The organism is Streptomyces mesophilus (assembly GCF_011044995.1).
Lineage (GTDB): Bacteria > Actinomycetota > Actinomycetes > Streptomycetales > Streptomycetaceae > Streptomyces > Streptomyces mesophilus.
On sequence record NZ_JAAKZW010000012.1, the window covers coordinates 1 to 53908 of the forward strand.

Below are 53908 nucleotides of genomic sequence, written 5' to 3' on the forward strand. Positions count from 1 at the left end.
TGTATAAGAGACAGCCCAGTTCCGGGAAGGGGCGGGTAGGGGAAACGGCCCGCCGCAGGCGCCCCACCCGCAGCAGAAAACCCGCCCAGACCCGAGCACCCCCACGCACCCCGCATCATGGGATGCGAACGAAAGGAGGGCCGTCGCATGGCAAACGGCACGATCCGCTACTGGGCCGCCGCCAAATCCGCCGCCGGCCTCGCAGAGGAGCCCTACGACGCCGAGACCCTCGCCGAGGCCCTCGACGCGGCCCGGGTCCGACACCCCGGCGAACTCGTCCGCGTCCTGCAGCGATGCTCGTTCCTCATCGACGGCGACCCCGTGGGTACCCGAGGACATGAGACCGTACGCCTTGCCGAGGGCGGCACGGTCGAGGTGCTCCCGCCGTTCGCAGGAGGGTGACCCGTACACGATGAACGACCAGAACCAGCAGGGTTCGTACGACCCGTACGGGCAGCAGCAGCAACCGCAGCAGCCCGACCCGCAGTGGCCCTCGGACACGGGCACGCCCGGTTACGACGAGGCGCCGCACACCCAGCGCTGGCAGGGCCAGACCTGGGAGACCCAGGCGCACCCGCACACCCAGGCCCCCGCGGCGGACACCGCGTATCTGCCGCCGCAGAACTACGGCGCGGGCCCGCTGCCGCCGGAGGCCCCGTACCCCCAGCAGCAGTACCCGCAGCAGGGCACCGACCCGTACGCGGCCCAGTACGGCGAGCCGCAGCCCGCGTACTCCGCGGACCAGGCGTCCGCACACCCCGCCGACCAGGGGACCGCGTACCCCTACGACGAGCGCGCCGCCGACGCGTACGCCTACAGTGCGGCGCCTGCGGAGCCGGCCGCGCAGCAGCACCAGCAGACGTACACCCCGGCCCCCGCCGAGCCGGCTCCCGTAGGCGGGCCCGCCTACGGGCCCGCCACGGTCGTGGGCAATCAGCGGATCACCGACGCCCAGCGGGCCCGCGCCGAAGGGCGTTCGCCGATCATCGCGCCGGGCATCCAGCCCGCCGGGATCACCGCGGGGATCGGTCTGCTGCTCGCGGGCGGCGCGGCCATCGGCCCGTACGCCCTGCTCGTCCCGCTGCTCGTCCTCCAGGCGCTGACCGCGGCCGGCTGGTTCCGGCTCAACGGGATGTGGCCCGCGCGCCAGGGCATCGCCCTCGCCTTCGCGGGCGCGCTCGCCGCGGACCTCGTGCTGCTCACGACCGGCCGTGAGCACGCGCCCGCCGCGATCATCGGCACGCTCGGCGTCTGGGTGCTGCTCACGCTGGTGCTCCAGCTGCGTTCCCGCGCGGACGCCGACGACCGCATGCAGGGCCTGATGGCCACAGTCGCCTCGGCCGCGCTCGCGATCATCGCGGCCGGTTTCCTCGGTGCCTCCTCCGACGCCGCGACGGTCGGCGCGCTCGCGGCCGCGGCCGCCACGCTCGCCCGCGCGCTGCCGCTGCCGTCGGTCGCCTCCGTGGTGGTCGCGCTGCTCGCGGCGGCCGGTGCGGGCATCGCGGCCGGCGGCATGACCGGTCTCGGCTCCGGCGGGGCGCTGCTCGGGTTCGGTGCCGGTGTCTGTGCGCTGATCGGTCTGCGCGTGGCCAGCTACGACTACCCGTCGCGCTTCGTGCACATGACGGCCGGCGTCGCGCTGCCGCTCGCCGCGGCCGCGCCCGCGGTGTATCTCCTGGGGCGCGCGATCGGCTGACCGTCTCGGCCCGTACGGCGCCGGGGTGGCCCCTCCTGTCAGGGAGGGGCCACCCCGGCGCCGTTGTCACAGCTGTTCGACAAGATCTCGAGTGTTCGACGTAGCCCCGGGGGACACGGTTAGGCTCCCCGCAAAGACACCTGAGGTGGGGGCTACACCGTGCGCGGACTGCGAATACTCCTGATCATCGCCGTGATCCTGGGCGGACTCTTCGTCGTGGCCGACCGCATCGCCGTGGGCTTCGCCGAGGACGAGGCGGCGGACAAGATACGCGTCAGCGAGGGCCTGGCCGAGAAGCCGGACGTCTCCATCAACGGCTTCCCCTTCCTGACCCAGCTCGCCGGCGGCAAGCTCGACGACGTCTCGATCGGCATCGACGACTACGAGGCCCCCGCCGAGGACGGCAAGAAGATCCGTATCGCCGAGCTGGACGCCACGATGCGCGGCGTCGAGTTCTCCGACAGCTACAGCTCGGCCACCGCCGACAGCGCCGACGGCTCCGCGCTCATCGCGTACGACGAACTCCTGAAGGCCGCGAAGGTCGAGGCCGCGCAGGTCGCTCCCGGGATGACGGCCAAGGTCGTGGGCCTCTCCGCGGCCGACAACGGCAAGATCAAGGTGGCCATCGAGGTCACCGCGTTCGGCAAGAAGCTCCCGCCGATCGGTGTGACCAGCACGGTCACCGTCGAGGACGGCAACACGGTCTACGTCCACGCCGACGCGATGCCCAAGCTGGCCGGCGTCTCCGTCGCGGACCGCAAGATGCGCGAGATCACCGACTTCAAGCAGAAGATCGACGGGCTGCCCGCGGGCATCGACCTCAAGTCGGTCCGGTCGGCCGAGGAGGGTGTGGAGATCGCGGTCACCGGCACCAAGGTCAAGCTGGTCGGCTGAGGCATCTCGCACGCATCGCGCACGCATCTCGCACTGCGAGACAAACCCGTCCATCCGTACGGTGTGACGGGCACGACACCCGCCTCCGCCCCCCGTCGAACCCGGCCTCAGGCCCTCCCGATCCCGACATGCGGACGATCGCGTATCAAAATACGGACGACCGGTGACACGGCGACCGATACGTCCCTACGATCGGGCCCATGAAGCAACAGGCGGCGGATTTCACGAAGCGGCGGGCAGTGGACCTGTGCCGCGTCGCCGCCATGCTCTGTCGCACCGCCTGAGCGGGCATCCGGCCTGTCCGGCCGCCGACCCCCGCTTTCCCCGGACCTCTTGAGCCGTCACGGCTCGGGGTCACCCCGTGCCCGTGCGCGCACCCCGTTTTCGCATGCCTTGCCGCATCCCTGCCGTAACTGCCCCGGAGGAGACAGCACATGAGCCGCAATGACGTCCTGGTGGACGCCGACTGGGTCGAGGCCAACCTCGACAACCCCAAGGTCGCCATCGTCGAGGTCGACGAGGACGCCTCGGCGTACGACAAGAACCACATCAAGAACGCCGTCAAGATCGACTGGAAGCAGGACCTTCAGGACCCGGTCCGCCGCGACTTCGTCGACCAGGCCGGCTTCGAGAAGCTGCTCTCCGAGCGCGGTATCGCCAACGACGACACGGTCGTCCTCTACGGCGGCAACAACAACTGGTTCGCCTCGTACGCCTACTGGTACTTCAAGCTCTACGGTCACCAGGACGTGAAGCTCCTCGACGGCGGCCGCAAGAAGTGGGAGCTCGACTCCCGCGACCTGGTCACCGAGATCGCCGCGCGCCCGGCGACCGAGTACAAGGCCAAGGCCCAGAACACCGCGATCCGCGCCTTCCGCGACGACGTCGTAAGCGCGATCGGCACCCAGAACCTGGTCGACGTGCGCTCGCCCGACGAGTTCAGCGGCAAGCTGCTCGCCCCGGCGCACCTTCCGCAGGAGCAGTCGCAGCGCCCCGGCCACGTGCCGAGCGCCCGCAACATCCCGTGGTCCAAGAACGCCAACGACGACGGCACCTTCAAGTCGGACGACGAGCTCAAGAAGCTCTACGCCGACGAGCAGGTCGACCTCGCCACGGACACCATCGCGTACTGCCGTATCGGCGAGCGCTCGGCCCTGACCTGGTTCGTCCTGCACGAGCTGCTCGGTGTCGAGAACGTCAAGAACTACGACGGCTCCTGGACCGAGTACGGCTCCCTCGTCGGCGTGCCGATCGAGCTCGGCTCCAACTGACCTTCCGCTGACCTTCCTTCGAAAGGATTCGACCTATGTGTGGAGCGCAGGCCGGCGGCCCCGACGCCTCGACGATCAAGCCCGGTGAGACCACCATCCAGGGCCAGGTGACCCGCGACGGCGAGCCCGTCACGGGGTACGTGCGACTGCTCGACTCGACCGGTGAGTTCACCGCCGAGGTGCCCACCTCGGCGACCGGGCAGTTCCGGTTCTACGCGGCCGAGGGCACGTGGACGCTGCGGGCACTCGTGCCCGGCGGCACCGCGGACCGCACGGTGGTCGCGCAGACCGGCGGCCTCGCCGAGGTCGCGATCGCGGTCTGAGCACCGCAACGACGGCGGCCCGTACACCGCCTCGCATACGGCCGGAGGGCCGCACCCCTGGGGGTTGGACGCTTACCAGGCAACGGGTGCGGTCCTCCGGCTTTTCGCCATACGGCGCTGCGCGGTGCGTTCGGCCTACGCTGGAGGTATGTACGCGCGAAGGCGGCACGTCTACTTCGCCATGATGGGGCTGTGCATCGGCCTCTTCGTGCTGGCGTGGGCCGTCGTCCGGTTGTGGTCGGTCCCGGTCGCGGTCGGGATGTGCGTGGTCGCCATGGTGATCCCGCCGGTCGCCGCGATCGTCGCCAACCGGCGCGGTCCGGAGGACCGGTGGTGGGACGACCCGTCAGGGGACTCCAAGTCCGACGACTGGTGGGACGAGCTGGACGGCAAGCGCAAGCCGCCCCCGTAGACGGGTGCCTCACGCCTCGCAGTGAGCCGCCAGCCCCGCCAGAATCATCTCGCTGCCCTCGCGCGCCTGGTCGTGGCCCTCCTTCGTGGCGACGGTCTGGTTGATCGTGGCCTTCGTACCGGTGCCGGACTCCGCGAAGACGACCTCCATGACCTCGGCCGGCTGGCCCGGCACATCCATCGTCACCACGAGCCGCTCGCCCTCCACGACCTCGCGGAACTCACCGGTCAGCGGGAACTGCCCGCCGTCCGGCATCCCGAGCGTCGCCTTCCACGGCCCGCCCGGCCGTACGTCGATCTCCACCGTGCCCTCCACGGCCCCGAACCAGGCCGGCCATTCGGCCGCGGTCGTGTAGGCCTGCCAGACGCGGGACACCGGGGCGGCGATCTCGCGGGAGACGGAGTAGGAGTAACCGGCGGTGTTCTGCTCGCTCATGGTCGTATGCCTCTCATCGGTGGTGCTCCGGTCGGCGCGGTCCAAGTGGCCGCTGCTTACGGGGTGTTGACGGACGGGGGCGCGAGAACTCATCGCAGATCCTGATGTGACCTGGGTCACTGGATGTATGCCCGTCGGGTCCGGTTGGCGGGCGTGTGCCCCGGTGGCGGAGGGTGCGATGCGTTCTGCGGTGATGTGGTTCCTTGCAGGTCAGGTGGTGTCCTAACCGTTATCGGGAGACGTACAACTCCCGGTGATTCCCGTGGGTCTTCTGGGCGCGCCGATACGGAATCGGCGAGTCCTAGGAGTCCTGGGGGGACCGTGGAACCAGCAGCACCGCCGATGCCGGAGTTCCGGCCGGCGACCGACGAGTCGCCACCGACACCGCCTCAGGCGCAGCCGCCCGAGGTGCCCGATGCGCCCGCGCGCCCGAAGCGCCGGCGCGGCCGGACGACCGCGCTGATCTTCGCCGCCGCGTTGCTCGGCGTCGCGGGCGGCACGGCCGTCGGCTACACCGTCCAGGCGGAGCGCAAGCCGACGCCGCTGCCGGCGCTGAGCCAGCAGGACCTGGCGTACCCGGAGAAGTCCTCGGCGACGGCCAAGGATGCGGGGGGCAGGCACAAGGCGGACGGGGATCTGCGGAAGCTGCTGTTGCCGCGGCCGTCAGGGTACCGGGACGCGTCGTTTGCGACCTTCGAGGGCGGGACGCTCTCGGATGACGGCTGGATGACGGTGCGGAGCTACATCCGGGAGTTCGAAGAGCCGCCGCGGATGCTCGAGCACCTCAACAGCATCGGTGTGCGCAGGATCGCCGCCGCCGACTGGGAGCGGGGCTCGCGGTTCGTCGCCATCCGGCTGGTCCAGTTCGGCAAGGACGGGGTCGCCGGGGCCGTCGAGAACGCCGCGGACCGGATGTACTACCTGGAAACCGACGGCACCGACCGCGGTGAGTTCCGCGGGAGCGTGGACGGCAGGTGGGCTCAGATGCCCGTGGAACGGGAAGCTGGCTACCTGCCCGTGTATCACGCGCAGGCCGCCGCCTTCCGCGGTGACGTCATGGTCGAAGTGCACATCTTCGACACGAAGCCCGTCAGCAAGAAGGACATCCGCTCGTTCGCGGAGCGGCAGGTGGGACGACTGTGAACGACGTACCGCACAATGAGGCCGCGCAGGGTGCTCCTCAGGCCCCGGCGCCTGCGGAGCCCCTGGGATTCGGCGCGCCTGACGCCCTGGCCTCGGGCCCTGAGCACCCCGAGCGTTCGGCGCGCTCGCCGCGAGCGCGCCGGATCGCCGCCGTGGTGCTGCCCGTGGTCCTCGTGCTCGGAAGCGCCGGCGGTGCCGGGTTCTACGTCAAGTCGACGGTGGACAAGGCCGATACGACCGTCACCACCACACACTGGGGCAAGCACGAAGAAGGCAGCGACCCGGCCGGCGACGCCCACCGGGGGCGCCACGACACCGAACTGTCCAAGTTGCTGCTGCCCGTGCCCGAGGGGTACCACCTCGGTCCGGACGTCGACGAGAACGGCAACGACACTTCGCTGTCGGGCAAGCAGGCCACCGCGCAGCTCAAGGCGACCGGTCGGGGTCTCACCGGCAAGCAGCGCCGGGAGTTCAACGAGCGGATGGAGAAGTTCGGCGTGCAGGGTGTGGCCGGCCGCTCGTATGTCGACGAGCAGTCCGGCCTCGTCGTGGAGACCACGGTCATCAAGGCGAAGGACCGCAAGGCGTTGAGGGATCTCCAATCCTTCATGACCTCACTGACCATGGAGGTCCCCGGCGCCAAGAAGGGCCCGAAGATCGAGGGGCACCCCAAGGCCAAGTGCACCTTGTTGCCCGCGGAGAAGGGCGTGGAGGTGGACGACATGTTCTGCAGCGCGCAGGTCGGTGACGCCTTCGTCAGCGTGTACGTGTACGGCCCGAAGCCGATGAACAAGTCCGACATCGCGGGCTTTCTGAAGAAGCAGCTCGACCACGTCAAGTCGCCGGGGGAGTACGTATGACCGACCAGCAGCTGACCCCGGGCGCCCCCGGGCAGCCGGGCATCCCGGCACAGCAGTCCTGGGGCGGTGTCACCCAGGTCGAGCCCGAGGGCCCGGCCACCTGGGTGCAGCCCCCGCCTCCGAAGCCCTCGCTCAAGGACCGGCGCGTCCTGCGCGCCGTGGCCCGCTGGACGCTGGCCGTCCTTGTCTGCGGCGGGCTCGGTGCCGGCTCCGCGTACGCCATCACCACGATGGAGCGCACCGACGTGCCGGGTCTCGCGACCCAGTCGGACGGCCGCTGGGAGTACCCGGAACTGAAACTCCCCGCGCTGCCGGCCGGGAAGCCGCAGCCCTTCGGCGAGGCCAACCCGGGCGAGATCCACCACGCCGCGCTCACCGAGCTGTTGCTGCCCGCGCCGGCCGGTGCGAAGGGCGACACGGGAGCGAAGGCGGTCAAGAGCAGCGAGTTCGCCGAGCAGTACGTGAAGGAGGAGCGCACCGACATCGTGAACGGTCTGCGCGACTTCGGTGCGCGCGAGATCGTGGCCCGCTCCTGGACCGCCCCCAACGGCACCGAGAGTCGGATCTACCTGGTGCGCTTCCCCTCGGTCGGCTACAAGGACGCCTTCATGGACACGATCCTGGCGCCGGGCGGCGATGTGGGCGCCAACCTGGAAGGGGTCGGCTCGACCGCGATCGACGAGCGGTGGGAGAACCCGCGCGAAGGCTGGAACACCGAGCACTACGTGTACGAGACCAATGAGGAGGGCGACGGCCGCGTCGCCTACCTCGCCTCGGGCGACACCCTCGGTCTGGTCGTCCAGTCCCACAAGGGCCGCGGCGCCGACCGCACCCCCTTCCACCAGAGCGTCGTCCTGCAGACCCAGCTCCTGAGCTGAGCCGGGCCCCGAAGGGCCCACCTCACAGCGACCCCCGGGCCCCAGCCGACTAAGCTGGGGCCCGGCCCGTACCTGCCCACAGCTCACAAGGAGCACCCGCCGTGCTTGAGGCATTCTTCTCAGCCCTGCTCGTTCTGGTCTGCGTCGGCGTTCTCGCCTTCGCCGGACTGACCGTGAAGAAGCTGTACCAGGGTCAGCGCTGACGCCCGTACGCGCCGGCCGCCCGTACATCCCGTACGCCCCGTACTGAGAGCAACTGATGATCGAGATCCCGTCCGACCTGAACCCCTCCCTCGTGCCCCTCGCCTTCCTGCTCGGCAACTGGGCGGGCGCGGGTGTCTCCGACTTCCCCGGCGCCGAGCAGTGCAACTTCGGGCAGGAGGTCAGCTTCAGTCACGACGGCCGTGACTTCCTCGAGTACCAGTCGCGTACGTGGGTCCTGGACGCCGAGGGCAACAAGGTCAAGCCGCTCGAGACCGAGTCCGGGTTCTGGCGGATCGACGCCGAGCGCAAGGTCGAGGTCGTGATGGTCCGCGACGACGGTGTCGTCGAGGTCTGGTACGGCGAGCTGGCCGACAAGAAGCCGCAGATCGACCTGGCCACGGACGCCATCGCGCGCACCGCCGCCTCCGGTCCGTACAGCGGCGGCAAGCGTCTGTACGGCTACGTCAAGGGCGACCTGATGTGGGTCGGCGAGAAGCAGACCCCCGAGGTCCCGCTCCGCCCGTACATGTCGGCGCAGCTGAAGAAGGTCGTCACGCCCGAGGAGGTCGCCGAGATGGCGCGCAACCTCGGTGATCTGCCGGACGACGGGATCGCGTTCTTCAAGTAGGCCCTCGAGCTTCGGGCGAAGGCACTTCAGGCAAGGCGCTTCAGGGCAAAGGCGGCATCCGGGAACGGGTGCCGCCTTTTGCCCGTTCGCGGCCGCCTGAACCCCCGGGGTACCCGCCTACACTGGGCCCTGTGGTGAGCACCGACTGGAAGAGCGATCTGCGGCAGCGCGGCTACCGGCTGACGCCGCAGCGTCAGCTTGTCCTCGAAGCCGTGGACACCCTCGAGCACGCGACGCCCGACGACATCCTCGCCGAGGTCCGCAGGACCGCGTCCGGGGTGAACATCTCCACGGTCTACCGCACGCTCGAACTGCTCGAGGAGCTGGGTCTGGTCAGCCACGCCCACCTCGGGCACGGCGCCCCGACGTACCACCTCGCGGACCGCCACCACCATCTGCATCTGGTCTGCCGCGACTGCACGAACGTGATCGAGGCGGACGTCTCGGTCGCCGCCGACTTCAAGGCGAAGCTGCACAGCGAATTCGGCTTCGACACCGATATGAAGCACTTCGCGATCTTCGGCCGCTGCAAGGACTGCACGGCGAAGGACGCCGGTCCCGGGAAATGGACCGGTCCCGCGGAACCGACCCGGAAATAAAACCGCCCCCCACCCCGTCGTTACGTGAGTGACCACCATGAAGAGCCCCTTGCTGTCCCTGCCCGGCGCCGTCCCCGCCGAGGGCGCCGATGAAGGCGTCGCCGCGCACTACGGCGAGCTGTACGGGGAGCAGCGCGCTCTCGCGGACGGGCGCGGCGTCGTCGACCTCTCGCACCGCGGGGTCCTGACGGTCACCGGCGACGACCGGCTCACCTGGCTGCACCTGCTGCTCACCCAGCACGTCAGCGAGCTCCCGCCGGGCCAGGCCACCGAGGCCCTGATCCTCTCCGCCAACGGGCACATCGAGCACCACCTCTCCCTCGTCGACGACGGCACGACCACCTGGGCGCACTTCGAGGCGGGCACGGGCGAGGCGCTGCTCGCGTATCTGGAGTCGATGAAGTTCTTCTACCGGGCCGAAGTGACCGACCGCACCGAGGAGTTCGCGGTCGTGCACCTGCCCGCCGGCTCGATCGCCGCGGTCCCCGAGGGCGTGGTCGCCCGCGAGACCGCGTACGGCCGCGATCTCTTCCTGCCGCGCGCCGAGCTGGAGTCGTACGTGGCGCAGAACGGCCCCGCGGCCGGCATCCTCGCGTACGAGGCGCTGCGCGTGGAGGCGCACCGGCCGCGGCTCGGCTTCGAGACCGACCACCGCACCATCCCGCACGAGCTGGGCTGGATCGGCAGCGCGGTGCACCTGCAGAAGGGCTGCTACCGCGGCCAGGAGACGGTCGCCCGCGTCCAGAACCTGGGCAAGCCCCCGCGCCGCCTGGTCTTCCTGCACCTGGACGGCAGCGAGGTCCATCTGCACGGCCACGGCACGGAGGTCCGCCTGGCGTCCGACGGCCCCGAGGGCCGCAAGATCGGCTTCGTCACCAGCTCGGCCCGCCACCACGAACTGGGCCCGATCGCCCTGGCCCTGATCAAGCGCAACATCCCCGCGGACGCCCCGCTGCTCGTGGGTACGACGGCGGCGGCTCAGGAAGTCGTCGTGGAGCCGTAGTCAGATCTCCAGGAGCACCGTGAACGGCCCGTCGTTCGTCAGCGACACCCGCATCGACGCACCGAACCGCCCCGCCCCCACCGTCGCCCCCAACGCCCGCAGCTGAGCGACCACTTCGTCGACCAGCGGCTCGGCGACATCGCCGGGCGCGGCCGCGTTCCAGGTGGGGCGGCGGCCCTTGCGGGCGTCGCCGTACAGCGTGAACTGGGAGATCACCAGGAGCGGTGCGTCGAGGTCCGAGCAGGACTTCTCGTCGGCCAGGATCCGCAGGGTCCAGAGCTTGCGGGCCAGCTGGGCGGCCTTCTCCTTGGTGTCGTCATGGGTGACGCCGACCAGGACGCACAGGCCCTCGCCGCTGAACTCGCCCGTCGTCCGCGGGCCGTTCTCACCTTGGACGACGACACTCGCCCCGTTCGCTCTCTGCACCACCGCACGCATACGGCACATCATGCCGTGCCCCCGAACGGCAGCACCGAACAGCACCCCGTGAGAGGGCGAAAGCTGCCAACTGCCGGGTGAACAACGGCAGAAGTTCCCCCACGCGCCCCATCCGCCGCGTAATGCCATGCACCTATCCGGGGCCGATCGAGTGCACTCCGCCACATATCCCCCACACTCAGTGGCACGATGCACACACGCGGTGCACCGCACCGAGCGAGGGTGGGGGTCCCCCCTGCTCGAGCCAAGCGAAAGCTTGGGGGAGGAACAGTCGCATGAGCACTCCGAGTACCGGACAGCCTTCCGGGCCCGTGCCGACAGCCCGTACGGGCCAGGCGGAAGCTGCCGCCGTACCGCGCCCGCCGGTCCAGCGCACGAACAGCCCTCTGCCCGAGCTTCCCGAGCACGACATGGGGGCGCTCAGGCTGCCGGAGCTGCGCAGGCTGCGCCGTACCTCCCAGCAGGACGAGGCGGACCTCAGCTATCTGCGCCGGCTGCTCCAGGGCCGGATCGACATCCTGCGCGCCGAGCTCGCCCGTCGGCTGCACGACCGTGCGCCCGAAGCCGCGGCGCCGGACCCGGCGATCGTGGAGCGGCTCTCCGAGATTCTCGCCGACGCCCCCTCCACACACCGCTCCTCCGCCCGCCATGTCACGCTCGGTACACCCCATGGCGAGGAGTACCGGCTGCTCGCCGCCGAGATGCTCGCCGAGGTGGAGCTGAGCGACCTCGACGCCCGTACGGACGAAGAGCTGCACACCGCGATGGGCCGCCTTGTCCGCCATGAACAGCAGGTCTCCCGGCGCCGTCAGGCGCTCCAGCGGACGGCCGACGATTGCAGCGCGGAGATCGCGCGCAGGTACCGTGAGGGCGAAGCACAAGTAGACGACCTGCTCTCCTGAGCCCCTGGGGTGACACGGCGGGCGGGCCCGCACCACCGGAAGGCCGACGATGACCTCCACCGCCCCCGCCCCGATACCTCCGGTCCTTGCCGAGGTCGTACGTTCCGGCTTCGTCGAGGGCCATCACCGGGGCTCCCTGGTCGTGCTCGCCGCGGACGGCACCGTGGAGCACGCGGTCGGCGACATCACGACACCCGTCTTCCCCCGCTCGTCCAACAAGCCCATGCAGGCCGCCGCGATCCTGCGCGCGGGCCTCGACCTGAGCGGCGAACGGCTCGCGCTGACCGCGGCCAGCCACTCCGGCGAACCCTTCCACCTGGACCTCGTCCGCAAGATGCTCGCCGAGCAGGGCCTTTCCGAGACCCAGTTGCAGTGCCCGCCGGACCTGCCACTCGACCCGGTCGAGGCCGAGACCTATCTGGCCGCCGGGCACGCCCGCGAGCGGGTCACGATGAACTGCTCCGGCAAGCACACCTCGATGCTGGCGGCCTGTGTGAAGGCGGGCTGGCCGACCGAGACCTACCTGGACCCGGCCCACCCGCTGCAGCAGCTCACCCGTGAGGTCGTCGAGGCGGCGGCCGGCGAACGGGTCGCGTCCATCGGTACGGACGGATGCGGCGCGCCCCTGATGGCGCTGACCCTGCCCGGTCTGGCCCGCGCCTTCCGCCACTTCGTCCTCGCCCCTTCCGGTACGCCGGAACGCCGCGTCGCCGACGCCATGCGCGCCCACCCCGAGTACGTCGCGGGCACCCGGCGCCCGGACACCTGGCTGATGCGCGAGGTGCCCGGCACGCTCTCGAAGATGGGCGCCGAAGCGGTCCAGGCGGTCGCGCTGCCGGACGGCCGTGCGCTCGCGTTCAAGATCGACGACGGTGCGACCCGGGCGCTGGGCCCGGTCCTTTCCCGCGCCCTTGAACTGATGGGCGTCGACGCGTCGGTGGTGGCACGGATCGGCGAGGCGCCGCTGCTCGGCGGCGGGATCCCGGTGGGGGAGATCCGCGCGGCCTTCTGAGTCCTGGCACACACCCCTTGCGTCCGCCGGCAGGTTCCGACCTGCCGGCGGACGCTTTCTTGTTCCCGGCGCCCCTGAATCTATACGCACGTATTGAACACTCGTATAGAACAGTCGTATAGTTTCGGCATGGCGGCAGTGGCGCCACCTTGGTGTCGCAGTTGATGTCGAGTGGCGTCTTGGCCGCACGTCTGTGACCTGCGCCTTCTGTTGGTGGATCCGGTGTGGCGCCATTTCTGGCGCACGCGACGCCAATAGTGGCTCGCCATGGCGCCATAACTGTGCCATTATGGCGCCACCGGTTAGTTCGGGGCTCGGCCACGGTCTTAGTGGCAGGAGACCGGGCGCCGGTGTCACAGAAAAGCCGTCGGTGCCGTCAAAGGGGTGTGGGGATCGTGGAGACAGGACACAGCAGCAGCCGGCAGGCGCCCGGCGCCTTCGTGGCCTTCGCGCGCTTCGTGCTCTGCGGCGGCGGGGTCGGGGTCGCCTCCAGCTTCGCCGTGGCGGGCCTGGCCTCCCTGATGCCCTGGATCCTGGCCAACGCGCTCATCACCGTGGCGTCCACGCTGCTCGCCACCGAGCTGCACGCGCGGTTCACCTTCGGCGCCGGCGGGCGCGCGACCTGGCGCCAGCACTGGCAGTCGGCCGGGTCCGCGGTGGCCGCGTACGCGGTGACCTCCGTGGCGATGCTGGTCCTGACGCAGCTGGTGGCCTCGCCGGGCGCGGTGCTCGAGCAGATCGTCTACCTGTCGGCCTCCGGGTTCGCGGGCATCGGCCGGTTCGTGGTCCTGCGGGTCGTGGTCTTCGCCCGCAGCCGGGCGCAGGCCGCACCCGGGTCCGCGCCGGTGGCCGCCGTGGTCCGGGCGCAGGCGCCGGTCGGCGCCCAGGCGCTCTGCCCGGCCGCCTGAAACCCGGATGCATCGGGCGCCGCACCCCGCCTACCGTGGCCCGTATGGTCGACATCCGTTCTCTCGCAGACGCCGACGTAGCCGACTGGGCCCGGGCCCTGAACACCGGGTTCCTGCGCAGTCCGGCCCTCACAGAAGAGCAAGTGGCCGAACGCCGCTCCTCCATCGACCTCTCCCGCACCCTCGGCGCCTTCGACCAGGGCCGCTGTGTGGCCACCTTCCGTTCCTTCGCGCAGAAGCTCACCGCCGTCGGCGGCGCGGAGGTCGCGGCCGACGCGGTCACCAACGTCACGGTCTCGCCGACGCACCGCCGCCGCGGTCTGTTGAGCCGGATGATGGCGAAGGACCTCGACGCGGCGAAGGAGCGCGGTGACGTCGTCGCCACGCTGATCGCCGCGGAGTACCCGATCTACGGACGGTTCGGATTCGGGCCCGCCACCTGGACCACCCAGTGGGAGATCGACGTCCCGCGCGCGGGCCTCGACCCGCGCTGGTCAGGTCCCGACGACGGTGGCCGGATCGATCTGGTCGACGGCGCGGACGTCCGCAAGCTCGGACCCGACCTGCATGAACGGCTGCGTGTCGGCCAGCCCGGCGCGGTCGACCGCAATGAACGCTGGTGGAAGCAGAACACCGGACTGCTCCAGGACCAGTTCCACTCCTGGAGCGAACCGCACTACGCCGTCTATCGCGCGCCGTCCGGCGAAGTGGAGGGTCTGGTCGCCTACGAGCCGGTGCCGCACTGGAGCGACAACAAGCTGCCGCAGAACACGGCGAAAGTGCGCGGCCTGGACGCGGTCACGCCGGCCGCCGAGCGCGCGCTGTGGCAGTACCTGGTCTCCATCGACTGGATCCTCAAGGTCCGCACCGGCCACCGGGCCCCCGACTCGTTGATCCCGCTGTACCTCCCGGACCCCCGCGCCGCCCGGGTGGTCACCCAGGCCGACTTCCTCTGGGTGCGGATCCTCGATGCCGTACGGGCGCTGGAGACGCGGACGTACAACGGCGCCGGATCCCTCGTCCTGGAGATCAGGGACCCGGCGGGCTACACCGGCGGGCGGTACCGGCTCGACGCCGGCCCGGACGGTGCGGCCTGCGTACCGACCACGGAGAGTGCGGAACTCTCCATGGACGTAAGGGAGTTGGCGACGCTCTGGCTCGGTGACGAGTCGGCCGTGCGGCTCGCCGCGCTCGGCACCGTGACCGAGGAGCGTCCGGGCGCCGCCGCCGCGGCCGACGCCCTGCTGCGTACGTCCAGGCGACCGTGGTGCCCGGACATGTTCTGACATGTTCTGAGGTGCTCCGGCGTGTTCTGGAACGCCCGTCGGTCGGTCGACCGGACTCCCCGCTCCCCTCCGGCGGGGAGCCCGGTCAGCCGGACTGGGCGAGCAGCATGACGAGGATGACCGCGCCGATGCTGCTGAACATGGTGTTCTTGGCCTTGATGCCGATGGTCAGCGCGACGAAGGCGATGATGCCCATCGGGCCGTACTTCCACTGGATCGCCTGCTCGAAGGCAAGGGCCAGGCCGGCGATGATGATGGCAATGAGCGGCATGACGTTCCCTCCTTGGGATAGGGGAGGAAGCTGCCTGGCGGCGGGTCACGCTTCGTCGGGTGCCAACCGTCCAGGGTCTGACCATGTTGCTCTGGGTGCATCCAGCTTGTCGGAGTTGGTAGCCAACTCTCAAAGGGTTTTTGCCCTTGGGGCCGATCGATAACCAGGTTTCCAACAACTCCCCGAAGATGGCGGGAAGTTGTACTATTTGGTTGTGAGCCCGAATCGTGCTCCTCAGGACGAAGTCCACAGCGGTCCCCGCAGCGCGGAAAGCGCCCGCAGGTCGCACCGTGAGGTGGCGGATGAACTGCGCGCCCGGATCCGCAGCGGACAGCTGCAGCCGGGCCAACGGATGCCGACGCAGGCCAAGTTGGCAGACGAGTTCGGTGTCGAACGCGGTGCCGTACGGCAGGCGCTCGACATCCTCAAGGCCGAGCGGCTGCTCACCAACGTGACCAAGGGGAGCCCCGCGACGGTCGCCGTGGACGCGGCGGAGGTGATGCACTCCTTCGCGGGCGCGGAAGCCGCCCCGATGCCGACCACGGTCGCCCTCGGACCCCGGATCACCTCGGCGTTCTCGGCGCCCCAGGTGGAGATCGACGCGATCTGCCTGACGTCCATATCGCTGACCCTCGCGATTGGTGAACCGCTGCGGTACATCCACGCAGGGGGGCCGAAACCGGCCAGGGTCAATGTCCGGGTACTGCTGCCCAGCCGCCATATCGACCTCGCCTTCCCGGTGCCGGTCGAAGGCGTATCCGCAGGCCAGGAGGCGATCAACCCGGTGCGCAGGCAGTGGCTGGCCCAGCGCAACGCGCAGGGGCAGGTGCTCAGGCACAATCTCCTCGCGCTGCGCTCCACGCACGGCATCGACGTCTCCGTCTCCTTCCGGGCGCTGCCGTTCACGCCGCCCGTGAAGCTCTATCTCCTCAACGGCTCGGAAGCGCTCTTCGCGTACTACACGCTCACCAGGCGCGGCGCCGAGATCGATCACGAGTACCTCGAGATGTACGACGCCCAGGGGACGCAGTCGATGCTCTTCGCGTTCCAGCAGGGCGCCGGCCTGAGGGATACGACCTTCGTCGAGCAGTCGCATCTGTGGTTCAACGCGCTGTGGGAGACGATCAGTTCGCCGCTGGAGCTGGCGCCCCCCGGGTTCTGACGGATGGGGTGGCCCCGCCGGGCCGATGGGGCTCAGAGGGCGGGGCCGGCGACCAGGACCGCGAGCATGACAGCTCCGATGGAGCTGCAGGTGGGACTCTTGGCCTTGATGCCGATGGTCACGAGCAGCAGGCCGATGATGCCCATGGGTCCGTACTGCCACTGCACCAGCTGCTCGAATCCGATGACGAAGACTGCACCAAGGAGCGCGATGACCGGCATGGTGGTTCCTCCTTCGGGGTGGGGAGGAGCTACGCGAACCAGCGACTGCCAACTTCGGGGAAACTTGGCTGTGGTTGGTTCCTAGTCTCACCAAGTTTCTTCCCTTGGTTCGTAGGTCGAAACAACTGCCGCCAGCTCAACGGGAGTTGTAACCTTCTGGTCGTGACCCAGGCCCAGGAGAGCGTGACGGTGAACGGCAGAAAGCCCTCGCACCAAGAGATCGCGGAGATACTCCGCAGCCGGATCAGGAACGGCGAACTGCAGCCGGGCAGTCGCCTCCCGACCCAGGGCCGGCTGGCGGAGGAGTTCGGCGTGGAGCGGGGCACGGTCCGCCTCGCCCTCAAGATGCTCCAGGACGACGGCCTGCTCAAGAACGTCACCAAGGGCGCCCCGCCGCAGATCGCCCCCCGGGCCGCCCTGCCCACGCCCACAGGACCGCAGCCCACGATGGTCGGCCTCGGCCCCCAACTGGTGCGCGCCTTCGGCCGTCCGCACGTCCGGATCGACGCGCTCAGCCTCACGTCCGAGACCTTGATGATCGCCCTGGGCGAGCCCCTGCGCCGGGTCCACGAGGGCACCTTGCGCCCGGAGTCCATCGAGGTGCGGCTGCTGCTGCCGAGCCGCGACATCGACCTGGCCTTCCCGGTCCCGGTCGAGGGTGACGTGGAGGCGGTCCACAAGCGCTGGCTCGACCAGCGCAACGCCCAGGGGCAGGTCCTGAAGCACAACCTCCTCGCCCTGCGCTCGACCCACGAGGTCGACGTACGGGTCACGTTCAAGGCTCTGCCGTTCACTCCGCCCGTGAAGCTCTATCTCATCAACGGCTCGGAAGCCCTCTTCGCGTACTACATGGTGACGCGGCGCGAGGAGCCCGTGGGCGGCGACAGCGAGATGGTGGAGCTCTTCGACGCCCTGGGTACCAAGTCCCTCCTCTTCTCCTTCGAAAAGCCGGCCACAGGAGAACCGGGCGAGGGGGGCAAGGACGCGTCATTTGTGGAGGAGTCGCAGCGGTGGTTCGACGCACTCTGGAACACGATCGCCGGGGACCTGACACTCTCTTAGTGACTTCTGAAACGACACAGACCACTCAGGCGGCCCAAGTGATCGAGAGAGTCGGCGATTTGATCACCGGCAAACAGGCGGTGCTCTTCGACTTCGACGGGCCGATCTGCCGGCTCTTCGCCGGACATCCGGCCGCCGATGTGACCCGGCGCCTGCTCGCCTGGCTCGACGAGAACGGCGGACCGGGCATCGTCGACCCCGCCTGGGACGGCGACGACCCGCACGCGCTGCTGCGCGAGGTCGACCGCACCTACCCGGACCGCGAGCTGGTCGAGGGCCTGGAGGACGAGCTCACCCGCGAGGAGCTCCTTGCGACGGTCAAGGCGTATCCCACCCCGTACGTGGACCGTCTGATCCAGACGTGGAGCGCCACGGGTGTCGGCCTGGCGGTGACGACCAACAACTCGCCGCGTGCGGTGGAGCGTTACCTGACCGAGCGCAACCTGCTGCGCTGCTTCGGCGGCGGCATCCACGGCCGCACCCACAAGGTCGACCACCTCAAGCCCGACCCCGACTGCCTGCACCGGGCTCTGGACTTCCTGGGTGCCGAGGCCTCCCAGGCCCTGATGATCGGCGACACCGCGGCCGACCTGCACGCGGCCCGCGCCGCGGGCGTCGACTTCCTCGGCTACGGCCGCGATTCGCGCCGCCAGGAACACCTGCGCTCCGCGGGAGCCGACCTCGTCGTCGACTCCCTGGGCCCGGTCCTCGACCTCGTCTGGGAGGCGGCGGCTCAGGCCTGAGCCAGGACTACCAGTGCGGCCATGGCGGCTGCGTAGGCGACTGCTGAATTGCGCGTGCGGACTGCCGTGGCCACAAGAGCGATGGTCACGATCACCGGACCACCTTCGATCAGGTGCATCTGGTCGAGCAACTGCCAGAAGACCAGGGCCAGTTCGACCATTTCAGGGAACCTCACCATAGCGCCAACCCTCCCCTCTTCAGTCCAACTGGACTGGTTGTCTGAAAGGTATGTCCCCTGGACTGGTGATCGACAATCTCGGGCGCCACCTGCGCAGCCAACTTGTCTGAAAGCGGTTTGTGGCCGGTAATCCGACGGTACGTTGAAGGACGTGAGCGAGAGTGGTGGCAGGACGTTCCAGGAAGTGGCGGAGGAACTGCGGTCCCGGCTGAAGGAAGGGACCTACCGGGTCGGCCAACAACTCCCGTCCCAACGGGAGTTGGCGGACGAACTCGGCGTCTCCCGCGACACCGTGGTGAAAGTCCTGCACGAGCTGGCCGCGGAGGGCCTTGTCGAGTCCCGCCGGGGGAGTGGCACGCGTGTGCGGGCGCATCCGGAGACGTTGAAGGCGCAGCAGCAGATTCCCTCGGTGACGGGGGACGGGCGCAGCCGGCGGGTGACGCTGGGGCCGCTGATCGGCGCGGCTTTCGAGGCCGACGAGGTGACGCTGGACGTCTTCACGCTCACGTCGGAATCTCTGGACGCCCACATCAGGGTGCAGGCGGAGAGGGTACGGGCGGGAGAGGTCCAGCCGCGCTCGGTGACGGTGCGCATGCTGCTCCCGGACGAGTCCACCTACCTTCCGTATCCGCGGATCAAAGGCAACCCGCCGGATCCCCGCCCGCAGGAGCGGCTGCGGGCCATCAGCGACGTCCATTCACGCTCACTGAAGAGGGTGCTGAGCGAACTGGCGACGGAGGGGCTGGTCGACACGGTCTCCGTCGAAATCCGCACTGTGCCGTTGGCACCGACCTTCAAGGTCTACGTCCTCAACGGGCGTGAGGCGCTGCTCGGTCCCTATGAGGTCCTCGAGCGCAGGATCAATCTGCTTGATGACACTCCGGCGGATGTGGTGGACGTTCTGGGGCTCGGGTCGACGCTGGCTCATCACGCCGCACAGGGGGGCGATCCCAAGTCGGCCGGTTCCGTGTTCGTGGCCAGCCTGCAGAGCTGGTTCGACTCGTTGTGGAAGCTGCTGTCGAGGCCGGCCGGGGTCTGAACCCTACGAGCCCTTGGGCTCCAGACCGTCTGCCCGGATGAGTGTCCCTTCGACGATGGGCAGCGATCGTTCGAGATAGGGATTCGCGGTCGGCCGGGAACGAAGGCCCAGCGCCGCTGTCGCATCGGCCAGTGTCATCGCATAGCGGTCGACCGCGCGCCGGACGTTGGGGGCGTCCAGGCCGTCACCGGTCACCAGGCGGTCGAGATCGATATAGGCGGAGCGGATCAGCTCGATCCATCGGTACACGCGCCAGTCGGCCTCCCAGCCCTGCGTGTAGGCGAGGACGCGCTCCCTGCCCATCTTCTTGTGCCAGCGCGTGAACATACGGGTCCTGATCGCGGGCCGTACCGGCGTCAGATGCAGGTGTCGTACGAGGTCGTACAGCGGATCGCCCACCATCGCCATCTCCCAGTCGATGATGGTGAGTTCACCGTCATGCCTGACGAGATTCCAGGGGTTGAGGTCGCCGTGCAGCAGCGCGAACGCGCGCGGGGTGACCTTGTGGCGGCGCAGGAGGTCCTGGAGCCGGTACTCATCGGGCAGTCCCAGCGCGCGGGCCAGCTTCTTCGACTCGGCGGGCAGCGAAGCGACCAGATGGACCAGTTGCCCGGTCAGCCAGGCATAGAAGTCCAGATCCTTCGCCGCCGGGTCGAGTTCCCACAGGGCGTCCTGGTCGATGGCCGCCAGGGCGCAGAGCTGGTCGACCAGGTTGTCGGCCTCGTGGGGCAGGAGCCCGTGCTCGGGATGGTTCGGTGCCCGTCCGTCCTCAGGGCCCTCGTACGAGTGGATGGCGAAGGCGTCCTTGAGGCTGCTGGTGCCCAGCGCGAGGACGCGTGGTGCGCGGACGGTCTTCTGGGTGGCAGGTGAGCGCTCGATGAGCCGCAGGACCGCGTGCTCGCTGAGGAAGCTCTGCTCGCGTCGGCCCTCGCCGCCGACCTTGCGGCGTACGACGATGGGGCGGAACCGGCCCGGCACCTGCACCACCGTGTTGAGATGCGCCGTGCCTTTGAATACCCGGTTCGCCGGCGCCGCGCCTTCCGCCTCCAGTGCGGCCAGCACGGTGTCGCTGTCGCATTCCGGGTGCTCGAAACGTTCGTCGGGCTCGAACGTGATGCCCCGTACCATCGGCGAAGGGCCACGGCGTGCGATGCGTGCGGCCTGCCAGCGGTAGAGGACGCGCCTGATCTCCGACTCGGGAACATCCGCCAACTGCAAAGGCGCGGTGGCCCTTCGCAGCGCCTGCGCCACCTGCTGCGTGGCCCTCTCAAGACGCTGGGGCACCAGCTCCGCACCCAGGGAGTTGGCCGCGCGCATCACGTCGGGAAACACCGACTGGGCGTGTTCGAAGTCGAGGTAGTGCTGCAGGTCGCGTGGCAGGCCTTCGGTGGCTTCGGGCCTGACCCGTTCCATGTCGGCGGCCCAGGTTTCGACGACCTCGGACTGCTGCTGTTCCGGGTACTGCATCCGCACCAGGTGGTTGGCCAGATCGTGCAGCGGGTCGCCCCAGGAGGCCAGTTCCCAGTCGACATAGATGAGCGGCGGCCGGCCGTCGTAGGTGACGATGATGTTGTCGCGATGCAGATCCGTGTGCAGCAGGCTGAAGGGCCGCGGCGACATGGCGGGGATGCGCTCGGCGAACTGCGCGAGGGCATCGTCCGAGATGCCGAGTGCCGCGAACAGGCCGCCGAATTCGGCCCAGTTGGGCTTGCGGATCTGCTCATCCGCCATCAGAGCGAGGTTGCGTAAGAAGCCACGGCTGTCCCGGTGGCTGCGCGGCCAGCTGTCCGGCAGCTTCGGCAGCGACTCCTTGCGCACCTGCGTCATTTCCGCCAGGACGCCGGTCAGGGCCCGCACCAGAAGCCTGTCCACGGGCTTGCCGTTCTCGCAGACGCTGGAGAGCGGGACGCCCTCCACATAACTGTGGATCGCCGTGTCCTCATGAGAGGCCAGACAGCGCGGAACCTGCGGCAGCACGTCCTTGACCGCATCGAGGATTCTCGCCTCGTCCTGCCAGGTCCTGATGACCACGCGCAGGGCGTCGGGCAGCCGGGTCCGCACCATCACGTTGGTGCCGGGAGCCTGTTTCAGGAGCTCGGCCATGTCCTCGGGGAGAGGAATCATGAAGTTCCGATTGTGGTGGCCGCGGGTCATCGCCCCGTGGCATCGCGCCTGCTCCACAAAGGCCGCCCGCAGCTCGTACGGAGAGGGCGCCTTGCCTTGTGGAGGAGCGGGATAAGGGGCGGATTCTCCGGCCACTTGAGGCTCCTGATTGCTCCTGGGTGCCACCTGGGGCAGCTGAGGTGTTGCACACCCTAGTGGTGGACTTTGAAACATTCGACTGAGACAGAGGATTCATTGCTCCATTGAGTGAGGCAACCGGAAGCCTTCGTCGTAGGACATACGCCGCCGAGGGGGTATCCGGTTGCCTTTCCGCCGTCTCGCTTCTGTCACCGGCGTACGGGGGCGCTCCTGATCAAGCCGTACGCCGGCGGAACAGCCAAGCCGAAGCCGCCACCGAAGTCAGCAGGATGCCCGCGCACCAGGCGAGTGCGATCCACGGTGTCCAGCCCACCGGCTGGCCGAGCAGCAGGCCGCGCAAGGACTCGATGACCTGGCTGATCGGCTGGTTCTCCGCGAAGCCCTGGAGCCAGGAGGGCATGTCCTCGGTTTTCACGAAGGCGCTGCTGGGATACGGCAGGAAGCTGACGAAGAAGGTGAACCCACCCGCTGCCTCAGGGGACTTGGCGAGGAGGCCGACCGCGGCCGAGAGCCAGGACAGGGCAAGGATGAAGGCGAGGAGTACGCCGAGCGCGGCGAACCAGCCGGCGAGTGTGGCGTCCGGACGGAAGCCGATGGCGAAGGCGAGCGCGAAGACCAGGGCTGTGGCGATCAGGTTGCGGGCCGCCGAGGCGACCACGTGGCCCGCCAGGATGGGGGCGCCGCCGATGTCGAGGGAGCGGAAGCGGTCGATGATGCCGGTCTTGAGATCCTCCACGACCGCGATGGCCGTATTGGACGAGCCGAAGCCGGCGCAGAGCAGCAGGACGCCGGGGACCACGTAGGTGACGTATCGCGTGCCGGTGTCGATCGCCCCGCCGAAGAAGTAGACGAAGATCAGCAGCAGCATCACCGGCAGGGCGAGTGAGGTGATCAGGGCGTCGACGTTGCGGCGGCTCATGCGCAGGGCGCGGCCGCTCATGATGAGGGCGTCAGACATGGCTGGAGTCCTTGAGGGGCGCAGTAGGGGAAGCGGTGGGCTGGGCGGCGATGGCGGCGGTGTCCTGCGGTGCGGTGGCCGGCGGCTGTCCCGTCAGGGTCAGGAAGACGTCGTCGAGCGTGGCGCTGTGCAGCGTGAAGCTGGTGATCGCGGTCCGGTCCGGGTCCAACGCGTCGAGCAGCCCGCGGACTTCGGCCGCGCTGCCGTCGGTGGGGATGCCGAGGACGCGGGTCTCAGGGTCGCTGTAGGTGGCGTGGTGGGCCAGGCGCAGATACGTCTCCGAGTCGGCGACGGTCACGTCCAGGCGATGGCCCGCCACTCGCTGCTTGAGTTCGGTCGCCGTGCCTTCGGCGACGAGCGTGCCCGCGTCCAGGACCGCGATACGGTCCGCCAATTGGTCTGCCTCTTCCAGGTACTGGGTGGTGAGGAAGACCGTGGTGCCCCCGGCGCGCAACTCCCGTACCAGCGACCAGAGTTCCTTGCGGCTGCGCGGGTCGAGACCGGTGGTGGGCTCGTCGAGGAAGATGATCTCGGGGGCGCCGACCAGTGACGCCGCCAGGTCGAGGCGGCGACGCATGCCGCCCGAGTACGTCTTGACGAGGCGGTCGGCCGCGTCGGTGAGGCCGAAACGGGTGAGGAGCTCGGCGGCCTTGGCGCGGGCCTCGGTACGGGAAAGGCGGGCGCCGGCGGCCGAAGGAGCCAGGCGGGCCATCATCAGCAGGTTCTCCGCGCCCGTCTGCATCTCGTCGACCGCCGCGAACTGGCCGGTCAGGCTGATGGCCCGGCGCACCCGCGCCCGCTCGGTCCGCACGTCGTGGCCCGCCACCCGGGCCGTGCCCCCGTCGGCCGTGGCGAGCGTGGCGAGGATACGGACGGCGGTGGTCTTGCCGGCGCCGTTCGGGCCGAGCAGGGCGTACACGGTGCCGCGGGGCACCGTGAGGTCGATGCCGCGCAGGACTTCGTGGGTGCCGTAGCTCTTGCGGAGCCCGGCGGCCTCGATGGCCGGCGCGGGCTCGGCGGCTGAGCTCGCCGCGTGAGCCGCGTGAGCCGCGTCAGCCGCGCTCGCCGCGTTCCGTCGCGTGATGGTCATGGGTGATCCCCGTCTCCGGTGCGCCGAGGGGCTCGGCACCTCTTCTGCGTATGCCTTACGCTTTACTGTGTAAGGGTTACGCAGAAATAGGATGTGCGTCAAGCTCGAAGCGGGAAGCTCGGGGAAACCTCAGGGTGGAGGCGAAGCGCATGGCGCAGGTGGACGACGACACGGGTCTGCCCGCGAGCCTCGCGACGGCCTGGGGGCTGCGCGAGCGCCCGTCGAAGGGCCCCAAGCCCGGACTCTCGCTGGACCGGATCGTCGATCAGGCGGTGGAGCTGGCCGCGGCCGAGGGCATCGACGCCGTCTCGATGGGGCGGGTGGCCAAAGGGCTCGGCGTAGCGACCATGTCGCTCTACCGGTACGTGGGGGCCAAGGACGAGCTGTACGTCCTGATGCAGGAGGCGGTGTACCCCGTGCCGTCCGGCCCCTGGGACCCCGCGACGGGCTGGCGGGCCGGACTCGCGCGGTGGGCCGCCGAGCAGCGCCGGATCTTCCAGCAGAACCTGTGGCTGCTGCGGATCCCGATCTCGGGGCCCCCGGTTTCCCCCAAGTCCGTGGTCTGGATGGAGCGCGGGCTCGCCGTGCTCGCCGACACCGGGCTCTCGGAGGGGGAGAAGATCTCCGTGATCATGCTCGTGTCCGGTTTCGTACGGCAGGAGGCCCTGCTCATGTCGGACGTGGCGGCCGCCATGGCCGACACCGGACTCCCGCCGGACGCCGTGATGCGCCGGTACGCGCGCGGCCTGCGCGTCCTGACCGACCCCGAGCGCCACCCCGCGATGACCCGGTTCCTCGACTCCGGCGCGATGGATCAGGCGGACGAGCCCGATGCGGAGTTCGACTTCGGCCTCGCGTGTGTCCTCGACGGGGTCGCCGCGCTGATCGAGCGCCAGTCCCGGCCCTGAGCCCGGGCCTCAACTCCCTTCGCTCAGCTCCCCCTTGAGCAGATCGAGCAGCAGACCGTCCGCCCAGTGCCCCCGCTCGTGGTCGTACCACTGCTTGCGCAGCACCCCCACGCGGCGGAAGCCGAGGCGTTCGTAGCAGGTGATCGCCGCCGCGTTCTCGGCCGCCGGGTCGATGGTCAGACGGTGGTGACCGCGTACGCCGATCAGCCAGCGGGCCAGGGTGCGGATGGCGTCCGTGCCCAGGCCCAGACGGTGGTGGTCGGGGTGGACGAAAATATCGATGGTGGCGTGGCGGAAGTCCGGGTCGGGCTCCTCGTCCCACTGGATCATGCCGACGGTCTCGCCCTTGACCGTGATCGCCAGCTGCCGGTGGTCCGGCTCGGACAGGTCGCCCTCGGGGTCCGGCCAGTTCCACCAGCGGCGGACCTCGGCGGTGTCGAGCGCGGCGCGGAACGCCGGCAGGTCGGCCGCGGTCGCGGGGCGCAGGGTCACGGAGGTTCCGTGCAGGGAGTCCATCCCTCCAGTGTCCCTCGCGCAGTGTCCCTTGCGGCCGGAATTATGAACCCCTGTACGAGCTTCGGTGCGGCCTCGCTAGCGGCCCGACTCATCGGACTCGAGCGGGAGTTGAGCGAGCCCCGAGGCCAGCTGGGCGAAGGCGAGCTCCGCCGCCTCCACCGCGTCCGGCAGTACCTCCGCCGCCCGCTCGCCCGCCGCGATCCGGTGCCGGTTCTCGTCCGCGAGGATCCGGCGTACGGCGATGATCTGGCCTGCCGCCAGCCGCGCCCCGATGCCCCCGCCGAGCGCCTCGGCGAGCGCCTCCTCGGAACGGGTGAGGAAGCCGAGCATGCGGGCCACCACCGACGGTGTGCCGTACGCGAGGCGCTGGAAGGCGAGCACCTGGGGGTGGTCGCACAGGCCCGTGACCGGGTCCTGGCGTGCGAGGCCTGCCAGGAAGTCGCGGCGCAGCGCGTCCAGCGGGGACTCGTCCGCGGTGCGGCCGGCCACGACCCGGGCGGCCTCGTCCTCGTGGTCCGCGAAGCGGTGCAGGACCAGGTCCTCCTTGGCCGGGAAGTAGCGGAACAGGGTCGGCTTGGAGACCCCGGCCGCCGCGGCCACCTCCGCGACCGGGACCCGGTCGAAACCGCGCTCCAGGAACAGCGCGATGGCGGTCTCCGAGATGGTGTCGAAGGTCTGCTGCTTCTTGCGTGCGCGCAGGCCGGGGGTTTCAGGCATGGGAGCCAGCGTACCCCCTGGATGTAACCCGGTAAAAAATGTAACTCGGTTACGTTATTCTCGATGGATGAGCACCGTGAGCAGCATGAGCACGATCGGCCAGGAGCTGACCCGCGAACGCGCCCACCACGACCACTGCCGCACCGCCCTCACCGCGATGATCGAGGGGGCGCACGAACAGGTCGTGGTCGGCGAGAACGCCTCCGCGTCCGGCGCCGACGCCGAGGTGCTCGGCTATCAACTGCGCAGCCGGGCCAAGGAGATGACCGAACTGCCCGAGGGGCCGCTGTTCTTCGGGCGGCTCGACTTCGCGGGCGTACGCGACGGTGGCGTGGCCGGCGATCACCGCGGGCAGAGCTACCACATCGGCCGTCTGCGGATCAGCGAGCATCCGGCCGCACCACCCCTGGTCGTCGACTGGCGCGCCCCCGTCTCGCGCGCCTTCTACCGCGCGGGCGCCCATGACCCGCAGGGCGTCGCGGTGCGCCGCCGCTTCGGCTGGGCACCCGGCAGCCGCGGCGCGTCCGCCGACCTGACCGGCTTCGAGGACGAACTCCTCGGCCAGGGGGAGGAGTTGAGCGGACCGAGCGCCTTCCTCGCCGAGGAGATCGAGCGCCCGCGCGTCGGTCCGATGCGCGATATCGCCGCCACGATCCAGCCCGAGCAGGACGAGCTGGTACGCGGGGACCTCGCCGTCTCCGTCTGTGTGCAGGGCGCGCCCGGCACCGGCAAGACCGCGGTCGGTCTGCACCGGGCCGCGTATCTGCTCTACACGTACCCCCGGCGCATCCAGCGCGGCGGACTGCTGATCCTCGGCCCCAACCGGACCTTCCTCGCGTACATCTCGGAGGTCCTGCCCTCGCTCGGCGAGGCGGGTGTGCGGCAGTCGACGGTCGACGAGGAGATCGCGCGTCATCCCGTGCGCGCCGTCGACTCCCCGGCGGCGGCCGCGGTGAAGCACGACGCGCGGATGGCCGAGGTGCTGCACCGCGCGCTGTACGCGCGGGTGCGGCTGCCCGCCGACTCCCTTGCGGTGGTGGACGGTTCGTACCGCTGGCGGGTCTCGCTCGGTGAGCTCGAACGGATCGTCGCGGAGGTACGCGAGGAGGCCCCGCCGTACGCCACGGGCCGTGAGCGGGTGCAGACACGCGTTCTCGCCCTCGTACGGGATCAGGCCGAGCGGCGCTCCGGCACCCGCACCCATGCGTGGCTGCAGCAGATGGCCCGGCAGGTGCGTGGGTTCCTCGACGAGGTGTGGCCGCGGGTCAAGCCGGAGGAGGTGCTCGCCGAGCTGCTCACGGATCCCGCGGCGGCGGGCGGCCTGCTCTCCGAGGCTGAGCTGAAAGCGCTGACCTGGGAGAAGCCGCCGCGTTCCGTGAAGTCGGCCAAGTGGTCCGCCGGCGATCTCGTACTCCTCGACGAGATCGCCGGGCTGATCGAACACCCCGACGGATACGGGCACATAGTGATCGACGAGGCGCAGGACCTCTCGCCGATGCAGGCGCGGGTGATCGCGCGGCGGGCGCGTTTCGGGTCGCTGACCGTGCTCGGGGATCTGGCCCAGGGGACCACGCCGTGGGCGGCGCGCTCCTGGCCCGCGCTGCTCGCGCACCTCGGCAAGCCGGACGCGCAGGTCATCCCGCTGACCACCGGCTTCCGCGTGCCGGAGGCCGTGGTGGGGCTCGCGAACCGGCTGCTCGGGGCCCTGGAGGCGGATGTGCCGGCGGCCCGGTCGCTGCGTACGGACGGGGAGTTGAGGCTGCTGCCCGTACGGGATGTGGCCGCCGCGACCGTCGAGGCGGTCGTGCGGGCGCTGGACCGGGAGGGTTCGGTCGGGGTGATCGCGGCGGATGCGCAGCTGCCGTCGCTGCGTGCGGCGCTGAGGGCGGCCGGGCTCCGCGTGGCCGGTCCCGAAGAGTTGGGCGCGCAACTCACTCTGCTGCCCGCCTCGCTGGCCAAGGGTCTCGAGTACGACCACGTGGTGGCGGTGGAACCGGCCGCGATCGCGGAGGCCGAGGAGCGCGGTCCGGAGCGGCTCTATGTGGTCCTGACCCGGGCCGTGTCGCGGCTCGACGTGGTGCACAGCCGGGCCCTGCCGTTCTGAGACGGGGGCGTAATCTCTGGGAGGAAGCTGTCGGACGGGGAGGAGCTGGCGATGGCCGGCGCGGGCACGGACACACAACTCAGGGGCAGAGCCGAGGAGTTCGAGCGGCTGCGACCGCTCCTGTTCTCCATCTCGTACCGCATTCTCGGCAGTGTCGGTGAGGCCGAGGACGCCGTCCAGGAGACCTGGCTGCGCTACGAGACGACCACGACCCGCCCCGACTCGCTCAAGTCCTTTCTCTCCACCGTCGTCACCCGTATCTCCATCGACGTGCTGCGTTCCGCGCGCGTACGACGGGAGGAATACGTCGGCGAATGGCTGCCCGAACCGCTCCTGAGCGACCCCTACGAGGACCCGGCGCGCGCCGCCGAACTGGCCGACTCGGTGTCCATGGCGGCGCTGCTGCTCCTGGAGCGCCTGAGCCCGCTGGAGCGCGCGGTGTTCGTCCTGCGCGAGGTCTTCGGCTTCGGGTACGCCGAGGTGGCCGAGGCCGTCGGCCGTACGGAGGCGGCCTGCCGGCAGCTGTCGGCGCGGGCGCGCAAGCACATGGACGAGGGGCGCACGCGCTTCGACGCCGACCGCAAGGAGCGCGAGGAGCTGGCGGCGCGGTTCTTCGCGGCCCTGCGCGAGGGCAGCGTGGAGAGCCTTCAGGAACTGCTCGCCGCCGACGTCCAGTTGGTCGGTGACGGCGGAGGCAAGGCGCCGCAGCTGGCGCGGTTCATCCATGGTTCCGAGAAGGTCGCGCGGCTCATCGCCGGCGCGTTCCCGCCGATCTTCTCGATCGGCACGACCGTGGACGTCCAGGAGATCAACGGCCAGCCGGGCGCGCTGTTCCGCGACCGCGACGGCAAGGTGGCCGTGGCGCTGACGGTCGACGTCGTGGACGGCCGGATCGCCGCGATCCGCTCGGTCATCAACCCCGACAAGCTGGGCCACTTGGGGCCGGTGGCGGATGCGTGGGCGATGAAGGACGAGTGGAACCGGACGCGCAGGGGCTGAGGCTCTGCGGGAGTTCGGCTCTCAGATCGTGGCGAGCCACTCGGTGAGGTGGCGGTTCACCTCGTCCGGGCGCTCCTGCTGGAGCCAGTGTCCCGCGCCGTCGAGGAGGTGGCAGGAGGTCAGGCCCGGGAGCGTGTGCGGGTACGCGTCGATCGCCGCCGCGAGCCAGGTGGTCGACGCGTCCTCGGTGCCGCCGAGGAACAGGGAGGGCTGGGTGAGCGGGGCGCCTTCGTGTGCGGAGAGGTCCTGCCAGTCGCGGTCCATGTTCCGGTAGCGGTTGAGGGCGCCGGTCAGGCCCGTACGCTCGAATTCCGCTGCGTACGCGGCGAGTTCACGGTCGCCCAGCCAGGACGGACGCTCCGTGGGGAAGCGGTCCCGCAGAGCGCCGCCCTTGCCGAGGAAGTGCGGATCGGGTGCGTCGGCGGCCGGCATGGTGTCGGCGGACAGGGCCGCGTAGAAGCCGGCGAGCCAGCCGCGTACGTCCGGCTCGATCTCGGCCTCGGCGCGGCCCGGCTCCTGGAAGTACGAGACGTAGAACTCCTCGTCGGGACCGCCCAGTTGGCCGAAGACATCGCTGGGGCGCGGGCCGCCGGGCGGGGTGTAGGGGACGCTCAGGAGCCCCACGGCCCGGAAGACCTCCGGGCGCAGCAGCGCCGAGTGCGCGGCGATCGTCGCACCCCAGTCGTGGCCGACGACGGTCGCGGACTCCTCGCCGAGTCCGCGGACCACCGCGACGTTGTCCGCCACCAGGTCCAGCATGCGATACGCGTCGGGGGCGGCCGGCTTGGCGGAGCGCCCGTAGCCGCGGACGTCGATCGCGGCGGCGCGGTAGCCGGCGGCGGCGAGGGCCGGGAGCTGGCGGCGCCAGGAGTACCAGAACTCCGGGAAGCCGTGCACCAGGAGCACCAGCGGCCCCGCGCCCTGTTCGACGAGATGGATCCGGCCGCCGTCCTCGGTCGGGACCATACGGTGCTCCGCGAACTGTTCGGCCATCGGTTCCTCCAGCCGGCTCGGACCCGGCCGGCTGTCCGGCCCGGTGCGTCCATCATCGGGAGGGCGGGGGCGGGCGGGCTACTTCACTTGCTGGTTCGGCAACAGGGGGTTCGGCGACAGGGGTGGGTGCCTCCGCCCGGGACCTGTGCTTCAGCCCGCCCCGGCGCCTCAGCGCCGCTCCAGCGCTCAGCGCCGCCCCGGCGCCTCAGCGCCTCAGCGCTCAGCGCCGCTCCGGAGCCTCAGCGCCTCAGCGCTCAGCGCCGCCCCAGCACCTCGGCGACCCGTAGGAACCCGTCCGTCCCGTGCCCGAGGCCGATCACCCGGCGGGCCAGCCCCTCCGCCGCGCGCATCACGCCCGCGTCGATGCCGTGGGACTCCGAGGCGTGGACGATGTGGGCCATGGAGGAGGCGGCCGAAGTGATCGGGTTGTCCGCGCCGGAGTAGGTGCCCCCGTCCACCTCCGCGGCACCCTCCGCGAAGATCGGCGGCAGGATCTCGCCGATGCCCTTGGCGAACGGGGCGAGCTCCGCCGCACTGATCCCTTCGGCCTTCGCCACGGCCAGCGCATGGGCGTAACCCGCCATCGCCGTCCAGAAGATGTCGAGCAGCGCGATGTCGTACGCCGCCGCCCGGCCCACGTCCTCGCCGAGGTGGGTGTGGGTGCCGCCCAGGGCGTCGAGCACGGGCTTGTGCTCCGCGTACAGGCCGGCCGGCCCCGCGTGCAGGAACACCGCGTGCGGCGTCCCGATCGTCGTCGTGGGCGTCATGATCGCGCCGTCGAGGTAGCGGATCCCGTGCGCGGCGGCCCACTCGGCGCTCTCGCGGGCACGGTCCGGGGTGTCGGCGGTGAGGTTCACGACGGTGCGGCCCTTGAGGGCGGCGGTGACGTCGTCCGTACGCAGCACGGCGTCGGAGGCGTCGTAGTTCACGACGCACACCACGGCCAACTCGCTTGCGGCCACTGCCTCCTGAGCGGTCGCCGCACTGATCGCACCCCGCTCGACCAGCTCGCGGTCCCGGCCCGGCGTCCGGTTCCACACGGTGGTCCGCACCCCCGCGTCGAGGAAGGCGCCGGCCAGCGCGCGGCCCATGGGGCCGAGGCCGAGAACGGTCACGGTGGCGGTGGCGGTGGCGGTGTCAGCGGGGGTCGTGGTGGCTGTGGCGGAAGAACTGCTGGGGGTGGGCTGTTCGGACTGGGTGGGGGACTGGTGGGACTGCTCGGACACGCTTCTCAACTCCCGTACTGATCAAAATGCTTAAGCGGGTAAATGCCAACGAAAGGGACTCTCATGACGCGCAGCCGCGCCCAGGACCCGAACGTCTGCGGGGTGACCGCCGCGATCGCGGTGATCGACGGCAAGTGGAAGACGCCGCTGCTCTGGCTCCTCGAATCGGGGCCGCAGCGTCCCGGCGCTCTGCGCCGTCAGCTGCCGGGCCTGAGCGAGAAGGTCCTGACCCAGGCCCTGCGCGAGATGGAGGCCGACGGCCTGGTCCACAGAGAGGTGCACGACGTGCTGCCCCTGCGGACCGAGTACTCCCTCACTCCCTTCGGCCAGGACCTCTCCGACGCCCTGGCCCCCCTCTCGGACTGGGGCCACCGCCGCTTGGACCGCCTCAACCCCACCCTCGGGGCGACGGCCGGCTGACCGCCTGAGATCAGCTTGGTTCAGGGGGCGGCCGGCGCCAAGTACGCACAAAAAGGTGGGTACTCGCGTTCGTGGCCTGCACCACTTTTGCAAGCATCTGCTTGCAATAGTTAGCAGGGATGCGGCAGCATCAAGGCATGGCATCGCTCAACGTCGGCAATCTCGGGGAGTACCTGCGCGAGCAGCGGCGCAATGCGCAGTTGTCGCTCAGGCAGCTCGCCGATGCCGCCGGGGTGTCCAATCCGTATCTGAGTCAGATCGAGCGCGGCCTGCGCAAGCCGAGCGCGGAGATTCTGCAGCAGCTGGCCAAGGCGCTGCGGATCTCCGCCGAGACGCTGTACGTGCAGGCCGGGATCCTCGACGAGCGCAATCGTGACGAGGTCGAGACGCGGGCCGCGATCCTCGCGGACCCCTCGATCGACGAGCGGCAGAAGCAGGTGCTGCTGCAGATCTACGAGTCGTTCAGAAAAGAGAACGGCACCGCTCCCACGGGCGCGCAGAGCGGCACGGACACTGCCGATGACCAGGCCCGCATGGCCGACGGCGAATGAACGCCATCACCCTCATACCTATCGGAGGTACGTACGTCATGGCCCTCACCGACGACATCCGCAAGGCCGTCACCGACCCCAAGCCCCTCTACTTCGCCGCAGGCACCGCCGACCTCGTGGTCCAGCAGGCCCGCCGCGTCCCCGAGCTGATCGAGAAGGTGCAGGCCGAGGCCCCGGAGCGCTTCGAGGCCGTACGCAGCACCGACCCGAAGGCCGTACAGGAGAAGGCCACCGCCCGCGCCAAGGAGGTGCAGGAGGTCGTCCAGGCCAAGGTCACCGAGGTGTTCGGGAACTTCGACACCGATCTGAAGAAGTTCGGCGAGACCGCCCAGGACCTGGCACTGCGCAGCGTCGGCGTCGCCGCCGAGTACGCGGTCAAGGCCCGTGAGAAGTACGACGAGGTCGCCGAGCGCGGCGAGCAGGCCGTGAAGACCTGGCGCGGCGAGGCGGCCGAGGAGATCGAGGAGCTGGCCATCGCGGTCGAGGGCAAGGAGACTCCCGAGCCCGCGCCCACCCCGGTCGCCACCGAGCCCAAGCCCGAGCCCGCTCAGGCCAAGGCCCCCGCCAAGAAGCCGGCTGCCAAGAAGGCCCCGGCCCGTAAGACCACGGCGAAGAAGACCCCGCCGGCCGCCGAGTAGGCAACCGGCCGACCAGCACGTCAGGACCGGCCCGGGCACGAACGGCGTGCCCGGGCCGTTCTCCGGGTACGGTGGCCGCAGAAGCTCAATCGACGAGTGGCCCGATACACAGGTGGTGGACGAAGTGCTGATGCAGGCGTTCGGCGGCTTCATGTGGCTGCTCTTCACGGCGATGCTGGTGCTCGCCGTCGTCGCCCTGGTGCTGGCCGTGACCTTCCGTGAGGACGCCTACCGCGCCGCGGACAAGCAGACCAAGAACTTCTGGCTGATCATCCTCGGCATCGTGGTCCTGGTGAACCTCGTCGTGCCGATGCTGTTCCTGCAGATCGCCGGACTGGTCGCCACGATCGTCTTCATGGTCGACGTCCGCCCCGCGCTCAAGCAGGTCACCGGAGGCCGCGGCGGCGGCCGCCGCGGCGGTTCCAGCAGCGACGGCCCGTACGGTCCGTACAACGGCGGGCGCTGAGCTCCCCCACCACAGCATCGAGCAGTCAGTCGGCGGGTCCGTCCAGGGACGGATCCGCCGCCTTTTATGCCCGCGGCCCCCGCTCCAAAAGCACCACCGCGACATCATCCGTCAGCTCCCCGCCGTTGAGGTCGCGGACCTCGTTGACCGCGGCCTCGAGCAGACCGTCGCCGCTGAGGCCCTCGGAGATCTGGCGGCGCACCATCGCGACCATGCCGTCCTGCCCGAGCCGGCGCCGGCTGCCGGCTTCCACGCGGCCCTCGATCAGGCCGTCCGTGTAGAGCATCAGGCTCCACGCGCCCCCGAGCTCCACCTGCTGGCGCGGCCAGCGGGCACGCGGCAGCAGACCGAGAGCGGGACCGCTGTTCTCGTACGGGAGCAGCTCGGCGAGCCCGCCCGCCCGCGCGATCAGCGGGGACGGATGCCCGGCCAGGCACAGGCCCGCGCGGCGGCCGTCGGGGGAGATGTCGACCGTGCAGAGCGTCGCGAAGATCTCGTCGTCCGGGCGCTCGTGCTCGAGCACCTGCTGAAGCGTCGAGAGCAGCTCGTCGCCGCACAGGCCCGCGAAGGTCAACGCACGCCAGGCGATCCGCAGTTCGACGCCGAGCGCCGCCTCGTCCGGACCGTGCCCGCAGACATCGCCGATCATCGCGTGCACCGTGCCGTCCGGCGTCCGTACGGCGTCGTAGAAATCGCCGCCGAGCAGCGCGCGCGAGCGGCCCGGACGGTAGCGCGCGGCGAACCGCAGCGGGGCGCCGTCGAGCAGCGGCGTGGGCAGCAGACCGCGCTCCAGGCGGGCGTTCTCCTGGGCGCGCAGCCGGGACTCGGTGAGCTGGTGCTGGGCCATGTCGGCCCGCTTGCGCTCCACGGCGTAGCGGATCGCCCGCGTGAGCACACGGCTGTCCAGCTCGTCGCGGAACAGATAGTCCTGGGCGCCCACCCGTACCGCCTCGGTGGCCCGCTCGGTGTCGTCGCTCGCGGTGAGCGCGAGCACGGCGTGCCGGGGCGCGAGGCGCAGGACGTGCTTGAGCGTCCCCAGCTCGTCCTCGGCGCCGTCCGATGAGCTCGTGCGGCCGGAGGCGGGCAGGGCGAGGTCGAGCAGGATGCAGTGCACGTCGTCGGTGAGGAGACGTTCCGCCTCGGTGAGATTGCGCGCCGTCCGCACCTTGATGGGCTTGCCCGCCGCGTCGAGCAGCGCGGGCACGCTGAGGGTCTGGGCCGGATCGTCCTCGATCACGAGCAGCGTCAGACCGCCGCCGTGCTCGGCGAACTCCTCGGCGGCGGGGTGCGCCGACAGGGGCTCCGCACCGGGCGCGGGCGCCGGTGCGGTCTGAGCCTGACCACCTTCCACGGCCGGGACTGCTCTCTGCCGCGGTATGGGTACGGGCATCCTTCTGGTTCCTTCCCTCCCCCCGAGGGCGCGGCGGTACGACACCAGTCGAAACGACGTTCCGCCGACGGGGACCTTAGCGGTAGCCGACACCGGTTTGGAATGGCGATCTGCAAAGAGCCGGTGTCATATGCCGCGTCCCGTCCCGTAATTGGGCACGCGGCGGCACGCGAAGCGTTCAACGGGGATGACGAACATCACGCCGCGCGGGTTGCCCGGGTGGCACAGGTCACGTGAGCCGGGTCACCTCGGCGGGGGTCGGATGCCCGCCGCGGCAGGCTGTTTTCCGGGCGTACGACCCGACCTACTTGTCCGGCCGTACGACCCCGAGGATCGGCATCGAACCGGCCCCCGCCACCGTGACATTGCGCCCGGGTCGCGGGGCGTGCACGATCGCGCCGTTGCCCACGTACATCCCGACATGGCTGGCGTCGGCGTGGTAGATGATCAAGTCGCCGGGCCGCATGTCGCGCACCTTGATGCGCGGCAACTGCCGCCACTGCTCCTGCGAGGTGCGCGGTATGCCCCGCCCGGCCGCCGCCCAGGCCTGTGAGGTCAGACCCGAGCAGTCGTACGAGGACGGGCCCTCGGCGCCCCACACGTAGGGCTTGCCGATCTGCTTGCTCGCGAACGCCACGGCCTTCTTGCCCTGTGCCGAGGCATTGCCCTTGATGTCGTTGAGGATTCCGGTGTCCAGCCAGGCGGTCTGGGACTGGATCTCGGCGTCCTGCTCCATCTGGAGGAGGCGGGCGCGCTCCTCCTTCTCGAGCTTCTTCTCCAGCTTCTCGGCGGCCTCGATCTTCGCTTCGATCTTCTTCTTGCGCTTGGCCTGGTCCTTGGTGTGCTGCTCGAGCTCGAGCCAGTACAGGCCCGCGTCCTTGGCGTACAGCTGCAAGTCCGCTTCGGTGGTGCTCAGTTCGCCGATCAGGTTGGTGGTCGCGTGCTGGCCCTGGCGCACCCGCTGGGCGCCGTCGAGGAATTCCTGCGGGTTGTCGCTGAGCACCAGCTGCGCCTGGGGCGGCACACCGCCGCTGCGGTACTGCGCGCGGGCCGCCGCGCCCGCCCGGTCCTTGAGGGTGTCGCGCTTGCCCTGGAGCTTCTGGATCTTGTTGGCCAGCCTGACGATCTGGTCGGACTGCTTCTTGGCCTCTTCCTCCGCCGCGTTGTACGCATCCGTCGCGACCGCCGCCTCGTGGTAGAGGCCGTCGAGCTCCTCGCGCACTTCCGACAGATCCCGCTTCTCGGGCTTCGGAGCGCCGGCCTTCGGATCGTCGGGCCGCGCGGGCGGCACGGAGAGCGGGCCGGCCACGGGGGCGGCCATCGCGCTGCCGGGTGCGCCGAGCAGTCCGAGGGCGCAGACCAGCGCCACGGCCGCAATGGTCGAGGTTCGCCTGCAGGTCACGCCCACGCCCCCTGATCTGATGGTCCGTCAGTCAATCCGTACGACTTCGGGATGGTGCCACGCCTTCGCCGAATACGACAGCCTGAAGTGACGAATAGGAGCTTCAGGAAACCCCGTGATGCGCACACTCCCAAGCCGCCCCACCAAGGGACCAACTCCGCTTCCCCACCCGTCACTTCTGACGTATGACTACCGCGCTGCGTTCCCGTGGAAGCGAAGCGTCACTCATGTGGTGGTTGGCAAAATATGTGCGAATAGGGCCACTTCGGGGGCTTATGCGGATCCGCTACGAGGAGCGAGCGCCCCCCACGCCACCGTCACCTCGCCCTGCCGCCACCGCGAACTCCCGTCCACCACGGGCCAGTCCGCGCTCAGCGCCCGCACCGTACGGATCCAGCGCTGCCGCGCCCCGTACGAGGCATAGGGCGCCGCCGCCGCCCAGGCGCGGTCGAAGTCCCGCAGGAACGCGTGCACCGGCTCACCCGGCACATTGCGGTGGATCAGCGCCTTCGGCAGCCGCTCGGCCAGGTCGGAGGGCTGGTCGAGCGAGCCGAGCCGGGTGGCGAACGTCACCGTCCGCGGCCCCTCGGGCCCCAGCGCCACCCACACATGCCGCCGTCCGATCTCGTCGCAGGTCCCCTCGACGAGCAGCCCTTCGGGCGCGAGCCGCGCGCACAGCCGCTGCCAGACCTCGGCGACCTGATCCTCGTCGTACTGCCGCAGCACATTGGCCGCGCGGATGAGCAGGGGCGGCCGATCGGTGGGCACCTCGAAGCCGCCGAGCCGGAAGGTCAGCCCCTCCTCCTCGTACGGCTTCGCGCCCGCGACCCGCGCCGGATCGATCTCGATCCCGACGACCCGTACGCCCGGCGCGGCCGTCCGCAGCCGGTGCAGCAGCTCCACGGCGGTCCAGGGCGCAGCCCCGTACCCGAGATCCACAGCGACCGGCGCCACGGCGGCGCGCAACACACGCCCATGCCACCCGACAATCCACCGATCCATCCGCCGCAACCGATTGGGATTCGTGGTCCCACGCGTCACGCTCCCAACGGGACGTGAGGGTGTGCGGGCCATCCCCCCAGTATCGGTCACTTCGGGGGACCGTTTGTCGGGGGCGAATCCGGCAAAGCGGACGCGGGGTCGTACATATGGTCCCCCGCTCGCACCTGCCGGCCGCCGGGCGGGACCGGGGCGGGCCGCGCAGACTGGGGGTGTCGGTGGAATAGGAAGGGGTACCTCCGGTGTTCGGGAGGTTCGGAGGGTGGTCCTCGCCCTCTCCAGAGTCCTGTTGTGAGAAGGAGGCCGCGCGCGTGAGCCAGTACGTGAGCAGGCTCGGCGGACGGCTCGCCCAGACGCCGGCCCGACTGTCCGGCACTCCGCGGCTCAGGTTCCCCGGCGGCAGCCGCCGCCCGCGCAGGGTCGCGATGCTCAGCGTGCACACCTCCCCCCTGCACCAACCCGGCACGGGCGACGCGGGCGGCATGAACGTCTACATCGTCGAGCTCGCCAAGCGCCTCGCCGCGATCAACATCGAGGTCGAGATCTTCACGCGGGCCACGACAGGCCAGCTCCCGCCCAAGGTCGAGCTGGCCCCCGGCGTCCTCGTACGGCATGTGGACGCGGGCCCGTACGAAGGCCTCGCGAAGGAAGAACTCCCCGCCCAGCTCTGCGCCTTCACGCACGGTGTGATGCGCGCCTGGGCCGGCCACCGCCCCGGCTACTACGACCTGGTGCACTCGCATTACTGGCTGAGCGGCCACGTCGGCTGGCTCGCCGCCGAACGCTGGGGCGTGCCCCTCGTGCATGCCATGCACACCATGGCCAAGGTCAAGAACGCCGCGCTCGCCGAGGGCGACACCCCCGAGCCCGCCGCCCGTGTCATCGGCGAGACCCAGATCGTCGAGGCCGCCGACCGCCTCATCGCCAATACGGACGAGGAGGCGGATGAGCTCGTACGGCATTACGCGGCCGATCCCGGCAAGGTCGCCGTCGTCCACCCCGGCGTGAACCTCGACCGCTTCCGCCCCGCCGACGGCCGCGCCGCCGCACGCCAGCGCCTGGGCCTCCCGCAGGACGCCCTGATCCCGCTGTTCGCCGGCCGCATCCAGCCCCTGAAGGCCCCCGACGTTCTGCTCCGCGCCGTCCACGTCCTGCTCGACCGCCGCCCCGAGCTGCGCTCACGCCTTGTCGTGCCGGTGGTCGGCGGTCCTTCGGGCAGCGGTCTGGCCAAGCCCGAGGGCCTGCAGAAGCTGGCCGCCAAGCTGGGTATCGCCGATGTCGTACGGTTCCGTCCGCCGGTCGGCCAGGAACAGCTCGCGGACTGGTTCCGGGCCGCGTCCGTCCTGGTCATGCCCTCGTACAGCGAGTCCTTCGGGCTCGTCGCCATCGAGGCCGAGGCCGCCGGCACCCCGGTGATCGCCGCGTCCGTGGGAGGGCTCCCCGTGGCGGTACGGGACGGGGTCAGCGGCTTCCTTGTCGAGGGGCACGACCCGGCCGCGTACGCGCTGAAGCTGGAGCACTTCGTGGACGATCCGCACCTGGTCGACAAGATGGGCGCGGCGGCCGCACGGCACGCCCGCTCCTTCGGCTGGGACACCGCCGCCTCGGCCACCGCGGACGTCTACACCGCCGCCCTGTTCGAGCAGCGCCGTCGCGTACGCTCGCACCATGGCTGACCCGCGTCAGGTACTCGAACAGACCCTCAAGGACGCCGAGCTCGCCTGGGAATCCCCCGAGCCCGGGGTCTATGTCGTGCAGCTGCCCGGCACGCGCAAGCTGTCGACCACGCTCTCGCTGCGTCTGGGCCGGCACGCGCTCTCGCTCAACGCCTTCGTGATCCGCCACCCCGACGAGAACGCGGACGGGGTCCACCGCTGGCTGCTCGAGCGCAACCTCCGTCTGTACGGGGTGGGTTACGCGATCGACAAGCTGGGCGACGTCTACCTCGCCGGCAAGCTTCCGCTCTCGGCCGTCACTCCGGACGAGCTCGACCGCTTGCTCGGCGTCGTCCTCGAGGAGGCCGACGGCTCCTTCAACACACTCCTGGAGCTGGGCTTCGCGTCGGCGATCCGCCGCGAGTACGCGTGGCGGGTGTCGCGCGGGGAGTCGACGCGGAACTTGGACGCGTTCACGCATCTGACGAAGCCGCGCTGAGCCCACGGGTTGTGGGCAGTCGTGCCGCTGCTCACAGCGGCACGACTGCCCACAGCGGCGCGGCCGCGCCGCGCGGTCTCAGGCCGTGGCCTTCACGTCGGCGACCTCAACCGGCTCGGTGACCTCAACCGGCCTGGCGGCCTCAACCTGCTCCGTGGTCACCGGAGTCCGGTCCTCCTGGGGCAGGTTCCGCATCAGCGCCCAGTACCCGACCGCCGCCACCGTGCCGAGCACCGCGGTCGCGCCCCACAGCCAGTCGGCGCCGTACCGGTCGATCACGAAACCGGCCATCAGCGGGGCCGCGAGCCCGGCCACCGACCAGGACATCGAGTACATGCCCTGGTAGCGGCCACGGGCGTGCACCGGCGAGAGGCGGACCACCAGGCTCATCTGGGTGGGCGAGTTGATGATCTCGGCCAGGGTCCAGACGATGACCGTGAGGGCGTACGCGCCGATGGAGCCGGCGAACGCGGTGAGGCCGAAGCCGTATCCCGCGAGCAGCGCCGAGACGACGAGCAGCTTCTGCGGATCGCGGTGCTCGATGAACCGGGTCACGGGGATCTGAAGGGCCACGATCAGGACGCCGTTGACCGCGATCACCATGCCGAAGTCCGAGGGCGTGAAGTCGGCCGCGCCCATGGCGACCGGCAGACCCACGTAACTCTGCGTGAAAATCAGGGAGATGAGGAAGGACAGGCCGACGACGCCCATGAAGCGGCCATCCTTGAGGACGGTCCCCATGGAGACCTCGGGGTCGGCGGGCTTTCCGGCCACGACCGTCTTCTCGGGCCGCGACTCGGGCAGCTTCAGGAAGACCAGGACCGCGCACGCCATGGTCAGCGCCGCCTCGCCGAGGAAGCCGGCGAGGTAGCTGTACTGGGCGACGATGCCCGCGGCCATAGAGGAGAAGGCGAAGCCGAGGTTGATCGCCCAGTAGTTGAGGGCGAAGGCCCGCACGCGGTCCTCCGGGCGCACGATGTCGGCCATCATCGCCTGCACGGCGGGCCGCGAGGCGTTGGAGGCCACGCCGACCAGACCGGCCACCACCGCGATGGCGATCGGATGCTCCATGAAGCCGAGGACCGCGACGCTGACGGCCGTGGCGCCCTGCGCGAGGAACATGGTGGGCCTGCGCCCGAGCCGGTCCGTCAGGACGCCCGCGCCCAGGGTGCCGAGCACGCCGCCGAGGCCGTGCAGGGCGGCCACAAGACCCGCGTACGAGGCCGAATAGCCCCGGTCGAGGGTCAGGTACAAAGCCATGAATGTGGCGACGAAGGCCCCGAGCCGGTTGATCAGGGTGCTCGTCCAGAGCCACCAGAACTCCCGGGGAAGGCCCGCGACGCTTTCGCGCGCGGCTCGCTTGATGCTCGCGATGGACATGACTGTTCCCCCCGGAAACGGCTGGTGGCGTGGTGTCTGTAAGTGGCGCTTGACGTGCTCACACGTTACGAGCGGGGGGTGCGGCGGAGCCACTCGATTAACAGGAACCGTCAATCGTCCGCAGGCCGGTCTGCGCGCGCGAGGGGCCCGTGGGTTCGATTAGGCTCGGAGCCATGGCCGACGCACCGTACAAGCTGATCCTCCTCCGCCACGGCGAGAGCGAGTGGAACGCCAAGAACCTGTTCACCGGCTGGGTGGACGTCAATCTGAACGAGAAGGGCGAGAAGGAGGCGGTCCGGGGCGGCGAGCTGCTCAAGGACGCCGGTCTGCTCCCCGATGTCGTGCACACCTCGCTCCAGAAGCGCGCGATCCGCACCGCGCAGCTGGCGCTCGAGTCCGCCGACCGCCACTGGATCCCGGTCCACCGCTCCTGGCGCCTGAACGAGCGTCACTACGGTGCGCTCCAGGGCAAGGACAAGGCCCAGACGCTCGCCGAGTTCGGCGAGGAGCAGTTCATGCTGTGGCGCCGCTCGTACGACACCCCGCCGCCGCCGCTCGACCGCGACGCCGAGTACTCCCAGTTCGAGGACCCGCGCTATGCGACCCTCCCGCCGGAGCTGCGTCCGCAGACGGAGTGCCTCAAGGACGTCGTCGTCCGCATGCTCCCGTACTGGTTCGACGGCATCGTCCCGGACCTGCTGACCGGCAGGACGGTCCTGGTCGCCGCGCACGGCAACTCGCTGCGCGCTCTGGTCAAGCACCTGGACGGCATCTCGGACGAGGACATCGCGGGCCTCAACATCCCGACGGGCATCCCGCTCTCCTACGAACTCGACGCCGAGTTCAAGCCGGTCAAGCCGGGCGGCACCTACCTGGACCCGGACGCGGCCGCGGCTGCGATCGAGGCGGTCAAGAACCAGGGCAAGAAGAAGTAGCTTTCCCGATCACGCCCCCGACCTGCGCTTAGGGCGCGGATCGGGGGCGTTTTCATGATCTGGCGCCGTAGCGGTCGGCGACTCCTGCGACGACTGGGACGTCTCCGGCCCTCTGTGGGCTGTCAGCCCATGCCTTGAGGCGTAAATCAGTGGGGCGAGGAAGGGAGATCTGCCACGCTCGTCCGATGGGTGCATTGGATGCGGCGGCAGACAGGGTTGCCGGTGGGGCCACCGTGGTGTTCCGGCCCAGTGGTTCTTCGATGGTCCCTCTGATACGGGGCCGGCAGCAGGTGGTCGTCGCCCCGGTGGATCCGTCGAAACTGGAGGTCGGCGACATCGTCCTTGCCCGTGTCGCCGGGACGGTCTACCTCCACTTGGTGTCGGCTGTGGACGCCGCCAGGAAACGGGTGCAGATCAGCAACAACCGTGGCCGCACCAACGGATGGACCAGCCACGATCGCGTCTTCGGCATCTGCGTGACCGTGGACGGCGCCGCCCGGCCGGGAGCCGCGGGCAAGAAGCTCACCACGGCCTGAACTGAGGCTGTATTCGGCTCACTTCAGCCCTGCGTGAGGCGTGGCGCCTCGCCGCCCAGGTCCAGGAGGACGCCGTTGTAGTGGTCGGCGAAGTCGAGGCGGGTGATGTCGTTGTAGCGGAGCTTTGTCGTCGTGCGGCGCCACTCGGCCGTGCTGTCGATCTCCTGGAGACGCAGGGACTTCTTGCCCAGCGAGGTCACCTTGCCGATGAGTGCGATGTCCGGGTCCAACTCCTCCTGGAACACGGTCACCAGGGGATACGCGGCCGCGACCTGCGCCACGAGCTCCCGCGTACCGCCCAGGGCGAAGGATCCGCCGGCGGGCGGCGGTGGTGGCCAGGTGCCGTGCTTCTTCGTCCAGCGCCGGTCCACGTCGCGCTTGCCGCGGGTGCGGACGTCGGTCACGTCCCGGGTGCGGACCAGCGCGTACCCGTCGAGCATGGAATCGGTGACCAGCAGGAGCAGCGTCCAGTCCCGGCCGGAGGCCAGCGCGAAGCCCACCAGCGGCTCGCCCGGCACCAGGCCCTCCCGCTCCACCCGTACGACCCAGCGCTCGTTCACGGCCCGGCGCAGCAGCCGTTGTCTGTTGCCCATAGGGTCAGCCTCGGCCGGACGGAGGCATTCCGCAAACGAATTCGGTACGCGTTCCTATGCCGTCCGTCAGCCGCAGGACAGGTAGTCGTAGCCGGCCTGTCGCCAGTCGCCCTGGCGGTCCTTGAAGACGTATTTGCCTTCCGTGTTGCGGACGACGTCGAAGCTGTGGAGCTTGCCCACGTACGTGAGCTCCAGTCGCTCGCCGCGGTCTGTGCTACCGCTGCCATAGACGAGGTGGTTTTCGGCCCGGCCGAAGGTCCCGCCGCCCACCAGGCCGTCCGCGCCCAGGCTCCAGCGGCGTTGCAGATCCTGCGTCGCATACCGGACGTTGATGTCCCAAGTGCCGTCGATCATGCTGGACTTGAAGGGAACCCAGCCGTCCGCGCTGTGCCACTTCGCTCCCTCGGCCCACAGGATCTTCTGCCACAGGCAGACGGCGTTGCTCTTCGAGTTGTACGGGGGCAGCGTGCCCAGAGTGCCTTCGTCGTCCCAGTCGTCCGACGACCGGTCATACCCGCGCACCCAGCCGTCTGATTCCTTGGCCGAGGCGGCCGAAGCGGCCGAGGCGCTGAGCCCCAGTTGTCGTCCGGTGGTGCAGTTCCGACCTTGAAGAAACCTTGCAGGTTCGCAAGTGAAGGGCCCGCTCCGAACGGAGCGGGCCCTTCACCTCGTACAAGAACGGCGTCAGCCGCCGCACTGGCAGGGTGCCCCCTGCTGGCAGCCGCAGCCGCACCCCGAACCGCAGCCGCAGGCACCGAGGAGCGGCAGCCGGACGACTTCGACCGACTCCGTTGTATCGGCGGGCTGTTGGGTCTCTGGCGTGGGGGACTCAGCCATACGAACCTCCTCAAGGCACAGTTGCCTACGCCCAGTTGATGCCCACCGGACACGGCGCATCAACGGCGCACGGAGGTGCAAATAACCTACGCTCCCTCGACCGCCTGCGCCTGCGCCGACGCGTTCTGCTGCAGCTCATCCGCGTGCTCACCCGTCACCAGGTACACCACACGCTTGGCGACCGACACCGCGTGGTCCGCGAAGCGCTCGTAGTAGCGGCCGAGCAGCGTCACGTCGACGGCCGTCTCGATGCCGTGCTTCCAGCGCTCGTCGATCAGATGCTGGAAGAGCGTGCGGTGCAGCAGGTCCATCTCGTCGTCGTCCTGCTCCAGCTGCAGCGCCAGATCGACGTCCTTGGTGATGATGACCTCGGCCGACTTCGCCATCAGGCGCTGCGCGAGCTGCCCCATCTCCAGGATCGTGGCGTGCAGGTCGTGCGGCACGGCCCGCTCCGGGAAGCGCAGCCGGGCGAGCTTGGCCACATGCTGGGCCAGGTCGCCGGAGCGCTCCAGGTCGGCGCTCATCCGCAGCGAGGTGACGACGATACGGAGATCCGTCGCGACCGGCTGCTGGCGGGCGAGCAGGGCTATCGCGCGCGCCTCCAGCTCGTGCTGCAGATCGTCGACCTTCTGGTCGGCGGCGATCACGCTCTCGGCGAGCTTCAGATCGGCATCCAGCATGGCCGTCGTCGCGCGCCCGATCGCCGATCCGACGAGCCGGGCCATTTCGACGAGGCCTTCGCCGATCGAATCGAGTTCCTCGTGGTACGCGTCCCGCATTGATCAGTCCCTCTCTGACAAACCTGCATACGTGCCGGGGGCTGGGCTCTCACCCCGGTCCGGGGCCCGGACCCGACAAGGCTCCTGACCCCACGCTCCCACGGTCCCGGCCGAACGCGACCGGGACCGGCATGCCGTATGAACCGTCTCTGTCCTCAAGGTGAACTCTGAGCGCTGTCTCCACCACCGTCCGCACCCCGCACACCACCCCGTACCGGACGCATCACCGCAGCTCGGCCACCCAAATGAACCAATGGCCTACCGGCGGTGAACTCTCGGCGACGAGTGTTCGAGCAGACACCCCGACGACTGTGGCGGGCCCTGATCCCATGCCTAACCTGGTGGCATGGACGTGAACGCGGCGGTCGCCGCAGCGGCTGCGATCGCCGGAGTGTGCACCGGTGTCATCGCCATGCTGGCGTTCCGCTGGAGCGAGCGCGACCAGAAACGCCCCACCCGGACCTCCCTGCACACCGACCCGGTACTGCCGCCCGGCGTGGACACGGTGCTTTCCGTGCTCCGCTCCTCGGCGGTCGTCCTCGACGAGGGCGACGCCGTGGTCAAGGCGAGCTCCGCAGCGTACGCGCTCGGGCTCGTCCGCGGCGGGAAACTGGCCGTCGAACCCATGCTGCAGATGGCCCGCGACACCCGGCGCGACGGCGAGATACGCCAGGTCGAACTGGACCTGCCGCGCCGCGGCACCGGTCGCGGCGACGCCCTCGCGGTCTCCGCCCGTGTCGCCCCACTGGGCTCGCGCCTGGTGCTGCTGCTCGTCGAGGACCTCACCGAAGCCCGCCGTATCGAAGCGGTACGGCGCGACTTCGTCGCCAATGTGAGCCATGAGCTCAAGACCCCGGTCGGCGCCCTGAGCCTGCTCTCCGAAGCGGTCATGGACGCCTCCGACGACCCCGAGGCCGTGGAGCGCTTCGCCGGCCGGATGCAGATCGAGGCGACCCGCCTGACCAACCTGGTCCAGGAGCTCATCGACCTCTCCCGCGTGCAGAACGACGACCCGCTCGAGGACGCGGAGCCCGTACGCGTGGACGAACTGGTCGCCGAGGCCATCGACCGCTGCCGCCACCAGGCGGGCACCAAGCAGATCACCATGGCCGCCGGCGGCACCGCCGACCTGTACGTCTGGGGCAACCGCGGCCAGCTGGCCGCCGCCCTGGGCAACCTCGTCGAGAACGCGGTGAACTACAGTCCCGCCCGTACGCGGGTGGGGATAGCCGGCCGCAAGGTGAATGCTCCGGGCGGCGATCTCGTCGAGGTCGCGGTCACCGACCAGGGCCTCGGCATCTCCGACAAGGACAAGGACCGCATCTTCGAGCGCTTCTACCGCGTCGACCCGGCCCGCTCACGGGCCACCGGAGGCACCGGCCTCGGCCTTGCCATCGTCAAACACGTTGCTGCCTCGCACGGCGGGGAAGTGACCGTATGGAGCTCCGAGGGACAGGGCTCCACCTTCACGCTCCGGCTCCCGGAGGCGGGCTCCGTCCGCGAACGGAAGCCGTACCGCGCGGGCGCCGCCGACCACCTGGACCGCCTCGAAGCGTCCACCGGCTCGCACGAGCTGCCCGCGCACCACGACTCCCCGCACCACCCCACGCACCACGACCGCTCCGCGAACCACCCCGACGCTCGCGCGACCCGCGAGCCCCTGCCTGCCCCGGAGGTCCTTCCGTGACCCGAGTGCTCGTCGTCGAGGATGAGGAATCCTTCAGCGACGCCCTGTCCTACATGCTCCGCAAGGAGGGCTTCGAGGTCGCCATCGCGGCCACGGGCCCCGACGGGCTCGACGAGTTCGAGCGCAACGGCGCCGACCTCGTCCTCCTCGACCTGATGCTCCCCGGCCTGCCCGGCACGGAGGTCTGCCGCCAGCTGCGCGGCCGCTCCAACGTCCCCGTGATCATGGTGACCGCCAAGGACAGCGAGATCGACAAGGTCGTCGGTCTGGAAATAGGAGCCGACGACTACGTCACCAAGCCCTTCTCCTCGCGCGAGCTGGTGGCCCGTATCCGTGCCGTCCTGCGCCGCCGCGGCGAGCCGGAGGAGGTCACCCCGGCCGCCCTGGAGGCGGGTCCGGTCCGCATGGACGTGGACCGCCATGTGGTGACCGTCAGCGGCGACAAGGTCGACCTGCCGCTCAAGGAGTTCGACCTCCTGGAGATGCTCCTGCGCAACGCGGGCCGCGTCCTGACCCGCATGCAGCTCATCGACCGGGTCTGGGGAGCGGACTACGTCGGCGACACCAAAACTCTCGACGTCCACGTCAAGCGCCTGCGCGCCAAGATCGAGCCGGACCCGGGGGCGCCCCGGTATCTGGTGACGGTGCGCGGCCTGGGCTACAAGTTCGAGCCGTAAACCGCAGCGATACGGGGAGCCGCGCACCGAGGCCGTAGGGCCGTGGGACGCGGCGGTACGTGAAAGGGGGCGCCCGCCTTGTCGGCGGGCGCCCCCTTTCGCTGCTGTACGCCGGTCAGTGGGTCGCGGCGCTCTCGGACGCACCGTCCGCCGGCTCACCCGTCGTGCCGTGACCGTCCGTGCCGGTGCCCTCGGCCGCACCGTGGCCGCCCGCGCTCTCGGACGCGCCGTCGGTGGGCTCGCCGGTGGCGCCCTCGGTCGCGGACGCACCGCCGGTGGGCGTGGCGGACTCGGAGGCACCGCCGCCCGCCGGAGCCTCGGGGACCTCTTCCGGACCCCACTCGCTGAAGTAGCCGGTGGCCGGGACGACGAAGGTCTTCATCGTGATGTCGCCGGTCTCGCTCAGGGTGAAGGTCACCTTCTGCGCGTTGCCGTCCTTCACGGCCTCACGGCTGCTCGGGAGCATCGCGGTGGCGTTGTCCTTGCCGCCGATGACCAGCGAACCGCCGGCCGGGACCGTCAGCGAGCCGCCCTTGGCCGGCTTGAGCTCGGCCTCCTTGGCGGTGCCGTCGATCTTGATGGACTCGAGCGTCTGGTCCGTCGTGCCGTTGTTGAAGATCGTCGCCGAGATCGCGGCGGGGCCGGTCGACTCCAGGTCGGGCTGGGTGATGACCACGGCGTTCTGGATCTTGACCTTGCCGTCGTCGACGGAGGTCGCGGCGTTGTCCGGGCGGACGCCGAGGGTCTGGGCGTCGTTGCCGGCACCGCACGCGGCCAGCGTGGCGATCGAGAACGCGAGGGCGGTGGCGGCGAGGGCGCCGCGTCGAAGGCTGCGGCTCACGGCGGGCGCAACTCCTTGTAGCGAGGGGCGGGACGGACGATGGTGCCGGTACGGACGGCCGTAAAGCTGTCCTGAAAGTCTGTCAGCGCGCTTAGGTTACCGACCGGCTGTCGGACCGCCGCACCCGACCCGCCCCCTTGCCCGCGCAGGTCATCGGCTCCCGGGCGTGCGGGAGTTCGGCGACGAGATGTGGTCCGGATTTCACATATTCCCCACGTGTGCGGCGCGGCGAATTCTCCGGTAACTAATAGGCGCCCGGCGAGAAGCCCCCGGAGGGCCACCGGTAATTGATCACGGCGGCGGTATCGACGGCGGTAAAGATCAATTCGGATTGCCGTCGCAACGACCGTCACATCGACCGTCGCATCACCCGTCACTTCACTCTCGTACGTCTCTCGACTCACCGAACGGAGTAGCGGAACCCGGCTGTCCGGACGTGCGCAAACCGGGACGTTCGACCTCTTGGGTGGCGCTCCGGGGCTCTGTAACGTATGCGTTTCGGCTTCCCTGAACAGCCGCTCCGACCTGCGAATACCTGCCTCCACAAAGGCTCCGCAGCACGTTCCTGTTGCTGTTGTCAAGCCCCGAGATATGCTCTGACCTGCGAAAACGCCATTCAGAACCCGCCGTTTCCGTGTTACCCTGGATAGCCACGGAAGGGGTACCTGTCACATGACGTTCAAGGTTGGCGACACCGTGGTCTATCCCCATCACGGGGCCGCGCTGATCGAGGCTATCGAAACTCGCCAGATCAAAGGCGTGGACAAGACCTACTTGGTGCTGAAGGTCGCCCAGGGCGACTTGACTGTTCGTGTGCCAGCGGACAATGCGGAGTTCGTCGGCGTGCGCGACGTTGTCGGTCAGGACGGACTCGACCGGGTCTTCGAGGTGCTGCGCGCACCGTATGCCGAAGAGCCCACCAACTGGTCCCGGCGTTACAAGGCGAATCTCGAGAAGCTTGCCTCGGGTGATGTCATCAAGGTCGCCGAGGTCGTACGTGACCTGTGGCGGCGTGAGCGTGAGCGTGGCCTCTCGGCCGGCGAGAAGCGCATGCTCGCGAAGGCGCGCCAGATCCTGGTGAGCGAGCTCGCGCTCGCGGAGAACACCAACGAGGACAAGGCCGAGGCCCTGCTCGACGAGGTCCTCGCGTCCTGACGCGAAGAGTCGGGGGGATCACCGATCGCCCCCATAGGTCGTAGGCGTGCTGCGACCTGCACAATGATGCCGCGGTGCCCGCTGGCCGGTCCCAGACCGAGCCGCCGGGCACTGCGGCATGCTTGTCGGCGTTTCGGAAGGCAGTGCGCTACCGGGTGCCGACGAAATGCTCCCCGCTGTTGATGTGTGCCGGGCCCGGGCACTGGCGCCCAGGTGCTCGACCGCGTGTCACGGAAGGGGTCGCGGTCAAGGCGTCGCGCCCGGCACGGTGTGGCCATACCCATGTCTCCCGAGGACACAAACCTGAACGCGGACCTGATGTCAGACGAAACGACTCAAGCTCCCCCGAGTGCGCCCGGCGCCGCCCGTACCGCCGCGGTCATCCCCGCGGCCGGCCGCGGAGTGCGCCTGGGACCCGGCGCCCCGAAGGCGCTGCGGACGCTCGGCGGTACGCCGATGCTCATCCACGCCGTACGCGCCATGGCCGCGTCCCGTGCCGTCTCCCTGGTCGTCGTGGTCGCCCCGCGGGACGGCGCCGCCGAGGTCAAGACGCTGCTCGACGCGCACACGCTGCCCGAGCGCACCGACTTCCTGGTCGTGCCCGGCGGCGAGAACCGCCAGGACTCCGTGAAGGCCGGTATCGACGCGCTGCCGCCCGGCTACGACACGGTGCTCGTGCACGACGCCGCCCGGCCGCTCGTTCCGGTCGACACGGTCGACGCGGTGATCGAGGCGGTACGGGACGGGGCGGTCGCCGTCGTGCCCGCGCTGCCGCTCGCCGACACCGTCAAGGAGGTCGAGCCCCGCGCCGACGGTCCCGAGCCGGTGCTGTCCACACCGGCCCGCGCCCGGCTGCGTGCGGTGCAGACCCCGCAGGGCTTCGAGCGCGCCACGCTCGTACGGGCGCACGAGACCGTCACCGAGAACGTCACCGACGACGCGAGCATGGTCGAGCAGCTCGGTCTGCCGGTCGTGGTGGTGCCCGGGCACGAGGAGGCGTTCAAGGTGACGCGTCCGCTGGATCTGGTCCTCGCCGAGGCCGTGCTCGCGCGCAGGAGGAAGAACGATGGCTTCTGAGACCCCCCGTATCGCCGAGACTCCCCGTAGCGCCGAGGCCCCCCGTATCGCCGGACTGCCGCTGGTCGGCATCGGTACGGACATTCACGCGTTCTCTGCGGAAGAGGGCCGTGAGCTGTGGGTCGGCGGGCTGCTGTGGGAGGACTCCGGGCCGGGGCTCGAGGGGCACTCCGACGCGGATGTCGTGGCGCACGCGGCGTGCAACGCGCTGTTCTCGGCGGCCGGGCTCGGTGACCTCGGTCAGCACTTCGGCACCGGGCGGCCCGAGTGGTCCGGCGCCTCGGGCGTCACGCTCCTGACGGAGGCGGCGCGGATCGTGCGGGCGGCGGGCTTCGAGATCGGGAACGTCGCCGTGCAGGTCGTCGGCCTCCGCCCGAAGATCGGCAAGCGCCGGGACGAGGCGCAGAAGGTGCTGTCGGCCGCGGCGGGCGCCCCGGTGTCGCTGTCCGCCGCCACATCGGACGGTCTCGGCTTCACCGGGCGCGGCGAGGGTTTGGCCGCGATCGCGACCGCGCTGGTCGTCCGGGTCTGAGGGGCCGGCCGGCGGCGCGGTACCTGGATGCGGGCGTCAGGTTCGGGTAGTCGTTGCGGAGTCAACGAGTACCCGAACCGCACCGGAGGCCCTCCATGTCCGCCGAACTCTCCGCCGAACTCAAGGCGCTGCTCGACACCCCCGTGTTCATCACCGTCGCCACCATCCAGCCCGACGGCAGCCCCCAGGTGTCGCCGGTGTGGGTGAAGCGAGACGGGGACGATCTGCTCTTCTCCACGACGCTCGGGCGGCAGAAGGAGAAGAACCTGCGCCGTGACCCGCGGCTCAGCATCGTGGTGCAGCCCTTCGACGCCCCGTACAGCTACGCCGAGATCCGCGGCACCGCCGAGATGACGGAAGAGGGCGGGCAGGAGCTGATCGACGAGCTGGCGCTGAAGTACGTCGGCAAGAAGTACGCCGAGTTCAACGCGACGGCCGCCCAGGATGCCCCGCGCGTGGTCGTCCGCGTGACGCCGCGCAAGGTCGTCGGCCGGATCTGAGCCGCTCCGTATCACAATGTTGTCCCGCGGCCCCGTAACGGTCGCGGGGCACTGCCCGGCGCCCACTACCCTTGATGTCGTGACTATTCGCCTGTACGACACCAGCGCCCGGCAGATCCGTGACTTCACCCCGCTCATGCCGGGCTGCGTCTCGATCTACCTGTGTGGCGCGACCGTGCAGGCCGCCCCGCATATCGGGCACATCAGGTCGGGGCTCAACTTCGACATCCTGCGCCGCTGGTTCACGTACCGCGGCTATGACGTGACCTTCATCCGCAATGTCACGGACATCGACGACAAGATCATCGCGAAGGCCGGCGAGCAGGGCCGCCCGTGGTGGTCGATCGGGTACGAGAACGAGCGCGCGTTCAACGACGGCTACACCGCGCTCGGTTGCCTGCCGCCCACGTACGAACCGCGGGCCACGGGCCACATCACCGAGATGGTCGAGATGATGCGCGGCCTGATCGAGCGCGGGCACGCGTACGAGGCGGACGGCAGCGTCTACTTCGACGTGCGGTCCTTCCCCGGCTACCTGGAGCTGTCCAACCAGGAGCTGGACAATCTGCTGCAGCCGGCCGAGGAAGGCATCACCGGCAAGCGCGACCCGCGTGACTTCGCCATGTGGAAGGCGGCCAAGCCGGGCGAGCCCGACTGGGAGTCCCCGTGGGGCCGCGGCCGTCCTGGCTGGCACCTGGAGTGCTCGGCGATGGCCCACAAGTACCTGGGCTCCGCGTTCGACATCCACGGCGGCGGGCTCGATCTGATCTTCCCGCACCACGAGAACGAGATCGCCCAGGCCAAGGCGTACGGCGATGAGTTCGCGAACTTCTGGCTGCACAACGCCTGGGTGACCATGGCCGGCGAGAAGATGGCCAAGTCGCTGGGCAACTCGGTGCTCGTGTCCGAGATGGTCCAGCGCTGGCGGCCGATCGTGCTGCGCTACTACCTGGGCACCCCGCACTACCGCTCGATGATCGAGTACAGCGAGGAGGCCCTGCGCGAGGCCGAGTCCGCGTTCGCGCGGATCGAGGGCTTCGTGCAGCGCGTCGTGGAGAAGGCCGGGGGCCCTGTCGAGCCCGCGGCCGAGGTGCCGCTCGCGTTCGCCGAGGCCATGGACGACGACCTCGGTGTGCCGCAGGCGCTCGCCGTCGTGCACACCACGGTCCGCCAGGGCAACAGCGCCCTTGCCGCCGACGACAAGGAAGCCGCCGTCGCGCGCCTCGCCGAGGTGCGGGCCATGCTCGGCGTCCTCGGCCTCGACCCGCTGGACGCGCACTGGGCGGGGGAGTCGGACCGCGGCGAGGACCTCCACGGCGTCGTCGACACCCTCGTACGCCTGGTGCTCCAGCAGCGCGAGTCGGCACGGGCCCGTAAGGACTGGCCCGCGGCGGACGCCATCCGCGATCAGCTCAACCAGTCGGGTCTCGTCATCGAGGACGGCCCCGACGGACCGCGGTGGACGCTCGGTCCGCGCTGATCAAGCGCTAGATGTGCCGCCCGGTCCGCCGGGCGGCACACTTCATATACGTACTTCATGCTTTACGGACGCAGAAACAGGTAGGTCATGGCCGGGAACAGCCAGCGCAGGAACCGTCGCACCAGCAACAAGAAGGGTGCGACGGTCGGCAGCGGTGGCAACCGGCGTCGCGGCCTCGAGGGCAGGGGCCCCACGCCGCCCGCGGAGATGCGCAAGAAGCACAAGAAGAACCGCATCGCCAACGCCAAGGCCAAGCAGGCCGCCCGCAAGCCCGTCGCCCGGCGCGGCGGCAAGGGGCAGTCGGAGATGGTCGTGGGGCGCAACCCGGTGTACGAGGCGCTGCGCGACGGAGTGCCGGCGACGATGCTGTACGTGCAGCAGTTCATCGACAACGACGAGCGGGTGCGTGACGCGCTCCACCTCGCGCAGCAGCGCGGCGGCATCCACCTGATGGAGGCGCCGAAGCCCGAGCTCGACCGGATGACCAACGGGCTCAACCACCAGGGCCTGGTGCTCCAGGTCCCGCCGTACGAGTACGCGCACCCCGAGGACCTGGCCGCCGCGGCCTTCGACGTGGGCGAGGAGCCGCTGATCGTCGCGCTCGACGGCATCACCGACCCGCGCAACCTCGGTGCGGTCGTCCGTTCCGTCGCCGCGTTCGGCGGGCACGGCGTGGTTGTACCCGAGCGCCGTGCGGCCGGTATGACGGCCGGCGCGTGGAAGACCTCGGCCGGTGCCGCGGCCCGTACGCCCGTGGCCCGTGCCTCGAACCTGACGCGCGCCCTTGAGGCGTACCAGAAGGCGGGCCTGACGATCGTGGGTCTCGCGGCCGACGGTGAGCACAAGGTCGGTGACCTGGAGGCCCTCGACGGCCCGGTCGTGATCGTGGTCGGCAGCGAGGGCAAGGGCCTGTCCCGCCTGGTCGGCGAGACCTGCGACTACCTCGTGCGCATCCCGATGCCCGGCGGCGCGGAGTCCCTGAACGCCGGTGTGGCGGCGGGCGTCGTGCTGTACGAGGCGGCTCGGCGCAGGAGCTGAGCCCTTCGCGCGGTTACGGGGCCGCCATCGCGGGCGACTCCGTGACCGCAAGGACGTCCACCATGCGGTCGAGCCGTTTGCGGGCCCGCGGGGCGTCGGCCGGCGCGAGCACGATCTCGGCGGTGGCGCGGGCGTCCTCGGACACCCGGTAGGTCAGCTCGCTCACCGGCACGGAGCGCAGGGTCGTGACGACCCGGCCGAGGCCCTCGCGGGTGTGGCGGAGGGTCACGGTGAGGCGGGAGGCCGGGTCCTGGGGTGACAGTTCCTGTGGCGTCATGGCGGGTGCTTCCTCGTATCAAGGTGGGTGGGAAAGCAAAAAGACCCCTCGCGGGATGCGAGAGGTCTGCGTGCGGCGGCGGGTCGATCGGAGGGGTCGCCTCCGGATCACCTCGGTGCCGGCACGCCGCAGCTGATAATGAGCTGACGAAGCATGGCGCGGATGCTGGCATGTATCCCACGTCGCGGCAATGCCATCTCACGCTGTGGACAGCGGACTTGA

Annotated in this window: 61 protein-coding genes; 40 read left to right on the forward strand and 21 right to left on the reverse strand. The window is 70.0% G+C overall.

Annotation, left to right across the window (positions count from 1 at the left end):
* Positions 1 to 147 precede the first annotated feature (147 nt).
* The 7 genes from G6045_RS06165 (at position 148) to G6045_RS06190 (ending at position 4596) form a co-directional block, all read left to right on the forward strand.
* On the forward strand, positions 148 to 402 hold the full coding sequence (locus G6045_RS06165; RefSeq protein ID WP_165330783.1) for a MoaD/ThiS family protein: 255 nt from the start codon (positions 148 to 150) through the stop codon (positions 400 to 402).
* 10 nt (positions 403 to 412) lie between these two features.
* Entirely contained in the window at positions 413 to 1696 is a 1284-nt protein-coding gene (locus G6045_RS06170; protein WP_165330784.1) for a hypothetical protein, read from the forward strand.
* A 159-nt stretch (positions 1697 to 1855) separates the two neighbouring features.
* Positions 1856 to 2590: an LmeA family phospholipid-binding protein gene (locus tag G6045_RS06175; protein WP_165330785.1), complete on the forward strand. Its 735-nt coding sequence runs from the start codon at positions 1856 to 1858 to the stop codon at positions 2588 to 2590.
* A gap of 200 nt (positions 2591 to 2790) precedes the next feature.
* Positions 2791 to 2874, forward strand: coding sequence for a putative leader peptide (locus G6045_RS42340; RefSeq protein ID WP_408056302.1), 84 nt, complete (start codon positions 2791 to 2793; stop codon positions 2872 to 2874).
* A 150-nt stretch (positions 2875 to 3024) separates the two neighbouring features.
* A complete protein-coding gene (locus G6045_RS06180) occupies positions 3025 to 3861 on the forward strand; it encodes a sulfurtransferase (RefSeq protein WP_165330786.1) in 837 nt (278 codons plus the stop codon).
* Positions 3862 to 3896: 35 nt separating this feature from the next.
* On the forward strand, positions 3897 to 4184 hold the full coding sequence (locus G6045_RS06185) for a DUF1416 domain-containing protein (RefSeq protein WP_165330787.1): 288 nt from the start codon (positions 3897 to 3899) through the stop codon (positions 4182 to 4184).
* 148 nt (positions 4185 to 4332) lie between these two features.
* Complete coding sequence (locus G6045_RS06190) at positions 4333 to 4596, forward strand: DUF3099 domain-containing protein (protein ID WP_165330788.1); 264 nt, start codon at positions 4333 to 4335, stop codon at positions 4594 to 4596.
* Positions 4597 to 4605: 9 nt separating this feature from the next.
* Here G6045_RS06190 and G6045_RS06195 read toward each other — a convergent pair whose 3' ends face one another.
* A complete protein-coding gene (locus tag G6045_RS06195; RefSeq protein WP_165330789.1) occupies positions 4606 to 5031 on the reverse strand; it encodes an SRPBCC family protein in 426 nt (141 codons plus the stop codon).
* Between the two features lie 321 nt (positions 5032 to 5352).
* Here G6045_RS06195 and G6045_RS06200 point away from each other — a divergent pair, with 321 nt between their 5' ends.
* The 6 genes from G6045_RS06200 (at position 5353) to ygfZ (ending at position 10346) form a co-directional block, all read left to right on the forward strand.
* Positions 5353 to 6174: a hypothetical protein gene (locus tag G6045_RS06200; protein WP_328707672.1), complete on the forward strand. Its 822-nt coding sequence runs from the start codon at positions 5353 to 5355 to the stop codon at positions 6172 to 6174.
* Positions 6171 to 7034 (forward strand): hypothetical protein, encoded by an 864-nt coding sequence (locus tag G6045_RS06205; protein WP_328707673.1) that lies wholly within the window; start codon positions 6171 to 6173, stop codon positions 7032 to 7034. Before G6045_RS06200 ends, G6045_RS06205 begins: the two co-directional genes overlap by 4 nt.
* Positions 7031 to 7912: a hypothetical protein gene (locus G6045_RS06210; RefSeq protein WP_165330790.1), complete on the forward strand. Its 882-nt coding sequence runs from the start codon at positions 7031 to 7033 to the stop codon at positions 7910 to 7912. Before G6045_RS06205 ends, G6045_RS06210 begins: the two co-directional genes overlap by 4 nt.
* Positions 7913 to 8171: 259 nt before the next feature.
* On the forward strand, positions 8172 to 8744 hold the full coding sequence (locus G6045_RS06215) for an FABP family protein (RefSeq protein ID WP_165330791.1): 573 nt from the start codon (positions 8172 to 8174) through the stop codon (positions 8742 to 8744).
* Positions 8745 to 8875: 131 nt separating this feature from the next.
* Entirely contained in the window at positions 8876 to 9343 is a 468-nt protein-coding gene (locus tag G6045_RS06220; RefSeq protein WP_165330792.1) for a Fur family transcriptional regulator, read from the forward strand.
* Positions 9344 to 9380: 37 nt separating this feature from the next.
* Complete coding sequence (gene ygfZ, locus G6045_RS06225) at positions 9381 to 10346, forward strand: CAF17-like 4Fe-4S cluster assembly/insertion protein YgfZ (protein ID WP_165330849.1); 966 nt, start codon at positions 9381 to 9383, stop codon at positions 10344 to 10346.
* On the opposite strand, the gene dtd is transcribed toward ygfZ, so the two are convergent.
* The gene (gene dtd, locus G6045_RS06230; RefSeq protein WP_165330793.1) at positions 10347 to 10784 is read right to left on the reverse strand and encodes a D-aminoacyl-tRNA deacylase; all 438 of its coding nucleotides are present in this window, start codon (positions 10782 to 10784) and stop codon (positions 10347 to 10349) included. It abuts the gene before it with no gap.
* 275 nt (positions 10785 to 11059) lie between these two features.
* On the opposite strand from dtd, the gene G6045_RS06235 reads away from it, so the two are divergent.
* From G6045_RS06235 to G6045_RS06250, 4 genes are all read left to right on the forward strand, one after another.
* Positions 11060 to 11686 (forward strand): RsiG family protein, encoded by a 627-nt coding sequence (locus G6045_RS06235; protein ID WP_165330794.1) that lies wholly within the window; start codon positions 11060 to 11062, stop codon positions 11684 to 11686.
* Between the two features lie 49 nt (positions 11687 to 11735).
* The gene (locus tag G6045_RS06240; protein WP_165330795.1) at positions 11736 to 12698 is read left to right on the forward strand and encodes an asparaginase; all 963 of its coding nucleotides are present in this window, start codon (positions 11736 to 11738) and stop codon (positions 12696 to 12698) included.
* A 395-nt stretch (positions 12699 to 13093) separates the two neighbouring features.
* Positions 13094 to 13606 (forward strand): GtrA domain-containing protein, encoded by a 513-nt coding sequence (locus G6045_RS06245; protein WP_165330796.1) that lies wholly within the window; start codon positions 13094 to 13096, stop codon positions 13604 to 13606.
* Between the two features lie 44 nt (positions 13607 to 13650).
* Complete coding sequence (locus tag G6045_RS06250) at positions 13651 to 14892, forward strand: GNAT family N-acetyltransferase (protein WP_165330797.1); 1242 nt, start codon at positions 13651 to 13653, stop codon at positions 14890 to 14892.
* Between the two features lie 85 nt (positions 14893 to 14977).
* On the opposite strand, the gene G6045_RS06255 is transcribed toward G6045_RS06250, so the two are convergent.
* Positions 14978 to 15163 (reverse strand): hypothetical protein, encoded by a 186-nt coding sequence (locus G6045_RS06255; RefSeq protein ID WP_165330798.1) that lies wholly within the window; start codon positions 15161 to 15163, stop codon positions 14978 to 14980.
* A 208-nt stretch (positions 15164 to 15371) separates the two neighbouring features.
* Between G6045_RS06255 and G6045_RS06260 the strand changes: the two genes are divergently transcribed.
* Positions 15372 to 16325, forward strand: coding sequence for a winged helix-turn-helix domain-containing protein (locus G6045_RS06260; protein WP_206343324.1), 954 nt, complete (start codon positions 15372 to 15374; stop codon positions 16323 to 16325).
* A 32-nt stretch (positions 16326 to 16357) separates the two neighbouring features.
* On the opposite strand, the gene G6045_RS06265 is transcribed toward G6045_RS06260, so the two are convergent.
* A complete protein-coding gene (locus G6045_RS06265; protein WP_165330799.1) occupies positions 16358 to 16546 on the reverse strand; it encodes a hypothetical protein in 189 nt (62 codons plus the stop codon).
* A gap of 156 nt (positions 16547 to 16702) precedes the next feature.
* Here G6045_RS06265 and G6045_RS06270 point away from each other — a divergent pair, with 156 nt between their 5' ends.
* On the forward strand, positions 16703 to 17608 hold the full coding sequence (locus G6045_RS06270; RefSeq protein WP_206343326.1) for a GntR family transcriptional regulator: 906 nt from the start codon (positions 16703 to 16705) through the stop codon (positions 17606 to 17608).
* A gap of 38 nt (positions 17609 to 17646) precedes the next feature.
* On the forward strand, positions 17647 to 18351 hold the full coding sequence (locus G6045_RS06275; protein ID WP_328707674.1) for an HAD family hydrolase: 705 nt from the start codon (positions 17647 to 17649) through the stop codon (positions 18349 to 18351).
* Here the strand turns inward: G6045_RS06275 and G6045_RS06280 are convergent.
* On the reverse strand, positions 18342 to 18530 hold the full coding sequence (locus G6045_RS06280; RefSeq protein WP_165330801.1) for a hypothetical protein: 189 nt from the start codon (positions 18528 to 18530) through the stop codon (positions 18342 to 18344). The two genes, G6045_RS06275 and G6045_RS06280, sit on opposite strands and share 10 nt — an antisense overlap.
* 151 nt (positions 18531 to 18681) lie before the next feature.
* Between G6045_RS06280 and G6045_RS06285 the strand changes: the two genes are divergently transcribed.
* Positions 18682 to 19569 carry a winged helix-turn-helix domain-containing protein gene (locus tag G6045_RS06285; protein WP_328707675.1) on the forward strand — a complete coding sequence of 296 codons (888 nt, stop codon included), beginning with the start codon at positions 18682 to 18684 and terminating at the stop codon, positions 19567 to 19569.
* A 3-nt stretch (positions 19570 to 19572) separates the two neighbouring features.
* Here the strand turns inward: G6045_RS06285 and G6045_RS06290 are convergent, their stop codons facing one another.
* From G6045_RS06290 to G6045_RS06300, 3 genes are all read right to left on the reverse strand, one after another.
* A complete protein-coding gene (locus G6045_RS06290) occupies positions 19573 to 21693 on the reverse strand; it encodes an aminoglycoside phosphotransferase family protein (protein ID WP_328707676.1) in 2121 nt (706 codons plus the stop codon).
* 352 nt (positions 21694 to 22045) lie between these two features.
* Positions 22046 to 22789: an ABC transporter permease gene (locus G6045_RS06295; RefSeq protein WP_165330804.1), complete on the reverse strand. Its 744-nt coding sequence runs from the start codon at positions 22787 to 22789 to the stop codon at positions 22046 to 22048.
* Positions 22782 to 23879: an ATP-binding cassette domain-containing protein gene (locus G6045_RS06300; RefSeq protein ID WP_165330805.1), complete on the reverse strand. Its 1098-nt coding sequence runs from the start codon at positions 23877 to 23879 to the stop codon at positions 22782 to 22784. Before G6045_RS06300 ends, G6045_RS06295 begins: the two co-directional genes overlap by 8 nt.
* A 149-nt stretch (positions 23880 to 24028) precedes the next feature.
* Between G6045_RS06300 and G6045_RS06305 the strand changes: the two genes are divergently transcribed.
* Positions 24029 to 24787 (forward strand): TetR/AcrR family transcriptional regulator, encoded by a 759-nt coding sequence (locus G6045_RS06305; RefSeq protein ID WP_165330806.1) that lies wholly within the window; start codon positions 24029 to 24031, stop codon positions 24785 to 24787.
* Between the two features lie 9 nt (positions 24788 to 24796).
* Here G6045_RS06305 and G6045_RS06310 read toward each other — a convergent pair whose 3' ends face one another.
* Positions 24797 to 25303, reverse strand: coding sequence for a GNAT family N-acetyltransferase (locus G6045_RS06310; RefSeq protein WP_165330807.1), 507 nt, complete (start codon positions 25301 to 25303; stop codon positions 24797 to 24799).
* Between the two features lie 75 nt (positions 25304 to 25378).
* Positions 25379 to 26020: a TetR family transcriptional regulator gene (locus G6045_RS06315; RefSeq protein ID WP_165330808.1), complete on the reverse strand. Its 642-nt coding sequence runs from the start codon at positions 26018 to 26020 to the stop codon at positions 25379 to 25381.
* A gap of 67 nt (positions 26021 to 26087) precedes the next feature.
* On the opposite strand from G6045_RS06315, the gene G6045_RS06320 reads away from it, so the two are divergent.
* Positions 26088 to 28124 carry a HelD family protein gene (locus G6045_RS06320; RefSeq protein ID WP_235967607.1) on the forward strand — a complete coding sequence of 679 codons (2037 nt, stop codon included), beginning with the start codon at positions 26088 to 26090 and terminating at the stop codon, positions 28122 to 28124.
* A gap of 51 nt (positions 28125 to 28175) precedes the next feature.
* On the forward strand, positions 28176 to 29123 hold the full coding sequence (locus tag G6045_RS06325) for an RNA polymerase sigma-70 factor (protein WP_165330809.1): 948 nt from the start codon (positions 28176 to 28178) through the stop codon (positions 29121 to 29123).
* Positions 29124 to 29144: 21 nt separating this feature from the next.
* On the opposite strand, the gene G6045_RS06330 is transcribed toward G6045_RS06325, so the two are convergent.
* Positions 29145 to 30116, reverse strand: a complete 972-nt coding sequence (locus tag G6045_RS06330) for an alpha/beta fold hydrolase (RefSeq protein ID WP_165330810.1) — start codon at positions 30114 to 30116, stop codon at positions 29145 to 29147.
* Between the two features lie 254 nt (positions 30117 to 30370).
* Positions 30371 to 31342 (reverse strand): NAD(P)-dependent oxidoreductase, encoded by a 972-nt coding sequence (locus tag G6045_RS06335; RefSeq protein WP_165330811.1) that lies wholly within the window; start codon positions 31340 to 31342, stop codon positions 30371 to 30373.
* A 63-nt stretch (positions 31343 to 31405) separates the two neighbouring features.
* Between G6045_RS06335 and G6045_RS06340 the strand changes: the two genes are divergently transcribed.
* The 4 genes from G6045_RS06340 to G6045_RS06355 all read left to right on the forward strand — a co-directional run bounded on the left by G6045_RS06340 (position 31406) and on the right by G6045_RS06355 (position 33417).
* The gene (locus tag G6045_RS06340; protein WP_165330812.1) at positions 31406 to 31762 is read left to right on the forward strand and encodes a winged helix-turn-helix transcriptional regulator; all 357 of its coding nucleotides are present in this window, start codon (positions 31406 to 31408) and stop codon (positions 31760 to 31762) included.
* Positions 31763 to 31899: 137 nt separating this feature from the next.
* Positions 31900 to 32313: a helix-turn-helix domain-containing protein gene (locus tag G6045_RS06345; protein ID WP_165330813.1), complete on the forward strand. Its 414-nt coding sequence runs from the start codon at positions 31900 to 31902 to the stop codon at positions 32311 to 32313.
* Positions 32314 to 32351: 38 nt separating this feature from the next.
* Entirely contained in the window at positions 32352 to 32951 is a 600-nt protein-coding gene (locus G6045_RS06350) for a hypothetical protein (protein WP_165330814.1), read from the forward strand.
* A gap of 130 nt (positions 32952 to 33081) precedes the next feature.
* Positions 33082 to 33417: a DUF2516 family protein gene (locus tag G6045_RS06355; RefSeq protein ID WP_206343328.1), complete on the forward strand. Its 336-nt coding sequence runs from the start codon at positions 33082 to 33084 to the stop codon at positions 33415 to 33417.
* Positions 33418 to 33481: 64 nt separating this feature from the next.
* On the opposite strand, the gene G6045_RS06360 is transcribed toward G6045_RS06355, so the two are convergent.
* The 3 genes from G6045_RS06360 to G6045_RS06370 all read right to left on the reverse strand — a co-directional run bounded on the left by G6045_RS06360 (position 33482) and on the right by G6045_RS06370 (position 37283).
* On the reverse strand, positions 33482 to 34807 hold the full coding sequence (locus tag G6045_RS06360; protein WP_165330815.1) for a PP2C family protein-serine/threonine phosphatase: 1326 nt from the start codon (positions 34805 to 34807) through the stop codon (positions 33482 to 33484).
* A 304-nt stretch (positions 34808 to 35111) separates the two neighbouring features.
* Entirely contained in the window at positions 35112 to 36209 is a 1098-nt protein-coding gene (locus G6045_RS06365) for a C40 family peptidase (RefSeq protein ID WP_328707677.1), read from the reverse strand.
* A 273-nt stretch (positions 36210 to 36482) separates the two neighbouring features.
* A complete protein-coding gene (locus G6045_RS06370) occupies positions 36483 to 37283 on the reverse strand; it encodes a class I SAM-dependent methyltransferase (protein ID WP_165330816.1) in 801 nt (266 codons plus the stop codon).
* Positions 37284 to 37519: 236 nt separating this feature from the next.
* On the opposite strand from G6045_RS06370, the gene mshA reads away from it, so the two are divergent.
* Positions 37520 to 38884, forward strand: a complete 1365-nt coding sequence (gene mshA, locus G6045_RS06375) for a D-inositol-3-phosphate glycosyltransferase (protein WP_165330817.1) — start codon at positions 37520 to 37522, stop codon at positions 38882 to 38884.
* On the forward strand, positions 38877 to 39362 hold the full coding sequence (locus G6045_RS06380; RefSeq protein ID WP_165330818.1) for a type III secretion system chaperone family protein: 486 nt from the start codon (positions 38877 to 38879) through the stop codon (positions 39360 to 39362). Before mshA ends, G6045_RS06380 begins: the two co-directional genes overlap by 8 nt.
* A gap of 78 nt (positions 39363 to 39440) precedes the next feature.
* Here G6045_RS06380 and G6045_RS06385 read toward each other — a convergent pair whose 3' ends face one another.
* Complete coding sequence (locus tag G6045_RS06385) at positions 39441 to 40742, reverse strand: MDR family MFS transporter (RefSeq protein ID WP_165330819.1); 1302 nt, start codon at positions 40740 to 40742, stop codon at positions 39441 to 39443.
* 173 nt (positions 40743 to 40915) lie between these two features.
* Here G6045_RS06385 and G6045_RS06390 point away from each other — a divergent pair, with 173 nt between their 5' ends.
* Both G6045_RS06390 and G6045_RS06395 read left to right on the forward strand, forming a co-directional pair.
* Positions 40916 to 41677: a phosphoglyceromutase gene (locus G6045_RS06390; protein WP_165330820.1), complete on the forward strand. Its 762-nt coding sequence runs from the start codon at positions 40916 to 40918 to the stop codon at positions 41675 to 41677.
* A gap of 260 nt (positions 41678 to 41937) precedes the next feature.
* Entirely contained in the window at positions 41938 to 42213 is a 276-nt protein-coding gene (locus G6045_RS06395) for a S26 family signal peptidase (RefSeq protein WP_235967609.1), read from the forward strand.
* Between the two features lie 23 nt (positions 42214 to 42236).
* Here the strand turns inward: G6045_RS06395 and G6045_RS06400 are convergent, their stop codons facing one another.
* The 3 genes from G6045_RS06400 to phoU all read right to left on the reverse strand — a co-directional run bounded on the left by G6045_RS06400 (position 42237) and on the right by phoU (position 44422).
* Positions 42237 to 42806 (reverse strand): hypothetical protein, encoded by a 570-nt coding sequence (locus G6045_RS06400; RefSeq protein WP_165330822.1) that lies wholly within the window; start codon positions 42804 to 42806, stop codon positions 42237 to 42239.
* Between the two features lie 66 nt (positions 42807 to 42872).
* A complete protein-coding gene (locus G6045_RS06405; protein ID WP_165330823.1) occupies positions 42873 to 43328 on the reverse strand; it encodes a Tat pathway signal protein in 456 nt (151 codons plus the stop codon).
* 401 nt (positions 43329 to 43729) lie between these two features.
* Entirely contained in the window at positions 43730 to 44422 is a 693-nt protein-coding gene (phoU, locus tag G6045_RS06410; protein ID WP_165330824.1) for a phosphate signaling complex protein PhoU, read from the reverse strand.
* Between the two features lie 346 nt (positions 44423 to 44768).
* On the opposite strand from phoU, the gene G6045_RS06415 reads away from it, so the two are divergent.
* Both G6045_RS06415 and G6045_RS06420 read left to right on the forward strand, forming a co-directional pair.
* The gene (locus tag G6045_RS06415) at positions 44769 to 46109 is read left to right on the forward strand and encodes a sensor histidine kinase (protein ID WP_165330825.1); all 1341 of its coding nucleotides are present in this window, start codon (positions 44769 to 44771) and stop codon (positions 46107 to 46109) included.
* Positions 46106 to 46786, forward strand: a complete 681-nt coding sequence (locus G6045_RS06420; protein ID WP_165330826.1) for a response regulator — start codon at positions 46106 to 46108, stop codon at positions 46784 to 46786. Before G6045_RS06415 ends, G6045_RS06420 begins: the two co-directional genes overlap by 4 nt.
* A 115-nt stretch (positions 46787 to 46901) precedes the next feature.
* Here the strand turns inward: G6045_RS06420 and G6045_RS06425 are convergent, their stop codons facing one another.
* Positions 46902 to 47627, reverse strand: a complete 726-nt coding sequence (locus G6045_RS06425) for a copper chaperone PCu(A)C (RefSeq protein ID WP_165330827.1) — start codon at positions 47625 to 47627, stop codon at positions 46902 to 46904.
* A 672-nt stretch (positions 47628 to 48299) separates the two neighbouring features.
* Between G6045_RS06425 and G6045_RS06435 the strand changes: the two genes are divergently transcribed.
* From G6045_RS06435 to rlmB, 6 genes are all read left to right on the forward strand, one after another.
* A complete protein-coding gene (locus G6045_RS06435; protein ID WP_003953493.1) occupies positions 48300 to 48782 on the forward strand; it encodes a CarD family transcriptional regulator in 483 nt (160 codons plus the stop codon).
* A 318-nt stretch (positions 48783 to 49100) separates the two neighbouring features.
* Complete coding sequence (ispD, locus tag G6045_RS06440) at positions 49101 to 49859, forward strand: 2-C-methyl-D-erythritol 4-phosphate cytidylyltransferase (protein ID WP_165330828.1); 759 nt, start codon at positions 49101 to 49103, stop codon at positions 49857 to 49859.
* Complete coding sequence (gene ispF / locus G6045_RS06445; protein ID WP_165330829.1) at positions 49849 to 50391, forward strand: 2-C-methyl-D-erythritol 2,4-cyclodiphosphate synthase; 543 nt, start codon at positions 49849 to 49851, stop codon at positions 50389 to 50391. Before ispD ends, ispF begins: the two co-directional genes overlap by 11 nt.
* Positions 50392 to 50486: 95 nt before the next feature.
* Positions 50487 to 50891 (forward strand): PPOX class F420-dependent oxidoreductase, encoded by a 405-nt coding sequence (locus tag G6045_RS06450; RefSeq protein ID WP_165330830.1) that lies wholly within the window; start codon positions 50487 to 50489, stop codon positions 50889 to 50891.
* A gap of 79 nt (positions 50892 to 50970) precedes the next feature.
* On the forward strand, positions 50971 to 52371 hold the full coding sequence (gene cysS, locus G6045_RS06455) for a cysteine--tRNA ligase (protein ID WP_165330831.1): 1401 nt from the start codon (positions 50971 to 50973) through the stop codon (positions 52369 to 52371).
* 87 nt (positions 52372 to 52458) lie between these two features.
* A complete protein-coding gene (gene rlmB, locus G6045_RS06460; protein WP_165330832.1) occupies positions 52459 to 53409 on the forward strand; it encodes a 23S rRNA (guanosine(2251)-2'-O)-methyltransferase RlmB in 951 nt (316 codons plus the stop codon).
* Between the two features lie 13 nt (positions 53410 to 53422).
* Here rlmB and G6045_RS06465 read toward each other — a convergent pair whose 3' ends face one another.
* Positions 53423 to 53686, reverse strand: coding sequence for a hypothetical protein (locus tag G6045_RS06465; RefSeq protein ID WP_165330833.1), 264 nt, complete (start codon positions 53684 to 53686; stop codon positions 53423 to 53425).
* Between the last annotated feature and the right edge of the window lie 222 nt (positions 53687 to 53908).

What these genes read in the sequence shown, in the direction of transcription:
- dtd (WP_165330793.1), bottom strand. Translation starts at nt 10,784, where the DNA reads ATGCGTGCGGTGGTGCAGAGAGCGAACGGGGCGAGTGTCGTCGTCCAA.
- G6045_RS06235 (WP_165330794.1), top strand. Translation starts at nt 11,060, where the DNA reads ATGAGCACTCCGAGTACCGGACAGCCTTCCGGGCCCGTGCCGACAGCC.
- G6045_RS06290 (WP_328707676.1), bottom strand. Translation starts at nt 21,693, where the DNA reads ATGATTCCTCTCCCCGAGGACATGGCCGAGCTCCTGAAACAGGCTCCC.
- G6045_RS06435 (WP_003953493.1), top strand. Translation starts at nt 48,300, where the DNA reads ATGACGTTCAAGGTTGGCGACACCGTGGTCTATCCCCATCACGGGGCC.
- G6045_RS06240 (WP_165330795.1), top strand. Translation starts at nt 11,736, where the DNA reads ATGACCTCCACCGCCCCCGCCCCGATACCTCCGGTCCTTGCCGAGGTC.
- G6045_RS06325 (WP_165330809.1), top strand. Translation starts at nt 28,176, where the DNA reads ATGGCCGGCGCGGGCACGGACACACAACTCAGGGGCAGAGCCGAGGAG.
- G6045_RS06400 (WP_165330822.1), bottom strand. Translation starts at nt 42,806, where the DNA reads ATGGGCAACAGACAACGGCTGCTGCGCCGGGCCGTGAACGAGCGCTGG.
- G6045_RS06415 (WP_165330825.1), top strand. Translation starts at nt 44,769, where the DNA reads ATGGACGTGAACGCGGCGGTCGCCGCAGCGGCTGCGATCGCCGGAGTG.
- G6045_RS06215 (WP_165330791.1), top strand. Translation starts at nt 8,172, where the DNA reads ATGATCGAGATCCCGTCCGACCTGAACCCCTCCCTCGTGCCCCTCGCC.
- G6045_RS06360 (WP_165330815.1), bottom strand. Translation starts at nt 34,807, where the DNA reads ATGCCCGTACCCATACCGCGGCAGAGAGCAGTCCCGGCCGTGGAAGGT.
- G6045_RS06395 (WP_235967609.1), top strand. Translation starts at nt 41,938, where the DNA reads ATGGTCCCTCTGATACGGGGCCGGCAGCAGGTGGTCGTCGCCCCGGTG.
- G6045_RS06380 (WP_165330818.1), top strand. Translation starts at nt 38,877, where the DNA reads ATGGCTGACCCGCGTCAGGTACTCGAACAGACCCTCAAGGACGCCGAG.
- G6045_RS06340 (WP_165330812.1), top strand. Translation starts at nt 31,406, where the DNA reads ATGACGCGCAGCCGCGCCCAGGACCCGAACGTCTGCGGGGTGACCGCC.
- G6045_RS06330 (WP_165330810.1), bottom strand. Translation starts at nt 30,116, where the DNA reads ATGGCCGAACAGTTCGCGGAGCACCGTATGGTCCCGACCGAGGACGGC.
- G6045_RS06350 (WP_165330814.1), top strand. Translation starts at nt 32,352, where the DNA reads ATGGCCCTCACCGACGACATCCGCAAGGCCGTCACCGACCCCAAGCCC.
- G6045_RS06465 (WP_165330833.1), bottom strand. Translation starts at nt 53,686, where the DNA reads ATGACGCCACAGGAACTGTCACCCCAGGACCCGGCCTCCCGCCTCACC.
- G6045_RS06370 (WP_165330816.1), bottom strand. Translation starts at nt 37,283, where the DNA reads ATGGCCCGCACACCCTCACGTCCCGTTGGGAGCGTGACGCGTGGGACC.
- ygfZ (WP_165330849.1), top strand. Translation starts at nt 9,381, where the DNA reads ATGAAGAGCCCCTTGCTGTCCCTGCCCGGCGCCGTCCCCGCCGAGGGC.
- G6045_RS06165 (WP_165330783.1), top strand. Translation starts at nt 148, where the DNA reads ATGGCAAACGGCACGATCCGCTACTGGGCCGCCGCCAAATCCGCCGCC.
- G6045_RS06195 (WP_165330789.1), bottom strand. Translation starts at nt 5,031, where the DNA reads ATGAGCGAGCAGAACACCGCCGGTTACTCCTACTCCGTCTCCCGCGAG.
- G6045_RS06305 (WP_165330806.1), top strand. Translation starts at nt 24,029, where the DNA reads ATGGCGCAGGTGGACGACGACACGGGTCTGCCCGCGAGCCTCGCGACG.
- ispD (WP_165330828.1), top strand. Translation starts at nt 49,101, where the DNA reads ATGTCAGACGAAACGACTCAAGCTCCCCCGAGTGCGCCCGGCGCCGCC.
- G6045_RS06320 (WP_235967607.1), top strand. Translation starts at nt 26,088, where the DNA reads ATGAGCACCGTGAGCAGCATGAGCACGATCGGCCAGGAGCTGACCCGC.
- G6045_RS06300 (WP_165330805.1), bottom strand. Translation starts at nt 23,879, where the DNA reads ATGACCATCACGCGACGGAACGCGGCGAGCGCGGCTGACGCGGCTCAC.
- G6045_RS42340 (WP_408056302.1), top strand. Translation starts at nt 2,791, where the DNA reads ATGAAGCAACAGGCGGCGGATTTCACGAAGCGGCGGGCAGTGGACCTG.
- G6045_RS06170 (WP_165330784.1), top strand. Translation starts at nt 413, where the DNA reads ATGAACGACCAGAACCAGCAGGGTTCGTACGACCCGTACGGGCAGCAG.
- G6045_RS06450 (WP_165330830.1), top strand. Translation starts at nt 50,487, where the DNA reads ATGTCCGCCGAACTCTCCGCCGAACTCAAGGCGCTGCTCGACACCCCC.
- G6045_RS06345 (WP_165330813.1), top strand. Translation starts at nt 31,900, where the DNA reads ATGGCATCGCTCAACGTCGGCAATCTCGGGGAGTACCTGCGCGAGCAG.
- G6045_RS06255 (WP_165330798.1), bottom strand. Translation starts at nt 15,163, where the DNA reads ATGCCGCTCATTGCCATCATCATCGCCGGCCTGGCCCTTGCCTTCGAG.
- rlmB (WP_165330832.1), top strand. Translation starts at nt 52,459, where the DNA reads ATGGCCGGGAACAGCCAGCGCAGGAACCGTCGCACCAGCAACAAGAAG.
- G6045_RS06295 (WP_165330804.1), bottom strand. Translation starts at nt 22,789, where the DNA reads ATGTCTGACGCCCTCATCATGAGCGGCCGCGCCCTGCGCATGAGCCGC.
- G6045_RS06280 (WP_165330801.1), bottom strand. Translation starts at nt 18,530, where the DNA reads ATGGTGAGGTTCCCTGAAATGGTCGAACTGGCCCTGGTCTTCTGGCAG.
- phoU (WP_165330824.1), bottom strand. Translation starts at nt 44,422, where the DNA reads ATGCGGGACGCGTACCACGAGGAACTCGATTCGATCGGCGAAGGCCTC.
- ispF (WP_165330829.1), top strand. Translation starts at nt 49,849, where the DNA reads ATGGCTTCTGAGACCCCCCGTATCGCCGAGACTCCCCGTAGCGCCGAG.
- G6045_RS06315 (WP_165330808.1), bottom strand. Translation starts at nt 26,020, where the DNA reads ATGCCTGAAACCCCCGGCCTGCGCGCACGCAAGAAGCAGCAGACCTTC.
- G6045_RS06355 (WP_206343328.1), top strand. Translation starts at nt 33,082, where the DNA reads ATGCAGGCGTTCGGCGGCTTCATGTGGCTGCTCTTCACGGCGATGCTG.
- G6045_RS06180 (WP_165330786.1), top strand. Translation starts at nt 3,025, where the DNA reads ATGAGCCGCAATGACGTCCTGGTGGACGCCGACTGGGTCGAGGCCAAC.
- G6045_RS06310 (WP_165330807.1), bottom strand. Translation starts at nt 25,303, where the DNA reads ATGGACTCCCTGCACGGAACCTCCGTGACCCTGCGCCCCGCGACCGCG.
- G6045_RS06185 (WP_165330787.1), top strand. Translation starts at nt 3,897, where the DNA reads ATGTGTGGAGCGCAGGCCGGCGGCCCCGACGCCTCGACGATCAAGCCC.
- G6045_RS06210 (WP_165330790.1), top strand. Translation starts at nt 7,031, where the DNA reads ATGACCGACCAGCAGCTGACCCCGGGCGCCCCCGGGCAGCCGGGCATC.
- G6045_RS06190 (WP_165330788.1), top strand. Translation starts at nt 4,333, where the DNA reads ATGTACGCGCGAAGGCGGCACGTCTACTTCGCCATGATGGGGCTGTGC.
- G6045_RS06265 (WP_165330799.1), bottom strand. Translation starts at nt 16,546, where the DNA reads ATGCCGGTCATCGCGCTCCTTGGTGCAGTCTTCGTCATCGGATTCGAG.
- G6045_RS06250 (WP_165330797.1), top strand. Translation starts at nt 13,651, where the DNA reads ATGGTCGACATCCGTTCTCTCGCAGACGCCGACGTAGCCGACTGGGCC.
- G6045_RS06385 (WP_165330819.1), bottom strand. Translation starts at nt 40,742, where the DNA reads ATGTCCATCGCGAGCATCAAGCGAGCCGCGCGCGAAAGCGTCGCGGGC.
- G6045_RS06390 (WP_165330820.1), top strand. Translation starts at nt 40,916, where the DNA reads ATGGCCGACGCACCGTACAAGCTGATCCTCCTCCGCCACGGCGAGAGC.